Genomic DNA, 57,671 nt, shown 5'->3' on the forward strand with positions numbered 1-57,671 from the left:
TACCTGGAAGACTATATGAAAAAGGACTATCCTGAAAAATCAGCTTTACTGACTTCCAGGATAGCCCGACAATAACTAAGTTATGGTTAGCTACTATTCTTCACCAACGTCATTTGACAAAGAACCTTTTTTTTATGAAGCAGAGAAACTGTCCTTTCACGTCTGTTGATCAACCATTTTATTGCGAATAATACTGGTGACAAGGGAGTGAACCCCCATATTCACTGGTACATTACCGGCCCGTTTTCGGCGAAATAATCACGACAGATTTGAGGAGGAATTGCAGTTCATTCCTCCTTGGTGATCCTATTGCGATTAGTTGCCTGTCGCGGACCTATAATGTTTAAGTGGAAATTGCAGTTGTTTTGAAAAAATGAATAGATGACTTTCTACAGAAATTGATAGTGCCCGAAGATACAATTTCGGGCACTTCATCACAAATACAAAAGGCCCTCTACAAGTCAGTGAATGAATCACTGGTATTGTAGAGGACCTTTTAGTGCGGTGCATCAACCGAACCGTCCGTTGATATAGTCATCAGTGCGTTCATCTGTTGGAGTGCTAAACAGTGTAGATGTACGATCGCATTCTATGATTTCACCATTCAAGAAGAATGCAGTACGGTCAGAAATACGTGTTGCCTGTTGCATATTGTGCGTGACGATCGCAATTGTTACGTCGTTTTTGATGGTGCGAATCAATTCTTCGACTTTATGCGTCGATACCGGGTCGAGTGCTGAAGTTGGCTCATCCATTAAGATGACTTCTGGGTCAACTGCAAGGCAGCGCGCGATACAGAGCCGTTGTTGCTGTCCGCCGGAAAGGCTATATGCGCTTTTGTTCAGACGGTCTTTTACTTCATCCCACAAAGCCGCTTTACGCAAGCTGTCTTCAACAATCATATCTAGCATTGCTTTGTTACGGATACCGTGAATCTTCGGGCCGTATGCAACGTTTTCATAGATGGATTTCGGGAATGGGTTGGGTTTTTGGAATACCATACCGACTTTTGAACGAAGCAATTCCACAGACATAGCTTTGCCAAGAATATTATTACCCATAAATGTAACATTACCAGAAATGGTGACGTCACCTACGTTTTCTACCATACGGTTTAGTGTTTTTAAATACGTAGATTTACCACATCCGGAAGGGCCGATAATTGCTGTTACTTCTTTTTCATTGATGGACAAGTCGATGTTTTTTAGCGCGTGTGCCGTGCCGTACCAAAGATTCAAACCGTTTGTTTCATAAACGGCCTTTGTCCAGTTTTCATTTTTCATGACGCGGAGCTTGGTGTCATCAGTAGGTCGAACGAGTGTTGTTGTCATACTAATCCTCCTATCAATTTTTAAGCTTTTTTTCCGATCTGTTTCTAAAATAAATCGCAAATCCGTTCATTGTGATGAGCAAGACCATCAGCGCGATAATACCTGCAGAGGCAGCATCTGCAAATTCAGGTTGCGGGCGTTTGGCCCAGTCGTAAATTTGCATCGGAAGAGCTGTAAATGTACTAAGCGGTCCAGTTGGCAGGAATTGAACGATAACCGGGATCCCAAGAACGATAAGCGGTGCTGTTTCACCGATGGCACGTGAGAAGGATAGGATGCTACCTGTCAAAATAGAACCTGTTGCGGACGGTAAAATCACATGAATGATTGTTTGCCATTTTGTTGCGCCCATGCCGTATGAAGCTTCCCGAAGCGTGTCTGGTACGGAACGAAGTGCTTCTTGGGAAGCTACGATGATGATTGGTAAGATTAGCAAACTCATCGTCAATCCAGCAGCCAAGATACTGTTGCCGAGTGATAATGCACGGACAAATACAGTTAAACCAAGAAGCCCGAAGACAACAGAAGGCACGCCCGCAAGATTACTGATATTCATTTCAATAAAAGCGGTCCATTTATTTTTTTTGGCATATTCTTCAAGGTAAATAGCCGAACAAAGACCTAGGAACATGGATACCGGAATAACGACGGCCATGAGAGCCAGTGTGCCGACAAGTGCTGCTTTAATGCCCGCCTTTTCAGGGAAGCGGGATCCGAAGTTCGTAAAGAATGAAAGATTCAACCGTCCGACCCCATCTGCACCAATACCGTAAAACAGGAAGAATGTAATTCCGAGAACGGCGGCGACGACTGCGGCGAACAGCCATTTCATCGCAGAATCTTTTGTCAGCCGTCGATTTATTTTTGACTGGAGTACGCGGTCCATATTAGTATTCCTCCCTGAATTTCGTCTTGATGTATAAAGCGGCCCGGTTCATTAGGAATGTAAAAAGGAACAGCATGAAACCAACAGCGTAAATGGAGTAGTAGATTGTTGTACCATAACCTGCGTCACCTGTTGCGACTTGAACGATATACGAAGTCATCGTTTGAATTGAACCTGTAAAGTCCATATTTAATACCGGCGTGGAACCCGCGGCAAGTGAGACGATCATTGTTTCTCCTACAGCGCGTGATGCAGCAAGAATAATCGATGCGGCGATCCCTGAAATAGCTGCAGGAACGACGACTTTGATAGCTGTTTCGAATCGGGTAGACCCAAGTGCATAAGATCCCTCGCGGAATGAAGCAGGAACCGCAGAAAGTGCATCTTCAGAAAGTGAGATAATCATTGGTAAAATCATAATACCGACAACAATACCGGCACTTAATGCGTTAAATAATTTTAGTTGTGGAATGAATGACTGTAGCCACGGCGTCACGACTGTTAATGCGAAGAATCCATAAACAATCGTTGGAATACCAGCTAGTAACTCAATAATTGGTTTGATGAACTTTTTGAGTTTAGGTGACGCATATTCACTGAGGAAAATCGCACACGCGAGTCCAAAAGGCACCCCAATTAGAAGTGCGACACCTGCGATTTTTAATGTCCCGGTTATTAAAGGAAGCACACCGAACGCCTGATCAGCATTGGAGAAAGGTGCCCACTCTGTGCCAAAAATAAAATCGGTGACCTTAACTTCTTGAAAAAAGATGAATGTTTCTTTCAGCAATGTGTAGATAATCCCGAATGTTGCCAGTACAGTAACGGAAGTGACAGCAAGTAAAAGGTGCGGGATGATTTTGCCGAACTTCTCATTCTTTTTCGCAGCAGCAATGACATCGCGTGTTCGCAACTTTTCAGTCGGTTTTATTGAAGTCAATCCGTTTACCTCCTAGTGGATAACGTTGTTTAGTTTAGAGAGCGTTGTTGAAAGGATAATGGCTGCCCTACTATGCAGGACAGCCGGAATTGCTTCTATGCTTGAAAGTATTCAGCTTTTATTTCACAGAATCTATTGCTTTACGTGCATCTTCGTAGTCTGCGTCAGGAAGTTGTACATAACCGACTGCTTTTGCCATTTCGCCAGCATTGTCAATTACATATTCCATAAAGTTACGAACTTCTTTTTTCTCTTTTAGTGCAGCATTGCTAACATAAACGAATAGTGGACGTGAGAACGGTGTGTATTCGCCGGACTCGATTGTTGTTGCATTCGGTTCGACGCCATCAATTAATACTGCATTCAGAGAGTCTTTATTTGCTTCGTAGTATGCATAACCGAAAAACCCAATAGCGTTTTTGTCGCCTTTAATGCCTGTAACAAGAACGTTGTCATCTTCAGATAGTGTTGCAGATTTTACAAGGTCAGTATCTTCTAAGACAACTTCATTGAAGTAGTCATATGTGCCAGAATCTGTACCTGGTGAATAAAAGACGATTTCTTCAGCTGGCCAGCTTGGATTGATGTCAGACCATTTTTTTGCTGTTCCATCTTCTGCCCACATTTTCGCAAGATCTTCAACAGTAAGTGAGTCGACCCAAGTGTTTTCTTTATTCACAACGATTGTCAAACCATCGTTCGCAATTTTAAGTTCTGTATAGTTAACGCCTGCTTCATCTAATTTAGCTTTCTCTTCATCTTTAATTGGACGGGATGCATTTGAGAAGTCTGTTGAACCAGCGATGAATTTCTCAAATCCTCCACCTGTACCCGAAACACCCACAGAGACTTTAACGTCTTTTTCAGCTTGTGCATATTCTTCAACAATCGCTTCCATGATTGGCGCAACTGTCGACGATCCGTCACCTGCTACACTACCGCTCAAGCCTTCGCTTGTTTTAGCTGATGTATTGCCTTCCGTTCCGCCGCAAGCTGCTAGGAAAATCGAGCATGCAAGTCCGAGTGTTGCAAGTATCTTCATGTTTTTCATCTGTTGTTGTCCCCCTAAAGTGTTTTGACTACAATTCATATGATAGAGGGGAATTGTTGTGGGTGTATGAAGGAATGGTTAAGGTTTTGTAAATGGGGTAGGGGGTTATATGCTAGATCGTCGGGTTTATGATCGCTGTTGAAACCCTTTTAGGAACAAAAAAAGGCATGCCCTTGAGAGGAGCAGCCCGTCTGTTGGTTGAACTTCATTCGAAAATATAATGCAATGCTTTCACAGCTTGGTCGACCGTTTCGACGGTTGCATTTGCTTTGCGAGACAATTCCTTTAGTGCGTGATGGTGTGCTTCATCACGAATAAGAATGAGCGGTTTGCCGAATGCGACGGCAGCACTCGCGTCCATTGCGGTGTTCCACTGCTTATACTTCTCCCCGAATAATGCGATGACAAGATCGGCTTGCTTCATTAACAGCTCCGTTCGCAAATTATTAAAGCTCGATGCCGCAGCATCTTTGGCGATTGCATTCGACTGCTTGCCTAGAATATCTTCTCCGATGTTATCGGAACGATCGTGGTCTTCCATGGGACCGACGAAATCAATTGGCAACTTAAGTGCTGCTACTTTCATCTTTACTTCCTCGCGCCATGAACTATGGATTTCCCCTGCTAGGTAAACGGTAAATCTCATTTAAATTCCTCCTCGTCAATAAATTTAATTGTATCATTCATATTCAAAACATTGCTCGTGAATGACCGAAAGTTTAGACTATAATATAGAGATAGGGGGAATTGGGATGAAAACACTTTGGCATAACGGCACGATGTATACAATGGAACAAGAAGGCGACCAAGTTGAGGCGCTGCTCACTGAAAACGGTAAGATTAGTGCAGTTGGTACATTTGAGGATTTAAAAGAACGAGCAGATAATGAAATTGATTTACAGGGTTCCGTTCTTTATCCAGGATTCGTCGATAGTCATATGCATATGATTGGCCACGGCGAAAAGTTACTGAGTCTGGATTTGTCAAAGGCATCGTCAGCAGATGACATGATGGATATGCTGATGAATGCTTATCCCGATTTGAAATCAGACGAATGGTTTATCGGAGAAGGATGGAATGAAAATAACTTTCCAGATAAAAAGATCCCTACGCGACATGAATTGGATAAGGTGACGGATTCCCCAATGCTTTTGAAGCGGACATGCCGGCACGCAGCGCTCGCAAATTCAAAAGCGCTTGAGCTAGCAGGTATTTCAAAAGATACACTAGATCCCGAAGATGGTGTTATTATGCGCGATGCAAACGGGGAACCAACGGGCTACTTAAAAGAAGGAGCGCAGAAGATTGTGCTCGGCCTTATTCCAGAACCGACGGAAGAATCATTGACACTGGCCTTGCGAAAATCAGTGGATGATTTGCTGTCACTTGGGCTGACAGGAGGCGTGACAGATGATCTTGGGTATTATGGTGACTATAAAAATCCGCTGCAAGCTTTCAAAAACGTCATCGGCGAGCAGAAGAAATTTCGCGCACATTTATTGCGACGGTCAACTGTTTTCAAGCAATTGATGGAAGAGCAAGCTACTTATAATGAACCTTGGATAGAGCCAGGCGAGATGAAGTTTTTCATCGACGGAGCGCTTGGAGGTAAAACTGCATTGTTAAGTAAACCGTATGCGGATACGCCGGAAACGTCCGGCATGGCAGTTATTACAGATGAAGAAATCGATATGCTAGTAGCGCACGCACGCAAGTATGGAGAGGCGATTGCTGTTCACGTCATCGGGGATGCAGCTGTTGAAAAAGCGCTCAATGCGATTGAAAAGTACCCAGTTCCTAGTGGCAAACGTGATCGCCTTATCCATGTAAATGTCTTGCGTGAAGATCTAGTCAAACGTATGGAAAAGCTGCCAGTCATCCTTGATTTACAGCCGGTGTTTGTATCGTCAGATTTCCCATGGGTCATGGAGCGTTTAGGCGAGGACCGTCTTGACTGGGCTTATGCGTGGAAAAAGCTGCTCGATCGCGGATTCATTTGTGGTGGTGGTTCCGATGCGCCAATCGAAGAGGTTGATCCATTGCTTGGCATCTATGCAGCGGCAGCGCGTCGAAAGCCTGGGGAAAACCATGAAGGCTATTTGCCGGATGAAAAACTGAGTCGCTATGAAGCAGTAGGTTTATTTACAACGGGAAGTGCAGGTACAATCGGGAAAGCGGATGTCCGAGGTAAACTTATACCTGGATTCGATGCAGATTTCACTGTGCTCGATAGGGATTTATTCCAAGTGACAGATGAAGAAATCGTGAACGCGACTGTTGTGATGACCGTTGTTGCGGGTGAAGTGATGTATAGAGGTGATGAACATGTTTGACTCGTTAGCGGCAACTACTGGTCATAAAACACGGCATACCGATCATATAACTCGGCACCCGATCATAAACCACCGCGTACCGATCATATAACCCGGCACTCGATCATAAACCACGGCGTACCGATCATAAACCTCCCCAAAACCTAGCTAACTATGTGGTAAGCTAGAACCAGCCTAGTAAAAGGGGTCTGACAAATGACAAACAGTTGGCATGAACGTTTTTCTACAGAAGAATATATCTACGGCAAAGAACCTAATGGATTTCTCGTAGAGGCGGCACAGCAGTTACCAAAGGGCAAAGTACTTTGCATTGCGGAAGGCGAAGGACGCAATTCGGTTTACTTGGCGACACTCGGCTTCGACGTAACGGCGTGGGATTATGCGCCAGCCGGACTGGAGAAAACCAAGCAGTTAGCAGATGAAAAAGGTGTCGCCGTAAAAACTGAGCTCCGAGATTTGTCGGAAGTGATGTGGGAAGAAGAGCAGTGGGATGCCATTGTCCACATCTTCGGTCATTTCCCGGGAAACGTTATGAACCGTACGTTAGCAGGGATAAAGAAGGCATTAAAACCAGGCGGCTACTATATAAGCGAACTGTATACGAAAGAGCAGCTCCGTTACGGAACGGGCGGCCCACGCATCGAAGAAATGCTGTGTGCTCCAGTTCAGATGCTTGAACAATTCGACGGTTATTTCGTAAAACACTTCCATATTGGGGAAGTTAATCGCGTGGAGGGCCAGTTGCATACTGGAACCGCACACGTCGTACAAAGTATGTTTCAAAAAAGAGAGGACGAGTAATAAATGAGTGGACAGAATCGTGCAGATGTAACACCAGGAATAAAAGTGGCAGTCATCTTGAAAAAAGATCAGCGTTCGGGCGTGAAGACGGAGGGTGTCGTTAAAGATTTGTTGACGAACTCAAGCTTCCACCCACACGGTATTAAAGTACGCTTGGAAGACGGACAAGTTGGACGGGTATGCGAGATTTTGTAAGGTAAATAATCAGCTGTATACTAACTCGAAACACCCGAAAACCCATTCTTAAACACTGAGAATGGGTTTTTGTGGTAAAGTTCACTTGTAGCTGAATGGTCCGATAAATTAGATGTCATAAAGGAGGTCATGATGTGGAGAAGGATATTTTTCGGAGAGCGGGAGACGTTGTGATATTCATTGTAATTATGGGCTTGCTGCTACCTTTTACACTTATTGGTGCATTATATGTCTGGATCGCAGGACTATTATTTTTGCTGCCACTCCTAGTTGTGCTTTATGTGTCGTTGGGCACTGTATTATTCGTGAGAATGTTTGGGAAGAGCAAACACGAAAAAGTTGTTTACCGCGTCATCATTGGGGTCGTTTGCTTATCACTCATAGTCGCAGTTCCGAGCATTTACAATAAAACGAGGCCGATTGTTCAGGATGGTCAAGTGGATACGAGCACCTATGAACCTTTTGGTGACCACACAAAAGCGGTGACCCTTACAGAACCTTCGACAATGAAAATTGAAGAAAATCTGCCAATTATTGATGGCGCGACTGCATTATATCCTGTTTATGCTGCTTTCGCACAGGCAGTGTATCCTGAAAAGAAGTATGACCAACACGACAGTGAAGTGATGTCGAATCGGACCGGTGCGGCTTATAGTAATCTCATAAATGGTAGGGCTGATATTATTTTCGCGCTTGCTCCATCTGATCAGCAGTTGGCGGTGGCGAAACGATTAGGAAAAGAGCTAAAGCTGACACCAATCGGCAAAGAAGCCTTTGTGTTCTTTGTTAATGAAAAAAACCCTGTACAGAGTTTGACTGAGGATGAAATCAAGGGGATTTATGCGGGAGACATCACGAATTGGGAAGCAGTCGGCGGTAAGAACAAGGACATTCGTGCTTTCCAACGACCTGATGACAGCGGTAGCCAGACAGCTCTCCAACATTTTATGGGGGACGTGCCGATTATGGATCCGCCTGTTGAGGACATTGCGTCACTCATGGGCACAGTTATCGATCAAGTGTCCGATTATAAAAACTACAACAATGCCATTGGCTACACGTTTAGATATTATTCAACAGAAATGACGAAAAACAATGCTATCCGTTTACTCTCCGTGAATGGTGCCGAACCAACAAAGGAAACGATACGTTCTAGAGATTATCCGATTACCAACGAATTGTACGCAGTCACTTCAGGCAGTGACAATCCGCATGTTGACGCATTCATCGACTGGATTTTGTCGGAGCAAGGGCAGGAGATTATTGAGAAGACAGGATATGTTTCTATAAAGTGATCTATCAAAAATCCGAAGAGGGTCTATTCTTTACTGGAAACAATTGTGTGACATATTACGTCAAGAATGTAAGAAGAAAGTAAGGCGATAAAGTTCGCTTTGAAGGTGACCAGAATTTCGTTCGCGATGTTAGTGGGACTTGTCATCATTCGATTATTCGTATATTACTATTTTTTATTAATACAAATCACCTGCCGAAGGGAGAACCGCTAACGCAACTTTTTCGCCCAGTGGCGTACGCTGTCAGGAGGGAATATATTTGGATAGATGACACTATAGTATCAATCAACGGAGTTAAACTAGATATGCGGATAGATGTATATGACTATCGGAAACAGTAAGGAATTTACTAGAAGCCGTTTTACTTAACTACGCTTAAAAGTAAGAAGATTTCACAACTGGAGGGGCTAAATTGAAAATAGATATGATTATAGGAAACATTATTATAATTAGTGTACTAGCGATAATTTTGGCTTTACCTTTACTGTTTTTCTCTTTTTTGTACATTCCACCGAATATGTCGTATATCATTCCACTCGTAATCGCACTATACGTTTTTCTGGTTGCCCTTTTTTCATTCAAAACGTTTGGCTTGATGAAGCGAACAACTGGAAAGAAAGTATTTTACGGGCTGGCGGCAGCTATTGCAGTAGTCGGATTATCCTTCGCGATTTCGGGGCTGTATAAGCAGTCGTTGGACATTGTTGGGGATGCTGAAGTAGACTTGCAACAATATATGCCATTTGAAAAAGGAACGAAAGCGGTGAAGTTGGATAAGCCCGCAACCTTGAAACTAGAATCAGAGTTACCAATTATTGATGGTGCGACTGCACTGTATCCGATGTATGCGGCATTCGCGCAGGCGATATATCCGGAGAAAGCGTATCAAATTTATGACAGTGAAGTGATGTCTAACATGACGCATATAGCATACGAAAATCTTATTAGTGGCAAGGTAGATATGATTTTTGTTGCGGGACCTTCTGCGGATCAAATTGAGTCCGCTAAACTAGCCGGGAAAGAATTAAAATTAACGCCAATTGGTAAGGAAGCATTTGTCTTTTTCGTCAACTCAAAAAATAGCGTGCAGGATTTGACGATGAATGAGATAAAAGGAATTTATTCGGGTGCAATTCAAAATTGGAAAGAGGTTGGAGGTAAAAGTAAAGCCATTCGCGCTTTTCAACGACCTGAAGACAGTGGTAGTCAAACTGCGCTTCAAAACTTGATGGACGATGTACCAATCATGGATCCTCCAGTTGAAAATATAATTGACCTTATGGGTGGAATCATTAATCAGGTATCGGCCTATACAAACTATAATAATGCGATTGGCTTTACATTCCGCTATTATTCCACAGAAATGGTCAGGAACGATGAAATTCGTTTACTTCAAGTGGAAGGTATTGAACCAACAGTCGATTCCATTCGCTCGGGTGATTATCCGATAGCAAGTGAATTTTATGCCGTGACTGCCGGCAGTGATAATCCGCATGTTGAGGCATTCATCGACTGGATTTTGTCGGAGCAAGGGCAGGAGATTATTGAGAAGACGGGATATGTTTCGATTGAGTGAAGTATAAGTAAACTAAAACAAAGGAGTCGTTTAAATTAATATATTTTTTATCCTTCATAATATCGATTATTGGCGTTTTGGGGTTTCTGAATCTCGTAACCTTACTTCAAAGAATGAAAGACGGTGGGAATTATCATAATCAGAAAGTGCTCGGGGGAGTTATTATGTTCTTCTTTGTTTTTTGCATCTTTTTTTAATTCTTGCTATGGAATGAATGTTCTTTTAAATAGCGGTGAAATGAGGAGTAGGGGGCGGGTACAATGAAATTGACAACACGTTTAGAAATTGAATACCCCATCTTTCAAGCCCCAATGGCGGGGGTGACAACGCCGGAATTTGTGGCGGCATCTTCGGAAGCAGGCGCACTTGGTTCAATTGGAGCGGGTTATCTTTCAGCCGATGAGACGCGTCAGTTTATTCGCGAAGTGAAGGAGCGGACGGAGAAATCGTTTGCGGTGAACTTGTTTGTTCCGGAGCGGGTTGAAATGGACCCGCTGTATTTACGGCAAGCATATGAGGCGCTAAAACCGATTGGCAAGCAGCTCGGTCTGCCGTTTTGGGAAGCAACGCTGTCGGAATCTGAATTTGATGGGCAAGTTCAAGTAGTGGTAGAAGAAGGCGTGAAAGTCTGTTCATTTACATTCGGATTGCCGGATGAAAAGACTGTGCGATTGTTGAAAGGAAATGACGTTTATCTCATTGGGACAGCAACGACAGTGGATGAGGCGAAACTGGCAGAACAAGCGGGCATGGATGCAATCGTTGTACAAGGCAGTGAAGCAGGTGGGCACCGTGGGTCTTTTGCTGGTGAATTAACGTTGATTCCCTTGGATGAATTGCTTAGAGGGGTAGTCGCAGCTGTTCAAGTTCCGGTCATTGCAACAGGCGGAATTGCGAATAAAGAAATGATGGGAAATGCACTATCTGCTGGGGCACAAGCAGTCCAAATAGGAACTGCATTCCTGGCGGCCGATGAAAGTGGCGCACATCCCCTTTATAAACAGGCAATTTTGGATGCAGAAGCTGGATGTACGGTATTAACAAAGGCATTCTCTGGCAAAACCGCACGCGGTATACGCAATCGATTCATTACTGAAATGAACGAGGAAGTTATTGCACCTTACCCGTTTCAGAATGATTTAACAAAAGAGATTCGTAAAGAGGCGGCAAAGCAAGGAAATACTGATTTTATGTCGTTGTGGGCGGGCGAAAGTGTGCATTTAAGCACTAGTGAAAAATTGAAAGCTATCATCGGAAAGCTTATTTAATAATTTGCGCCATTCAGCCATCCGATTTGGTACACTGAATAAATGATATTGATAAGGATGGCGATGGATTAAATGCGGAAATATATCGGAGAAATAGGACTTATTATCACAGCAATCATATGGGGTAGCGGATTTGTGGCTAGTGCCGTATCCTTGGAATACTATACTCCGTATCAAATACTGGCGGGGCGGTTTGTCGTAGGCGCACTAATTTTAGCGATTGTGTTTCATAAACGGTTAAAGATGATAAAGAAAAGTGCATTGATAAAAGGGTCAATATTGGGGATCGTTCTCTATATCGCTTTTGCTCTTCAAACGGTAGGTTTACAGTATACGACACCTTCAAAAAATGCATTCTTAACTGCTGTCAATGTTGTTATTGTACCATTTATAGGATTCATCATTTATAAGAAGAAAATTGATATCTTTGAACTCGGCGGGGCGTTCATGGCCATGATTGGAGTAGCAGTACTATCACTTAAATTCTCTTCAGAAGTCAACGTAGGAGATTTATTAACGCTATGCTGCGCAGTAGGATTTGCGTTCCATATCTTCTATACCTCTAAATTTGTAAAAGACGAGGACCCTATCCAGCTAACGATTATTCAAATGACGGTAGCGGCAGTGATTGGATACGTCGTTGTAGTATTCAAAAGTGAAACAACCTTTTCTATGGAGGCAGAAGGTCTGCTCCCACTCCTTTACCTGGCAGTATTCTCGACAACAATCGCATTTTTATTAAAAACAACTGCACAAAAGTTTATAACGGAAACGAAAGCAGCAATCATTCTATCGACCGAATCATTTTGGGGTATGGCATTTTCAGTTGTGATTTTAAGCGAAGTAATGACTGGGAAAATGGCCATTGGTGCAATACTCATCCTTAGCGCAATCGTCATATCGGAAACGAAACTCAGTTTTTTGAAAAAGAAACGGCTGAATGGAATGTTTGAAAAGGGGGATACCCGTGTCTAAAGCTGTTTATTGTGAAAAATGCTCTAAAGAAATTAAGTTTAGAGGGGATTTAGTAACCGCAACTATACTTTTTGTTGTAGTTGCTTATCATGAAGATTGTTATGTAAAAGAATTGAAAGGGTTCAGGGGACTTTTCTTAGACAATGAACCGCTTAATGGTTTTTCGGGCAATTTCTTGTTTGTAATGGCAGTTTTAGTAGGTATCGGCTTTGCTTTTGGCTCGTTCAAGTGGGTGTCAATTATAGCCGTAATTCCTGTATTATATAGGCTTTTTTCTTTTATAAGTTTGAAGGACTATCGGAAAAATAACGTCAGGGTAATTACCGGTGAAAGTAATTTGTTTAATCATCTTAGTTCTGGTGCCTGTCACTAAGATGATAAAAGATTGAGGAGGCTACAATGGAAATTTACTACAATTTAACAGAAGAAGATTATATAAATTTCAATTTGTATCATATCAAAAATTCTGAAACTGGTAAACGGGCATTGGCATTGCAAAGGTTTTTATCTCCATTATTCTTTATCATTATTTCTTATGTTTATGCTGCGATTAGTGACATGCCTTTTCTACCGCTGTTTATCACTTTTTTCATAATGAGTATACTATGGATTATTTTTTACCCGAAGCATTTTTACAAACTCATTGCCCGTAATGCTAAGAAAATGATCAAAGAAGGAAGAAATGACGGTTTAATCGGTCATCATCAACTGAAAATGACAGAAGAAGGATTAGTGGATACGTCCCTAAACAAAGAAACAAAAGTAACTTGGTCCGGCATAACAAGTTTCAAAGAAGACGAGGGATATTACTATCTTTACAACAGCTCAGTAAGTGCCTATATCCTTCCGAAAAGGGAGATTGATCATGCAGATGAAGTTAAGCAATATATTCAATCTAAGGTAATGAATAATGGTTGAATTGTGGAGGAATAAAAATGCACAGAAAAAAATATTTCACCCTTGTACCGCTAGCCCTTTTACTGGGTATTTCAACATTTTATTATCTGCCTGCTGAAGAAAAAAATTATACATTAGTCGTACCTTTACTATTTTGGGTTGCTTATTATAGCTGGATTTATATTGAAAAGAAATCCAAGTGTAATGAGTGACAGTCACCCATCCAATCAAAGCTTGGAAGTGGGATTTAGTTGCGAGTCCGCTATAGTATTTTAAGAGAAATTCATAGGGGAAACTAAACGCTTACTGCCGAGGAATATAGGGGTAGATGAAGACGGTAAAACAAGCAAAAGTCTTCAAAGGATGAGCTGAAAATCGAGCAGGTGTTACAAGGTGAAGCATTGAATAATCTTGTGAATTTGTCTGCTTACATAGAGCAAACTTAGAAGCAATCTGCACTGAAAAAAACAATGCAAGGCGAAGAAATGTTATGAAGCAGGAAATCGCGCTTGATGGGGCTAGGGGTCTAACGACAACAGCAAAGCGTGATCGTCTATCTGATTGGACTAGTAAAATCGATCAGCTTGGTAAACCGACGGAAAATAATACCGCTAAAAAGCTTGGTGAATTTAAGAAAGAGCAAATGAATATCACAGCATAAACAAGAAAACCTATCCTCTTATGAAGAAGGACGGTTTTTTTGCGTTTTATCTTAAGGCTTTGCTCGTAAGGGTTTCCTTAGCAATTAACCAGACAGGAGTATATGCTAAGATGTAATTAATATTGGGAATAAATATGATTTATTAAGGAGATATATTATGAAAGTTAAATTAGAAGATGTTGCGAAAGCAGCGGGCGTATCTCCAACTACTGTATCTCGCGTGTTAAATAATAGGGGGTATATTAGTGAGCTGACGAAAGAAAAAGTGGAGAACGCTATTAAAGAATTGAATTATTACCCCAATGATGTTGCGAGGTCTCTGTTCAAAAAGAGAACGAATTTTATTGGACTGATCGTCCCGACAGTTAGCAACCCTTTTTTCGGGGAATTATCGTTGTATATTGAAAATATCTGTTCTTCTTTAGGTTATAAGATTATTCTTTGCAATAGTTCAGGGCAGCTTGAAAAAGAGAAAGCCTACGCAACCATGCTGATTCGACATCAAGTAGATGGTATCATTGTCTGTTCATATAATCGGGGAATTGATACATATAAGTATCCAAAGCTTCCGATTGTTGCGATTGACCATTACTTGGCACCGACAATACCTGTAGTAGGTTCTGATAATTACATGGGCGGAAAATTGGCGGTTCAGCATTTAATTGATCGAGGATGCCGTTCAATTATTCATATTAATGGCCCTCTTGAATTAGAAACGCCTGCTCAATATAGGCGAAAGGCTTATGAGGATTTGGTCGATAATCCGATTACATATGAATTACAGTTTGACGAAGAGGATATTGTTCTATCGATAAGAAAAATTTTGACGGAACGTCCCGAAACAGATGGAATTTTTGCCAGTGATGATATGATGGCTGCTGCTTGTTTGCAAGTTGCTAGAGAATTGAGCATCCAAGTGCCTGAGCAACTAAAGGTCATCGGCTATGATGGAACGAAAACGACCAGAAGTTTGTTACCACAACTCACGACAATTAAACAACCAATTGAGGAGATTGCTAAAACATCTGTGAAAAAATTAATGGATATGATTGATAACCCAGAGTGTTCAGGTTCATATGAAACTGTATTGCCTGTTCAGTTGTTAATCAGTGAGACAACCTAATTTTCTTAAGATTAGGTTTTTTTAGTTTTTCGTATGTCAAGCGGTTGACATGTTAGTGTACTTGACATATTATTAACTTATAAATTAGAAAACATTTAAGGGGGCTATATAAAAAATGACTACTGATTCAAAAACAAACGTATTCCATAAGAAAAAAAGTTTGTTCCAGTACATGAAACAAAATTACATGCTGTATTTATTTTTAGCCCCGGCGATTATTTTGACAATTATCTTTAAGTATATTCCGATGTATGGATCTATTATTGCCTTTAAGGATTTCAGTCCTATGAAAGGTATATGGGCAAGTGATTGGGTAGGGTTGGAGCATTTTACAAAGTTTTTAACTTCTCCTAATTTTGGAGACATTTTTATGAATACGCTTAAACTAAGTGTTTACGGCCTAGTGTTAGGGTTTCCGGTACCTATTATTCTGGCATTAATGTTAAATCAGGTGAAACGAGCATCCATAAAGAAGAATATTCAATTAATACTGTATGCACCGAATTTTATCTCGGTTGTTGTCATTACAGGAATGCTGTTTATCTTCTTATCACCAACGGGACCCATTAATACGATTTTATCGTTTTTCATGGACAATCCAATTTCATTCATGTCTGACCCAGATGCATTTGTATCCATCTATATTCTTTCGGGTATTTGGCAGGGGGCAGGCTGGGCTTCTATCATTTATGTGGCAGCGCTTTCTAATGTCGATCCTCAGCTACATGATGCAGCAACCATTGACGGAGCATCATTGTTGCAAAGAGTAAAGCATATCGATCTTCCGACATTAAAACCTATGATGGCTGTTCTATTTATCCTTTCGGCAGGTGGAATCATGGGCATTGGATTTGAAAAAGCCTATTTGATGCAAACCGCAATGAATATTCCAACGTCTGAAATTATTGCAACCTATGTCTACAAAGTGGGGCTACAAGCCGGAGACTATGCGTATTCATCGGCAGTTGGATTATTTAACTCCATTATCAATGTGATTTTACTAGTTTTTGTGAACTACGTAGTTAAAAAACTTAATGAAGGTGAAGGTCTTTATTAAAAGGGGGACAAGGTAGGGATATGAATTATTCGAAAAAAGATCGATTTCTGCTCATGATAAATAAGTATGTCCTTATTATTGCGACGTTGATAATTCTGTTGCCATTGCTCTATGTGTTGTTAGCCTCGTTTTTAGAACCTAACGTCTTACTAAGTAAAGGTATATCGTTCAATCCGGACGATTGGAGTGTGCAAGGCTATGTGAAGATTTTGCAAAACGAAGCGATTATTAGAGGATTTTTTTACTCGATTCTGTACTCAGTTGGATTTGCTTTGGCGACAGTTATTGTTTCCATACTAGCTGCTTATCCATTATCGGTTGAGGGTTTTAGAGGAACGAAAGTCATTATGATCTTCTTCCTCATCACGATGTTTTTCAGTGGTGGTTTAATCCCAACGTATTTAGTGGTCAAGGATCTAGGGATGTTAAATAGCATATGGGCTATTATTTTGCCAGGTGCGATTAGTGTCTGGAATATTATTTTAGCTAGAACGTATTTCAGAGCCATTCCTAAGGAACTCCAAGAAGCGGCAAAAATCGATGGGGCATCTGATTTACTTATATTCTTCAAAATTATTTTACCGCTATCTAAACCAATTATTTTTGTTCTAGCATTATATGCTTTTGTAGGGCAATGGAATTCTTATTTTGACGCCATGATTTACTTAGAGGATGCTAAATTGCATCCATTGCAGTTGGTATTACGTTCGATTCTTATTCAAAATGAAGTTCAGCCTGGCATGATTGGTGATCAACTTGCCATGGCAGAGTTGAAAAAGATGTCGGAAATGATTAAATACTCGTCTATTATTCTTTCTAGTTTACCTCTAATCATTATGTATCCATTCTTCCAAAAGTATTTTGAAAAAGGCGTTATGGTAGGCTCAATAAAATAAAAAATGGGGGTTTTAGTATGGGGAAAGGCAATAAAGCACTAGTAGCTTTAATCATTACGGGACTATTATTTGCGGGATGTAGTAAGGGGAGCGGCACATCATCTGAAGATTATGAGCTGAAAGATGTCACATTTCCATTGGAAGAAGCGGTGTCTTTAAAGTTCATGACGCAGAGCTCGCCTTTAGCACCTACAGATCCAAATGAAAAGTTAATTTACAAACGATTGGCGGAAGAAACGGGTGTCAATATTGAATGGAAAAACTATACGAGTGATTCGTTTGTTGAAAAGAGAAACTTGACAGTTGCGAGTGGCGATTTACCAGATGCTATTTTAGATGCCGGCTACAATGATTATGATCTTCAAAAGTTAGGGAAAGATGGCACGATTATTGCTGTGGAAGATCTCATCGACCAGTACATGCCTAACTTTAAAAAAGTATTGGAGGAAAAACCAGAGTACAAATCCATGATTACAGCAACAGACGGCCATATTTATGCTTTTCCATGGATTGAGGAATTGGGTGCAGGGAAAGAAAGTATTCACTCCATTGATACATTCCCATGGATTAACGTGGAGTGGCTGAACAATTTAGGATTGGATATGCCAACCAATGCAGAAGAGCTAAAAGAAGTGTTACTGGCTTTCAAAAATGATGATCCGAACGGCAATGGTCAAGCCGATGAAATCCCACTTTCTTTCATCATTAACCATGGAGGGGAAGACCTTGCGTTTTTATTCAATCCATTTGGTTTGGGCGATAACTGGGATCATACGGTCGTTTCCAATGACGGTAAAGTCGTTTTTACAGCAGCTGACGAAGGCTATCGCGATGCAATGATGTACTTTGCTGACTTATATAAAAACAACCTCATTGATGAAGAAGCTTTTGAACAAGACTTCAATACGTATTTGGCCAAAGGAAAAGACCTGAAATATGGATTATATTTCACATGGGACAAAGCCAATATTACTGGCGACAATGATCAGTATGAACTAATGCCACCACTTGCTGATGCGACAGGAAATGTCCATGTTGCACGTACAAATGGTATGGGCTTTGACAGAGGGAAAATGGTCATTACAAGTACTAATAAAAACTTGGAGTTAACGGCCAAATGGATTGACCAACTTTATGATCCGGTGCAATCTGTGCAAAATAACTGGGGAACTTATGGCGATACAGAGCAACAAAATATCTTTGAGTTTGACGAAAGTGCCAATATGCTAAAACATCTTGCATTGGAAGGAACGGCACCTGTTGAGCTAAGACAAAAAACAAATATAGGCGGACCATTAGTAATTCTGGATGAATACTATGGAACAGTTACGACAAAGCCGGATGATGCTGTGGGGAGACTAAATTTGATGAAAGAAGTAATGGTACCACATATGAATGCCGACAATATATATCCAAAAGTATTTTTCTCTCTTGATGAGTTAAAAGAGCTATCGACGATCGAAGCAGATTTATTCGCTTATGTTCACAGAAAGCGAGCAGAGTGGATTAAAACTGGGAAATCCGAAGAAGAGTGGGAAGAATATTTAGCAGAGCTAGATCGATTGAAATATCCTACGTGGCTACAAATTAAACAAGACGGTTATGACCGGAATTCAAACTAATAGAGGAGGAAATAGTGAGTGACCACATATAATCTTGAGAAGTATAGACCGACCTTACACTTTGCACCACAGAAAAATTGGATGAATGATCCGAACGGAATGGTATATTTTAAAGGTGAATATCATCTGTTCTTTCAGTACAATCCAGATGACAGCATATGGGGTCCCATGCATTGGGGCCATGCTGTCAGTCAGGATATGATTGACTGGCAGGAGTTGCCGATTGCCCTCTACCCAGATGAATTAGGGACAATTTTTTCAGGAAGTGCTGTAGTAGATTGGCAGAATACATCAGGTTTTTTCCCGGTTGAGCCAGGAATTGTAGCGATTTTTACGCATCATTTGGATAAGGCAGATGGAACGCCGGCTATTCAAACCCAAAGTCTTGCCTTTAGTCATGACCAAGGCCGAACATGGACAAAGTACGAAGGGAATCCTGTACTTCAACACCCGACAAAAGTAGATTTTAGGGATCCGAAAGTGTTTTGGCATACTGAAACGGCCAAATGGTTGATGACGTTAGCGACAGGACAAACGGTAACATTTTACTCTTCACCGAACTTAATAGATTGGCGATTTGAGAGCGAGTTTGGAGATAATATTGGTTCTCATGATGGCGTTTGGGAATGTCCTGATCTATTTGAATTAGGTGTGGACAATAGTGAAGAGAAGAAGTGGGTGCTATTGGTCAGTATTGGGGACAGCCCTCAATTTGAGAGTGGCTCAAGAACGCAATACTTTGTAGGTTCTTTTGATGGCTCTACTTTTACAGCTGATAACCAAGAGATTCAGTGGCTGGATTTTGGCAAAGATAATTATGCAGGTGTTAGTTTTTCGGATATACCTAATGAAGATGGTCGAAGAATTTATCTGGGCTGGATGAGTAATTGGCGCTATGCCAACCAAGTACCGACTGAGGGTTGGAGAAGTCAGATGACGTTGCCGAGAACACTAGCGTTACAACATTTTGGAGATCAACTACTGGTCGTTCAAAATCCTGTTAAGGAACTAGATTCATACTTTACAAAAGTTGTTGAAATTGAAGATGTGTTAATCAACAGCGAAGAGACGAAAACATTTGCGGTGGATAGGCCGAGTGTGGAGATTGTTTTAGAGATTGATAATCATGACGCGAAGCAGTTCGGTATCGTGTTATCCCATACGGAAAGCCAAAAAACATTACTAACAATAGATTCAGAGACAAATCATATCACGTTGGATAGAAAGAATTCGGGAGAAATTACATTCTCGAAAAACTTTTCGAATCTCCAAGAATTGAACCTACAAGTTACAAGTAAGATGAAATTGCGAATTATTGTAGATTCATCGTCTATCGAAATATTCGTGAATGAGGGTGCTTATGCTGTAACGAGCTTGATTTATCCGGATAAGGTCTGTGAAGAGATTGTCCTTTTTGCATCAGGTGGAGCTATCCAGTTAACAAATAGTTATATTTCAGCAAGTCACTCATGATATGTATGGAGAGGAGAATGTGTCTTGCTAGGCGCAATTGAAGCAGGTGGAACAAAGTTTATCTGTGCTGTGGGGGATATGGATTTTAATGTGATTGAGCTAATTGAAATTCCAACGACAACGCCTGCTGAGACTATGGTGAAAGTTCAGGAATTCTTTCAACAATTTGAGATTCAAGCATTAGGAGTGGGCACTTTTGGTCCGGCTGATATTAACACGAACTCTGCAAGTTATGGTTGTATTACAACGACGCCTAAAGTAAAATGGCAACATTTTAATATCCTGTCATCGTTAAAAGAATACTTGGATGTCCCGATGGTGTTCGATACGGATGTCAATATTGCCGCATTGGGAGAGGCGAAGTTTGGAGCCGCTCAGGATGTTGATAGCTGTATCTATATCACGATTGGGACTGGAATCGGCGTGGGCGCGGTGAATAATGGTAAGATGCTGCATGGAATTAGTCATCCTGAGATGGGGCATGTCACGGTCAGAAGGCATCCAGATGATCATTTCGAGGGCGATTGTCTATTTCACCGTGATTGTTTGGAGGGACTAGCCTCTGGACCAGCGATTGAAAAAAGATGGGACCAGAAAGCTGTGTTGCTTGAAGGTCGACCGGAAGTGTGGGAAATCGAAGGCTATTATATTGCTCAAGCGTTAATGACGTATATTCTAACGCTATCACCTGAAAGAATTATTCTAGGTGGTGGGGTCATGAGGCAAAGACAATTGTTGCCCGTTATCTACAAACATTTGCAGGCGATGAATAATCATTATTTGGCTTTCCCACAGCTGGAGGACCAGATAGCTGATTATATTGTAACACCTGGCATTGAAGGACTTTCAGCGATTAAAGGTGCATTTTATTTGGCGAAGGGTGAGTTGTAATGGGGGTCTCCTTTGAACTCGCTTTGGCGAGAGGCACCCCCTAGCACTGTAGCATATTCAATGGCATTCTTTATTTCAACCTATCAAGAATCAAGATTCAAGATCAAATCAATTGTTTTTTTATGCAATTGGTTTGGTCTTGAATTTTTATTGAAAGCGCTTATATTAGGGAGAGTGAAGATGATTTGAAAATGAAAAGACTTATTTTGTCGATGATAGGGATGTTTATTTTTCTAGTCGGGTGCAGTGAAGTTGAACCAGATATAAAGGGGGATAAAGATTTGAAGGCAGTGGGTCTTAGTAAGAAGCAGGCAGCGAATGCTGATTATTATACGGAAAAGTATCGGCCACAGTATCATTTTTCAACGCCGTCAGGGAATTTAGCAGATCCAAATGGACTTATTTATTTTGAAGGAGAATATCATTTATTTCATCAAAAGAATGGTAACTGGGCGCATGCCATTAGTACAGATATGCTCAATTGGGAACACTTTCCCGTCGCATTGGAGCATGATTTACTTGGGCAAGCCTTATCTGGTAGTACGGTTGTGGACTGGAATGATTCCAGCGGATTGTTTGATGGGAAGGCAGGTTTAGTTGCCTTTTATACGAGTACTGAGGGCGGAGAAGCACAGGGGATGGCCTATAGTAAGGACAAAGGGAGAACATGGGAGCGGTATAAAGGCAATCCGATTATTGAAAATCCCGGTATAAAAGACTTCCGCGATCCAAAAGTATTTTGGCATGAGGATACAAATAAGTGGGTAATGGTGATTTCTACGAATCAGAGTGTCACGTTCTACAATTCTGTTAATCTGATTGATTGGACGTTTCAGAGTCAATTCGGAGATGATGAAGGTTCGCATGTCGCTGTGTGGGAGTGTCCGGAATTATTCCAGCTACCTGTAAACGGGGATAAGGGGAATCAGAAGTGGGTTCTTCATGTTAGTGTCGGGGATAATGATGCAACGAATGGTTCAACGGCTCAATACTTCATTGGAGAATTTGATGGAATGACGTTTGTAAACGACAATCCCCCAGAAACAGTACTAACCACTGATTTTGGACAAGATTTTTATGCGGCACAGTCATTTTCTGATATACCTGATGAGGATGGTCGAAGGATCTGGCTTGGCTGGATGGCGAATTGGCGCTATCCATACCAATCTCCAACAGATCCATGGATGGGCTCCATGTCTATTCCGCGTGAGTTATCACTTCGGACAATCGAAGATGGTAGTATTCGGCTTTTCCAAGGACCTATTAAAGAAATAGAGAGCTTACGGGCAGGGGCTCATCATGTGGAGGCATTCCAATTAGAAGGCGACCATCCGATTGATACATTTATGAGTACAACATTTGAATTTGAAATGATTGTTGAGTGGGATGATGTAGAAGAGTTCGGCATTCGTCTCCGACAATCCGAGGAGGAAGAAACTGTATTTGGCGTCGATACAGCGACGAATAAAATATTTTTGGATCGTTCAAATGCAGGGCTGAAACAATTAACGGATCGTAACGGAAATATGTTTCAGTTCGGCAATCGTCACGAAACAGAATATCCAATGGGGCGAAAACAGATTAAAATAAGAGGTCTTGTGGATGAATCTTCAATTGAGCTATTTGTCAATGAAGGTGAATTTACATTCACTAAATTGATCTATACAAAACCGACAAATAATGCAATTGAATTATATACAAAGGGTGGTAGTGTGGATGTCGTGCTATTGGACTTCTTTGAATTGCATTCGACATGGCGAGAACGTCCTCAAGCAGAAGAAATGACGGGGATTATAGTCAGTGAAGAATATATCACGTTAAAAGTTGGAGAAATGACGACTGTTAAGGCACAGGCGAAGCCGAATGGATATGTTTATGATGAAAGCTATACATGGGAAGTTGAACTGCCGAATCTAGTGGGAATCACAGAGCAGGATGATTCAACGATTTCTGTGAAGGCTTTGGAACCTGGTGTTACGAATATTACTATAAGTGATGCAAGTGGTAAGATTACTAAGGTGATGAAGGTAAGGGTTCATTCGTAAAAGTTCCTGCACTAATGTTTCATAGTACGAGGAGGGCACAATGAAAACAGAGAAAGAAAAAATGCTAGCTGGCGAATTGTATTGTCCCTCGGATCTTGAATTAACAAAAGAACGGGAAAACGCTCGTCGGTTAACGAGGTTATTTAATGAGACGTTGGAAAATAAACCTAGTGAACGGGCTAGATTACTAAAAGAGTTATTTGGTTCAACTGGCAAGGATCTTACTATTGAGCCAAGCTTACGCTGTGATTATGGTTCTAACATCCATGTCGGTGAAAATTTTTACGCCAATTTTGATTGTGTGTTTTTGGATGTATGTGAAATTAGGATTGGTGATAATTGTATGATTGCTCCAGGTGTACATATTTACACAGCTACTCATCCACTAGATCCAATGGAACGAATTGCGGGTTTGGAATATGGTAAGCCAGTCACAATTGGTGATAATGTATGGATTGGTGGCAAAGCTGTAATTAACCCTGGAATAACCATCGGAAATAATGTAGTGATTGCATCAGGCGCGATTGTGACCAAAGATGTATCGGATAATGTGGTTATAGGTGGAAACCCAGCGATAATTATTAAAGAGATTGATGTAGAGGGACGACTACCTATATAAGTTGACTTAATGATTCTATGTAATTTTCAGCGAAGGCGTCTACTGGGGTAGCCGGAGCAATAAGGCTGACAGTGATTTTCTGTTCGGCTTATTGTGGGAGGCATCCCCTAGCGCCAAGCGTTGTTGGTAGGATTCTTTATTACAATATATATTACAATGGATTATTAGGAAACAAGGATAAATTCATAATACGAAGAAAAAATCTGTCAGAGAAATGATTATTTCTCTGACAGATTTTAATTTGCACAATATATTCTGCTTGGCAGATAACGATGGGCGAACACAAGAATCCCGTAACTGTTAGTCCAAGATTTAAAAGAGGTTTATGTGTTGAACGTTGACCTTTAAATAATAAAGAACTTTAAAGCGTAAGTTTTACAGCTTTAAGATTTAAGCGTTGAGCTTTTATCATCATTATTTAGTAGATTAGATTGTAAGTTGGGTGTTGGTTTTACTTGTTTCCCAAAGAAATACCAACAAAAGAAGGGTCTTGTGGATATCGTTTTCGAATACTCATGCAAGGGCAGTTAAACTGTAACTTTTGTCAGTGCATTCGATTCTGAAAGCACTGCGTCTACTTCTGCTTTGAAGTGTGTGATTTTTTCATCTAATGTTTCGATTCGTGTATTGATTTTGAGTGGATCGATTAAAATATATTCGTTGCGTTCCATGAATGCTTTTGTATGTAGCTCAACTTCTTCTTTTTTCGCGTTTTCTTTGCTTCCTAAAATAGCTGTTAAGTACTCTTCTAGGCGTTTCGGCAGGGACTCATTTTCTTTTGTGAGCTTGTTGATGGCTATTCTCCGGGCCTCAATCATGGAGACCAGCAACTTTTCTTCATTTTCAATAGAGGTTTTACGCTCGATTGCTTTGGCAATAGTCATAGTTTCACCAGCGACGCTTACTTCTGTCATAGCGTTCGATTGCACGATTGCATCTTTAATGTGAATGCGTCGTTCGATTAATGAAACGACTTTATCAAAACCTGATTGGATTGTTTTTTCGTAGTCTTCGATGGAAAGACCTTTAACTTTTTGAGCAGATTTACGGTCTGTTGCCACATGATCTGCCTCTTTAATAGCTTTCGTAATGCGCTCGTTTAAGGTTTTTAATTCTGATAAAGCGCGATGGATCGACATTGTTTGCATAGTTGTCATTTAATCATCCTCCATAATGGCTTTGTTCATGAAAGTATACCATATATAACCAATCTGTACGGCGAAGAAGTTGATATATGACAATGGTAGAAGTGTTGACGTTGGCAGTTGTGGACAAGGATAGTGAAATTTTCCTCAGTATTTACAAGGTAACCGTGTCGCTTTTGTATTCATAAACACACTGCTTTCTATTAATAACTGAAAATAAAGATATGTATACAAGCAAGTTTACAGTATAATTTAGCCAATGTGCTTTTTAAATGGAGGGGATTTCGCTGTTAGACTTGCTTGTCATAATGTTGGAAAGAGTGGGCATGATCGTAGCAGTCGCCTTCATTCTAACCCGTTTTCAGTTCTTTAAAAATTTGGTCCATCATGATAAATTGAATCGCAAGCAGGAGCTTACGGCGATTTTGTTCTTTGGGTTTTTCGGTATTGTGGGTACGTATTTTGGGGTTGCGCTTAATATGAATACACTGCATTTTAATAGTGTCGCAACAGTATTGACGTCGGATGAGGCTATTGCGAACTCGCGTGTTATTGGAGTGGTTGTTGCGGGTTTGTTAGGGGGCTACCGTGTGGGCATTGGTGCGGGACTGATTGCCGGTATTCATCGCATGACATTGGGTGGATTTACAGCAATCTCTTGCGGTCTGTCAACAATCGTTGCAGGCATTGTCGCCGGCGCTTTTTATAGGAAAGGGAAAGCACTTAAACCAGTAACTGTGTTTGGCATTGGAGCACTTGCAGAAGCCATGCAGATGAGTATGATTCTGTTAATTTCCAAACCAGTTGAGAAAGCGTTCACTTTAGTTGAGGTAATCGGTGTGCCGATGATTCTGGCCAATGGTGTCGGTACGGCCCTTTTTCTGTTAATTGTCCATAATGTTATCAGTGAACAGGAGAAAGTGACGGCATTGCAGGCGCAGAAAACGTTGCGCATTGCGAACCAGACACTCGGTTACTTGCGAACGGGCATGAACGCCGACACGGCGCAAGCTGTCTGCACGATTTTATTCCGTGAATTACAACCCAGTGCGGTCGCCATGACGAATAAAACGGATATCCTTGCCCATGTTGGAGTAGCTAGTGATCACCACAAGGTAGGAAGCCCGATTCGTACGGATGAAACGAGAGATGTCATCCATCATGGCGGGTTGGTCGTTGTCAATGATGGTACTATCCACTGTGATTATCCAGGCTGTCGATTAGGGGCGGCCGTAATTGCCCCACTCATAAGGCGTGGGGAAACGATTGGGACGCTAAAACTGTATTATCCATCTGAAAAAGTAATTACGGATGTCAGCATCGAACTGATTGCTGGACTGAGTTCACTATTAAGTAACCAATTAGAAATCGCGGAAACCGATCGTGCGTATCAGTTGGCAAAAGAAGCGGAAATCAAAGCATTGCAGGCACAAATTAGCCCTCACTTTTTATTTAATTCCATGAACATTATTGTGTCCTTGATTCGCACGGATCCCGATCAGGCGAGGAAGTTATTGACGTCCCTGTCCTACTTCTTGCGGCAGAATGTAACAGGTACAACGGCATCTCAAATATCTTTGGAACAAGAACTGTCGCATGTAAAAGCATATTTGGAAATTATAGAAGCAAGATTTGTAGATAGACTGACCATTTTGTATGACGTGGATGACAATCTTTTGGCTGAAAAGATTCCGCCTTTCACATTGCAGCCGATTGTTGAGAATGCCATTCACCACGGCATTAATGATATGGTGAAAAACAGTATCATTAAAATGACTGTGCATGATGTAGGTACAGAAATCGAAATCAGAGTGGAAGACAATGGAAAAGGGATTACTCCTGAACGGATTGCCATTTTGGGCTTGACCCAGATTGAGTCTGAAAGCGGAACCGGAGTGGGGTTATTCAACGTTAATCGCCGCTTAATGATGACGTTTGGTGACCAAGCCGCATTATCAATCAAAAGCGAACGGAATGAAGGAACAATTATTTCATTTCGTATCCCCAAATTGGAGGTAGGCGTGTGATGCGAACAATCCGTACCTTAATCGTAGATGACGAACGATATGCTCGTGAAGAATTAACGTATTTACTCAGTAAATTTCCTGATGTTCAAGTGGTAGGTGAGGCAGAAAGTGGAGAGTCCGCCATTTTGAAAACAGTACAGTTACTGCCAGACGTCGTTTTTATGGATGTGGAGATGCCTAAAATGAATGGCGTTGAGGTCGCTAAAGTACTGGTAGAATTTAAAAAAGTCCCGCTCATTATTTTTGCAACCGCCTATCCTCAATTTGCAGTGGAAGCGTTTCGAATTAATGCCATTGATTATTTATTAAAACCGTATGATGAGGAGCAATTAAAACAGACGATTGCAAGAATCGATAAAGTCATCTACCCAAAAGAAAAAGTGGATGCAACAAGTAATCTCGGTAAATTGGCAGTTGGAAAGGAAGGTGAAATTGACTACATTCACATTCAAGATATTTTATATATGTACCGTGATGAGAAAGTGACAAAAATCATTACTCAGAAGTGTGACTATGAAATACGGACTTCGTTGAAAGAATTGGAAAGCCGTTTAGTATCGTTTTCATTTTTCCGGATACATAAGAGCTATCTCGTTAACTTGAAGTATGTTAGTCGGTTAACACCATGGTTTAATGGGGCCTATCAACTGGAGTTAGAAGGTAGGGATGATAAGTTGTCTGTCAGCCGTAACTACGTGAAAGATCTTCGGCAACGATTGGAAATGTGGTAAATGAAAAGAGTTAGAGCATGTTAATCTACTACTTTTACATCTTGGGCTAGATTTAAAGCATGTTAGGTTAAAATGATCATATTAACAGAAAACTTCACCTACAATGAATGAAAGCGATACCATTCAAAAAGGGGGAGTTTTCATGTATACGTTTATATTTGGGATAGTGCTGTTGGTAGTTGGTTATTTTACATATGGTAAATTTGTTGAGAAAGTTTTCGGGGTGAAAGAGGAACGTCAGACACCAGCCTTTGCAAACCAGGATGGTGTTGACTATGTTCCGATGAATACTAAGAAGAACTCGCTGATTCAACTGTTGAATATTGCGGGCGTAGGTCCAATATTTGGCCCTATCATGGGAGCCTTATATGGTCCTGTTGCCTTCATTTGGATTGTGTTCGGTGCCATTTTCGCTGGAGCTGTCCATGACTATTTAACGGGAATGATTTCAATACGAAATAAGGGAGCTCATCTACCGGAACTTGCAGGTAAGTTCTTAGGGAAGTTTATGAAGCATATCGTCAATGCGTTCGCTATCCTACTCCTTCTCCTAGTCGGAACGGTGTTCGTATCCGCACCAGCAGGTTTGCTTTATAATCTGATGAATGGCTGGATGGGAATGGGTTATATCATCGCAGCAATCTTCATCTATTACATTTTGGCTACACTTTTACCAATTGACAAGATTATTGGTCGTGTCTATCCAATCTTTGGTTTGTTGTTAATCATTAGTGCACTGGGCGTTGGTGGAGGTCTACTACTAACCGGAGCAGCAATCCCAGAAATAACATTGGCAAATCTTCATCCTGATAATCTACCCATATTCCCATTACTATTCTTAACTATTTCTTGTGGAGCCTTGTCTGGATTCCACGCAACGCAAACACCCATTATTTCACGAACGACTCAGAATGAAAAACAAGGACGCAAGATCTTTTACGGCATGATGATTGCAGAAGGAATCGTGGCAATGATTTGGGCTGCTGCGGGAATGTCACTATTCAATGGACCAATTGGTCTAAACGAACTTTTGGCTGCAGGTGGACCGGCTATGATTGTCAGCGAGGCTTCCGTATTAATACTTGGTGCAATCGGCGGAACACTTGCTATACTAGGCGTTATCATTCTACCAATTACTTCTGGTGATACAGCATTCCGAAGTGCTCGCATGATCATTGCAGATTACTTCAAATTACCTCAGTTGAAAATAATGAGCCGCGTATGGATTGCACTTCCACTGTTTGTAATTTCATTTGCATTAACAAAGATTGACTTTATTATCTTATGGCGCTATTTCTCATGGGCAAATCAATCAACCGCAGTTATTGCACTCTTCGTGGCGGCGATGTATCTATTCATCGCAAAGAAAAATTACTGGATTGCTTTAATTCCGGGCGTGTTCATGCTTATGGCGACGACGACTTACATTTTGAATGCTCAAATAGGTTTCCGTTTACCAATGGATGCCGCATTGATTGGGGCTACTGTCATTTCAATTATCTTGGTTCTAGTGTTCTTCAATGCGGCAGGCAAAGCCCGTGCGCAACAAATACCACTCGACTCGTATGCACCGGACTGGGATGAAACAACTAAACCCGTCATTCCGTAATATACGGAATCGAATAGTGAATAGGCGACTTGACGAGCGAAAATTGCTCATCAAGTCGCTTTTTAGTATAGTAGGGTGGAATTGAGAGCAATGAGCCTTTTCATCAAAATAGTTTACTACTAAATGACTCAAGACTACCGGGTAGGGTATTAGTGGAATAAAGGAGGAGATTCATATGGAAACACGCATTGTAGAAGTTGAGGAGTTCAAAGTAAAAGGGGTGGGAATGATAGGCCCGCTGTCAGAAATTCCGGGTAAATGGGATGTGCTGAATAAGGAACTTGCCGAGAAAGGCATTGTTACGGAAGAATCATTTGGGCTTTGCCTGGCGATGAAGGACGGGGAGATTCATTACATCGCGGGCATCAAATCGAATCTTGCTGAAGGGTTGGAGAATATAGAAGAGGCTGTCGTGCCAGCTGGCAAGTTCATAGTTGCTAAGGTACAAGGTGGAGTCCACGCGATACAAACGGCGTTTACTGTACTTATGGAAACGGATGGTATTCAACTGCGTAACTGTTTTAGTTTTGAAAGGTACATTCATCCTAAAGGTTCGGACGGGTTTGAAATTGAAGTTTGGTTAGCGATTGAGTGATAGTGAAGAAGGAACTTATAGTGTGTGATGAAGAGATTTCGGTTCAGTCCGGGGATCTCTTTTTTACTTTACGCCAGTTTAGACAGTGGTTGACAATTGGGAACCTAACCCATCATCATAAATGGAGGGGATGGTGAGGAAGCAAATTGATAGAAATCTATAGGAAGACATGGATTTCCGGTTTTGTCATCGGGATAGGGTTCGCAGTATTTTGCATTATATTTTATTTCATTGGTTATTCAAGTTTCATGGAAAATGGAGATGTGCTAGTTATTAACGGTTCGATTGCGTTATTTTCAATTGGGACAGGATTTCGATTCAAAAATGTGCATAGAAAATTAGTTAATGAAAAAATCGACATGCCAGTGCGCACGTTGGACTTAGGAGATCTAGACGAATTGATTCTCAAACGAATTCCTTCTCTTTTGTTCAAAATGTATAATGTCGATTCAGATGGCAATCCACTGTTTGTCATTGAACCATCCAAAGGGCGGTTGTCGAGATGGCTAACATTTTTCGAACTATTTGAGAAGGGATTTATCATTCCGGTGCACTACGGCATCTTAGATATAAACGGACAACCGCTAGCGACAATCACGATCCGAAGTAATATAAAGCGTGACGAACTTACATTAAAGGAACCGGATGGTACAGTAATTGCCTCCTACGTACAGCAACATTGGAAAGCAAAACTCAAAAATCAAGGTGTTTTGTATCATGCGGATGGTTCGGTTTGGCGGGAGCTTAAAGCGAAAGCAATTGCGGGCGACATCGATGTAAAAGACGGTGAGGGACGTATGGCGGCCAGATACCGTTTTGGTATTTTTCCATATGCAATGAGACCGGTTTTCCAAAGCACTGCCCATCATGAACATGTCCAGTTCGGAACACATATTTCTTCCGATGAAAAGCTGGCGTATATAATGGTGTTTTTCTTATGGCTCAAAGGATAAAATAATCTCCTTTTGGGTGTTGACTCTCACGTAACGTCATACTTTATAGTTAGTTTTGAGGGGGGCGAGAAGCGATGAAAGTGAAAGAAGTATCGCAGTTGACTGGTGTAAGTGTGCGCACACTTCATCATTATGATGACATCGGTTTATTAACGCCGGATCGTACGACGCAAGCAGGGTACCGGCTTTATTCGGACGATAATTTGGCGACGTTGCAGCAAATATTGTTCTTTCGCGAACTCGGTTTCTCTTTAAAGAAAATCAAGGAACTGCTTACGAGTCCCGCGTTTAGTCGTCAGGAAGCTTTTGAAATGCAACGTAAAATGCTCCTTGAGAAGCGAAAGCAGCTTGATAGTATGATCAACACGATTGAGAAGACAATTCAACATGGAAGAGGGGAATTAGTAATGACGAATGAAGAGAAATTTAAAGGGTTCGATTTTGGTGAGAATCCATATGAACAAGAGGCTAGAGAACGTTGGGGCGACAATGCGGTGGATGAATCAAATAAGAAGGCGATACAGTTTGGGCCAGAACTAGGGGAGGAGATGAACAGGATTTATTTTAGCTTGGCAGGAGTACGTCATATGGAGCCATCTTCTGATGAAGCGCAGGCTAGAATTGGCGAATGGTTTACATTTTTGAATAAGATGGGGAGTTATTCTTTGGAAGCATTTGCGGGACTAGGTGAAATGTATGTCGCTGATGAACGCTTTACGAAGAATATTGACCAGTTTGGTGAGGGACTTGCGCTATTTATGAGGGACGCTATGGCGGTTTATGTCAAAAAGGGAAAATAATACAGAGAGTCTAGGATATAACTTTGCATCTCGGTAGGTCTGTGTTAAAGTCATGTATAATGGCTTACGAGAAACGTATAGTAGAACAAGGTCTTTAAAATCGGGGCATCTGAACAAATGGGTGTCTATTATGGCTGTACTAATTTGCAGAGTGAACAAATTCGTTCGCTCTGTTTTTTTAATTCGAAATCCGAATCATCTCAGGTAAATGAAACCCCAGCTCCATATGAAACGTATAGTAAGTATAAAGAAAATTAGTTTATCCCGCATTAACGGGCAGTAAGATCCCCACTTCAAGTCATCAAGTACACGAGAAGAATAAGTGGGGGATCAACTGCCCGTAAAAGCCCGAATGGTTAAACTAACAATCAGAGGGGGATGAAAACCCCCCCTCTGATTGAAGATTAACTTTATCGACTGTCTTGAATACCCGTTACTATCTAGGTCCCGGGTCTTAGACAGTTTCCATCCACAGCCGGTTTAGTTAACCTATCGGAACGTACATAATGGATGTAACAGTAAGAGATCGCAAGGGGTTGATAGTCATGAAAAAAACAATATATATCGTGCTTACGGATACGGGGACGTTGCTGTCAAAAGCAATCGGGATGTATACGCGGAAAGATTTAAATCATACGTCAATCGCGTTTGATGAACAGCTGAACGAGATGTACAGTTTCGGTCGGAAGCAGCGGCATAATCCATTTGTAGGTGGCTTTGTGAAAGAAAGTGCTACAGAGGGGATATTCCGACAAGCAACATGTGAGGTTTATAGTTGTGAAGTGACAATGGAAGAATACACACGCATGCTTGATAAAATTCGCTTAATTGAACAAAATAAAGAACTTTATAAATATAATTTTATTGGTTTGTTTGGCGTGGCTCTGAATAAGGGAATTCAACGCAAGCATGCATTTTTCTGTTCACAATTTGTAGCAATGGTCGTAAATGAAGGCGGCTTACAAATGTTCACTATTTCTCCAAGTTTAGTACAGCCACATCATTTTTCACAATTGCCCTGTTTGGAGCCTGTTTTTGAAGGTGATTTACAGACGTACTTGGATCAGACCAGGGGCCAGCAAGAACGGCCACCTATCCGTATGAGTATGTGGAAAAGTTTAGCGTTCCGATTACTGGCCTAAATAAGTATTCTATTTATCATGAGAGCACTTCGAATTATCGAGGGGGTTCTCTTTTTTATACCCCGATAAAGGTCTTTGAAACTAGTAAGTAGGAAATGGGTGATGGAGTTGGATGAAGAACTGAAAGTTATTTTGCGACGGGTGTCTGATCTTGAAGGGGAAGTCAGTACGTTGAAACGGCAATTGGCCGAGATGAAAACCCCTCCAAGTTATGTTGCGGAGAAAGTGGGAAAAGTTCATCTGTCCTCAATAATGGAACGTCTGCCTGAGCAACCAGTTAGGGATGAAGTTCCGATTCAGCAGAAAGTAAGGAAAGAGTTCGATCTTGAGAAAGCATTAAGCAACTGGCTTCCGCGTGTGTTTATGTTCATTCTGCTACTTGGCGTCTTATGGGGATTGAAAGTAGGAATGGATCATGGATTTATTACCAATCCTGTGCGTGTTGTAATGGGCTATGCTGGGACGGTTTTGCTCTATTTCCTAGGGATGCGCTATTATAATAGTGGGAAAAAAGGATTTGGTCTAACATTGCTTGGCGGTTTTATCGGACTCGGAATTTTGACGACTTTTGCGGCACATCTTTTATATGGCTACCTGAATTTCACGATTGCATTTGTGTTAGGTGTGGCTTATATCATTGCAGGGCTATTGTTATCGAGAAAGACAAAATCGGAAACGTTGACGATATTTGCTGGGATAGCAGGGTTTTTACTACCTTTCTTATTGGAAGGGGAAGGAGCGACTTCCGTTCAATTCTGTGCGTACATCCTGCTGTTATTTTTATCACTATTTTATGTGTCACTTAGTCAAAAGCATAAGTATACGTTCTACGTAACGTTCGTATTATTCCATTTAACATTGTTCGTTTATGCACTTCTCGACAGTGCGTTTGTGGAAGAATCGATACTGGTTGCGACTGTGTTAATTCAGCATGGGGTGATTTTATTCTTTTACTTAAAAGGCCGAATTTCAAGGGGTGTATTTTCAGAAGCGCTTCTCTACTCGAATTTCGTCTTTACAATCGGCTGGATAAAGCTACTTGAACATGTACAGGAAGTTTCTGTTTACGGCTTGTTGGCACTGTTGTACAGTGCGCTTGCGGCATATTCGTTTTGGAAGAAGGAAAGCGTACTACGTGGAATTTTGTCTGCTGTAGCCGTATTTGCAGTCAGTGTCTTTATCCTATCCTTCAACTTGGAGGATGCTCGAGTTGTTTTGATGTTACTTCTGTTGAATGGGGCAATTGGGATAGGGATCGGTTTGCGCTTTGACACGCTCAGGACGATTGTCACCGGCTCAGTAATTTACTTATTGACGGTCCTAACAGTTCTGGATACGATGCAGATAAATTCATTTTGGTCCTTAGAACATGCAGTGTGGCTTGTCTTTATTGGTTCGTTCAGTTGGATATTTTACACGCTCTATCAATATACCCCTTCTCGTTTGAAGGGGAAAACGAAGTCAATTGATAAGAGTTTAATCATTGGTCAACTGCTAGTTTTGTTCTATATTTATAAATTAACGAAGCTATTGCTCGCGAATACTTATGTATCGTTTGAAACAGGTAATCATGTTCATGCGCTTGTATTTTTAATGGCACTTGGTGCTATGTACTTCTTCCATAGGTGGAGTAAAGGGCTGTACTTGACGCATGGGGCGGTCATTCTGTTTCTGATAACAGGTATGGGGATACTGCTTACGGGCTTGGGTTCCTATTATAAACACGGTGAGTTTTTGTTTAATTTCATTGTACAACTTGCTTTTGTGGTTGTTTTAACGGTTGTAGTGTTGGCAATTATGAAAAATCGTTTCTATCTTTCGGGGAAAGAGCTGAAGTGGGAGACACCACAACTGGCGATTGTGCTGCAGATTATCTATTTCATCGTGCTAAATAAATGGTACTTAGCCTTCACGAAAGCTTATGAATGGGATTTGGAGTATGTGTTGTTTGCGCATACGTTCTTGTTGTTTGCTTTTGCGTTTGTGTCAATCAGTATCGGTGGGAAAATGAATTGGAAGTATGTCAAAATTATCGGTGCGGTGCTCATTATCATTTGTGTGCTGAAGCTTTTCATCGTCGACTTATCAAGCATTTCCATTCTTGTTCGAGCAATTTTGTTCACCATCGTTGGTGTTGTCGGACTGGTGTATTCACGGACGTTGTTGAAGGAAGATTGAAAAAAGAAGCATTATGTGAAAAAATAGCGAGAATGATCAGTTCCGCTGCTCAAATGAATACCTATATAAACTGAGCGAAGGCGCATTGCAAGGGGGGGCGGAGCCCTAAGACTGGTGGTGAAGCTGCTTGGCTTAGGGCGGGAGGCATCCCCTAGCGCCGTAGCGTATTTGAAGTGAATTTTTATTTCAACTTATATAGGCAGGTTGCTTCAATTCAGTGTAAAGAGCAAAAGACTTTACTAATTTCGCAATTAATGATAAAACGTGCGATAATAAGGAAAACGATCAAGTAAGGATGACAAAATGACAAAAACAATCGATTTACAAGTAAATGCAAGAAATATTAAAGACTTCAAAAAAGGCTATCCGTTAATTTTAAAAGACGCGATTATTAATTCCGGCGTGCTTGCGACGGAAGCGGAAGGAACGATTGTACGATTAGTAGATAAAGATCGTCGATTCGTTGCGAAAGGCTATTACGGCTCACAAAACAAAGGCCTCGGCTGGGTACTGACGAGGAAAGAGGAAGAAGTAATCGACTTTAACTTTTTCGAGTCAAGAATCGCTGCGGCACTTGCGAGACGTGAAAATTTATTTGCGGATGCATACACGACAGCGTTCCGCGTATTCAACGGAGAGGGCGACGGAATCGGCGGCCTGACTATTGATTATTTCGATGGCTACTTTATGGTGAGTTGGTACAGCGAAGGAATTTATTCACTTAAGCATCATGTCTACAGTGTGTTCGATAAAATCATTGATTACAAAGGTATCTATGAGAAAAAACGCTTTGATACAAAAGGCGGATACATCGAACAGGATGATTTCGTTAAAGGGGAGCAAGGCGATTTCCCAATTATCGTCAAGGAAAATGGCATGAATTTCGCTGTCAATTTGAATGATGGTGCAATGACGGGTATTTTCCTTGATCAACGTGATATGCGTAAAGTGGTTCGCGATAAGTATTCTGAGGGTAGAAATGTGTTGAACACATTCTCGTATACGGGCGCATTTTCCGTTGCAGCACTACTTGGTGGCGCGGTGAAGACGACAAACGTCGACTTGGCGAAGCGTAGCAATGCGAAAACAATTGAGCAGTTCAGTGTGAATGCCATAGATTACGAACAGCAGGATATCAAAGTGATGGATGTCTTTGACTATTTCCGCTATGCAAAACGGAATGATTTGAAGTTCGATCTAATCATTCTTGATCCGCCTAGTTTTGCCCGTACTAAAAAGTATACGTTCAGTACAGCGCAGGATTATCCGGCACTTCTTATGGATGCGATTTCGATTACGGAGAAAAACGGCATCATTGTGGCGTCGACGAATAATGCGAGTTTCGGAATGAAGAAATTCAAAACGTTCATCGACCAGGCTTTCGAAGAAGCAGGATCTAGGTATAAAATTCTTGAGGAATCAACATTACCGAAAGACTTCCGGACAAACCGTGATTACCCAGAATTCAACTATTTGAAAGTTGTTATCGTGCAGAAAACGAAATAAATTTAATCTTCAATCAGAGGGGGTCCTCATCCCCAACTGATTGTTAGTTTAACCATTCGGGCTTTTACGGGCAGTTGCCCCCCGCTTATTCTTCTCGTGCCCTTGAAGACTTGAAGTGGGGGGTCTTACTGCCCGTTAATGCGGGATAAATGAAGAAAATGAAAGCCGTGCCGGAGATAATCTGGTGCGGCTATTTTTGATTTGTGGAGGAGGACAAAGGGTTTTAATCGAGAATGGATTAAGATAGAGATTGAATTGGGGTGGCAATATGACCGAGGCGATAGTACATGGAATTATACTTGCATTTGGACTTATTGTGCCATTAGGTGTCCAAAATGTGTTCGTTTTTAATCAGGGGGCGTTGCAACCGACATTTGCTAGAGCTTTGCCGGTTGTTGTAACGGCAGCAATTTGCGACACGCTATTGATCATAGCGGCGATTTCGGGTGTCTCACTTCTTGTTTTAACATTTGCTTGGCTGGAAAATGTTATCTTCAGTATCGGTATTGTCTTTCTACTCTATATTGGTTTTGTCTTATGGAAAAGTGATGCAATGTCGACGAAAGTGGACGGGGTGAGATTTTCGACAAAGAAGCAAATCCTATTTGCAACTTCGGTTTCTTTATTGAATCCTCATGCAATTCTCGATACAATTGGGGTTATCGGGTCGAGTTCACTAAATTACTCGGGGGATGTAAGAATAGCATTCACGCTAACAACAATCGTTGTTTCATGGCTTTGGTTTATCGGGCTTGCAACTGCAGGGCGTTATTTCGGTAAGTTGGATTCAACTGGTAAGCTACTGACGCTGTTGAATAAAGTATCTGCATGGGTCGTTTGGGGGGTTGCCGTCTATATGGCAATGCGGCTTGCAGGAAATATAGGTTGACGTAATATGAAAAGCCGTACCAGGGAGTCTAAACTTGGTACGGCTTTTATGTATAGGGAGTAATGAATCATTCGTTTAGCACACCAATTTATTTTATTCAGTTTATTCGAAGGGTAAAGCTGTCATAGAAGAGAATAAGTAGAAGAGGGGTGGAGTGGATGAATTCATTGCAACCGAAAAAGCGCAGCAATTTGCGGATATTCTTCGGGAAGAAAGTGTACCGATTGAAGCGGTATTTGGTGTGGTACATGGACGGAAAGAAGTATGCAACGAAGCGTTCAGTAGAGCAACTGAACCATGTCATCTTCAAACATCGAACGCCGTTGCTCCGCCAATTGAAAGATGTAGAGATGGTATTGCAAACAAACAAAATTAAGAATTTGAAAATAGCAGCAAAAAAATTGAACGGAATAATACTTAAGCCTGGAGAGACATTTTCCTATTGGCGATTGATAGGCAGTACGACGAAACGAAAAGGTTACGTCGACGGAATGATTTTGCATTACGGGCAAGTGACGACAGGAGTTGGTGGTGGCCTATGTCAATTGTCGAATTTGATTTACTGGATGGCACTTCATACGCCGCTGACGATTACTGAGCGCTATCGTCACAGTTACGACGTGTTTCCGGATTCGAAACGGAACCAACCATTCGGAAGTGGTGCTACATGCGCATACAATTATCTAGATTTACAATTAATGAATGAAACGAATGAGCCGTATCAGCTCCTTATCTACTTGACGGACAGATCGCTCGTCGGTGAATGGCGTGCGTCTATGACTGCGAATCGAACGTATAAAGTATATGAAAAGGACCACAGTTTTACGCGTGAATCATGGGGTGGCTATGTGCGCCATAATACGATTTATAGGGAAGCGTATAACCTGAACGGCGAACTTATCAATGATGAATTCATTACAGAAAACCATGCAATCACGATGTATGAACCATTTTTGTCATATGAGGAGTGATGATTATGTTGGGACTGAACAAAGGTGAAGTCAGATTAGTACCGCATGCTACTGACTGGGAAGAAGATTTCATTGAGGAAAAAGAATTATTGAGTGAGGCAATTGGACTGCTAGTGGTGGATATTGAACATATGGGGAGCACTTCCATCAAAGGGATTGCCGCTAAGCCACTTCTGGATATTCTTGTCGGTGTTCGATCAATGGATGATGTAGCGAAATTTGATAAAAAGAGATTAAAAGAAGCCGGTTATTATCATCTTGGCCGTGTGGAAATAGAAGGGAAGGTTGTCTTTGCCAAGTTTACAAACCTGGAGGAACTAACAAAAACGCATGTCCTTCATATTGTGGAATATGGTGCGGAATGGTGGCGAAAACATACGTTTTTCAGGGACTATTTGAATGAACATCCTGATGTAGCAAAACAATATGAAAAGCTGAAAAAAGAGCTGGCGGCAACATATCCGGATAACGAGAGTTTGTATGCCGAAGGGAAATTAAAGTTTGTCGATGAGGTGTTAAGTAGGGAAAAACCAAGGTCATTCATTATCAACGAAGGGAATTTGCAAGTCCGAGAATTAGAAAGAGTTGATAAGGTCCTTCTATCGAAATGGCTTACTGACCCGGAAATCCTTCGGTATTATGAGGGGCGTGATAATCCGTTTAATTTTGAGAAAGTGGAGCAGGAATTTTTTGAAGACGAAGAAAATGTGATGAGATGCCTGGTTGAGTTTAGTGGAATTCCAATTGGCTATGTCCAAATTTACATAGTGGAGGAAGAGGAAAAACTAGCTTACGGTTATGCCGATTCATCACAGAACATTTACGGTATGGATCAGTTCATAGGCGAATCCGCTTATTGGAATAAAGGCATCGGAACGCAACTTGTTCGAGCGATGGTGACGTATTTAACTGAAGACAAAGGGGCGGATCGAATTGTGATGGACCCGCAAACGTGGAATGAACGAGCCATTCGGTGTTATGAAAAATGCGGGTTTGAAAAGGTGAAATTGCTCCCGGGAAATGAATTGCATGAAGGGGAATACAGGGATTGTTGGTTGATTGAGCATAACTCTAAAACAGGTGTAGGTGCATGAGAAATCGAGGTTCTTCCGTTCTTATCGAAAACAACAAAGTTGGATTGATTAAAAGAGTTAAAGATAGACCTTAAAATTGCTAGGGGAGAGGTGAGTCTATGAACGCCAGCAGATTACAGCCCATCGAAGCCGCGCGTAGGTTTATAGTAGCAAAATTCCCGGATTGCCAAGCTGCATTGCTTGCTGGAAGTGTCATCAGAGGGGAAGAGACAGCAACATCAGATTTGGATATCGTTGTTTTTGATGACAAGGCAGAATCGGCGTACCGTGAATCACTGATTGAGTATGGATGGCCAATAGAAGTGTTCGTCCACAACCTCACTTCTTACGTGGACTTTTTCAAGTTGGACTGTGAAAGAGCCCGTCCTTCATTGCCACGGATGGTTTCTGAAGGAATCATCTTATTCGATTCGGGAGTTGTTTCTTTAATAAAGGAAAAAGCTAATGAGCTATTGAAAAAAGGCCCCGAAGTATGGACAATAAAAACGATAGAGATGAAGCGTTATATGATAACGGATGCGCTCGATGATTTGATTGGTTCAACAAATCGTGCGGAAGAAATCTTCATTGCGAATACACTTGCCGATGCCCTTCATGAATTCTTCTTGCGGACAAATGTTCAATGGATTGGTTCATCGAAATGGATTATGCGTGCTTTAAATCAATTTGATAAGAACTTTGCGCGAACGTTTATACAAGCATTCGATGCATTTTATAAAACGGGCAATAAAGAAGCAATTATCGACCTTGCAGATGAAGTGTTGAAGCCGTATGGTGGCAGGCTGTTTGAAGGGTATTCATTGGGGAAAGGAGACCGTATATGACAAGTACATACGTAGATTGGGGAGGTCATAAGCTGAAGTTGACATGGAAAAGTGGTCTCTTGCCGGAAAGGGATTTGATCACTAGTGTTCATGGTTTCTGTTTTAAGGATGGGAAACTGTTGATGGTCGATTTGGATGATCGGGGTTGGGATTTTCCGGGCGGTCATATCGAAGTTGGTGAAACTGCGGAAGCGTGCTTTAAACGCGAGGCAATGGAAGAAGGTTATGTAGCGGGAAATTGCGCACTCCTCGGTTCAATTGAAATCGACCATAATGAAAATTCGTTGTGGAATGAAGACAGTCCTTATCCGAAAGTAGGTTATCAGACTTTTTGCGAAATGGACATAACTGAATTACATTCTTTTGAAGCGGAGTATGAATCAAGCAGAAGAATTTTCATCCGATCTGAAGACGTATCCAAATACTATAAAGGTTGGCATGCAACGTATGAAAAAATTATGTGCGAGGTGCAAGGAAGGTGCATAAATGAAAATCAGGAAATTATTTAAACATGAAACTCCACCTTTTGAACTCCTGCTTCTTGCCGACCCATCGCGAGAACTGGTAGAGCAGTATATAGTTAATGGGGAGTGCCGTGTTGCTGAAGAGGAAGGCGAAATCGTTGGTGTCTATGTGCTAGTCAAGTTAGGTGTAACAACGATGGAGATTATAAATATAGCTGTAGATGAGCGTATACAAGGTCGCGGGATTGGGAAGAAGTTAATGAGTGACGCAATCCAGACGGCAAAGGCGTTGGGCTACAAGTTTCTGGAAGTTGGGACGGGCAATTCCAGCATTGGTCAATTGGCTTTTTATCAGAAATCTGGGTTTCGTATCGATGGTGTTATAAAAGACTTTTTCGTGGATCACTACGAGGAAGAAATCGTTGAAAATGGCATCCAGTGCAGGGATATGATTCGATTATCAATGACTATTTCATGATTGATTAAAGTTATTTAAGCTTTATCACTAGTTTGGATTCTACCACCTACTTTGTCACAAATACGTCCCGTGACAAGCCTCTATACATCTAGTAAACTTGAAGGAATGTGTTGTGAATTTTCTGTAAGGAGAGATAAAGCTATGAAACGGATACTCATACTTCTTTTCATTGTCGGTATGATGGCGGGCTGTTCGAATGTGTATAGCGCAGAAGAGGGCTATCGCATGGCGGTAATCAATCATGGTTTCCCGGTTCCGAAAAATGCGAGCGAACTAAAGCCAGAAGCGTGTACGACAGAAATTGCGAAATCGGCAAAATATAAATTGAACGATATTGGCGGGGAGCAGGGAGAACCGCCGGAGCATTACTTGGAGGAAATAAAGAAGTGGGGCTGGATGGAACTTGAAGATGAACGGAAAGGGAATATTCACTTCTACGAAAAAGAAGGGAAAATCATGTCACTCGTTTTCAAAGAAAATGTCTTCGATGTATTTGAAATGAGTAGTGAAGTGAATATGTAAAAAAACAAATACTGTAGATTTACTTTTTTTGAAACCATTTGGCATGTTCGTACGTACTAGTTAAGAAGGGATGATTGTGATGAACTGGAAAGTGGCCATTTTAGCTTACTATCCGGATTGTATAGTATTGCTGGTGACACAATCAATTGGGATTCCGAGGTATTTGGATGGTTTGTCAGGTCGTCTTTGAGGTATTACGAGTCATTGTCTAATGACGACTACATAATTCGTGAAAGTTGAGTTTGGCGTTGCAGGGGAGAAAAGGCTATAGATAATCTTCATTTTGGTAGTTCGGTATCAGATGTAGTAAAATATATATCGATAGTGTTTTTTGCGAAAAGATAAAAATTCTCATTAAAATGTATAGGAGTGATTGGTTTGGCGATTATTTTGCAAAAAGGTCAAAAAATTGATTTAACGAAGGGCCATCCAGGTCTTGAGAAGATTACTGTAGGACTCGGTTGGGATCCAATTCAGAGTCAGAAAAAAGCAGGCGGATTACTTGGCGGACTTTTCGGTGGTGGCGGTAGCAGTGCTACAAATATGGATATCGACGCATCTGTAATCATGCTTCAAGACGATAAATTTGCGAGCAATGATAACTTGGTTTACTTTGGCAACTTGAAAAGTAAATGTGGTAGCATAACGCACACAGGCGATAATATCACTGGAGAAGGCGACGGAGACGACGAGCAAGTGATTGTCGACTTGAAAAAGGTACCCGCAAACGTTAACAAACTTGTATTCGTTGTCAATATTTACGATTGTGTAAAACGTAAGCAAGATTTCGGTCAAGTGGAAAATGCGTTTATCCGTGTCATGAATTCGGCGAACAATGAGGAATTACTGAAATTCGACCTGTCCGAAAATTATGCAGGTTCAACTAGCTTAACGGTAGGAGAAATTTATCGTCACGGCAGTGAATGGAAATTTGGCGCAGTTGGATCAGGATCATCAGATGCAGGTCTTGGCGATATGGTTAAAAGGTATTCATAAACTATAAAAAACAGAAAAGAGGATGACATAAATGGCTATTTCATTGAGTAAAGGACAAAAAGTAGATTTGACGAAAAGTAACCCGGGATTAACGAATATTACGGTTGGTGTTGGCTGGGATACAAATAAATATGACGGTGGAAAAGATTTCGATTTAGATTCATCTGTTTTCCTATTAAATGCAGCTGGTGTATGTGCAGATGAAAAAGATTTCGTTTTCTTCAACAACCTTGAGGGTGGAAATGGTTCTGTCGTTCATACTGGTGATAACTTGACTGGTGAAGGAGATGGAGACGATGAGCAAGTCAAAGTTTCCCTGTCTAATGTACCAACTACGGTTGAAAGAATTGCGTTTGCGATTACAATTCACGACGCAGAGGAACGTAGTCAGAACTTCGGGCAAGTTTCAAATAGCTATGTACGAATCGTCAACGATGCAAACGGTGAAGAGTTAATCCGCTATGATCTAGGCGAAGATTTCTCTATTGAAACTGCTGTTGTTGTAGGGGAACTGTATAGACATGGTAGCGAGTGGAAGTTCAATGCGATTGGTAGCGGCTACCAAGGCGGACTCGGTTCACTTGTAAAAGACTACGGTCTACAGTCTTAATTAAATAATGTAGCTATATATGTTGACGCTTTTAATTAGGTATGTGAACTCAGCGTAGGTGCCTTACAGGGGTAGCCGAAGCCCTGAGACTGGTGGCGAAGCTACCTGGCTTAGGGCGGGAGGCATCCCCTAAGCGCCGAAGCGGTATTCAATGGAAACTCACGCATTCAATCTATATAGATATGGAGCTTCAGTGTTCTAATCATGATAAACAGGAGTGATTCAGATGGCGATTACTTTATCAAAAGGGCAAAAAATCGATTTGACTAAGACCAATCCAGGTCTTGTACGAGGTGTTATCGGACTCGGTTGGGATACCAATAAATATTCTGGTGGCCAGGAGTTTGACCTTGATGCATCAGCGTTTCTAGTGGATGCAAGCAATCGTTGCCAAAATGATCATGACTTTATTTTCTATAATAATCTTAAGCATCCGAGTGGCGCTCTTCTACATACGGGCGATAATCGGACGGGCGAGGGAGATGGGGATGACGAGCAAGTAATCGTCGATTTCCCTAAAATTCCTGCGTACGTTGACCGCATTGGTATTACGGTTACGATTCACGATGCAGAAGCACGAAGTCAAAACTTTGGTCAGGTCTCAAATGCCTTTGTCCGATTATCGGATGAAGCAACCGGAGAAGAGTTGCTACGTTTCGATCTGGGAGAAGATTTCTCTATTGAAACGGCTGTTGTTTTTTGCGAACTGTATAGGCACGGTAACGATTGGAAATTCAATGCAATTGGTAGCGGATTCTCCGGAGGTCTAGGCGCGCTTTGCAAGAATTATGGGTTAGAAGTATAAATTTACGAGCCGGTAAAAGGTTGAAGTCTTTTATTGTTTTATTATCAGGAGGAACTAATGGAGATACTTAATGGAATAATCGATACATATGCCGCTTTTTTTGATTGGGGTATGTGGGTGGAAGTATTATCGGATCCAGTCAGTTGGGGCTTAATCGGTACCCTCATCATACTTGAGGGGTTATTGTCAGCTGATAATGCTCTTGTTTTGGCGGTCATGGTCAAACATTTACCAGAAAAACAACGAAAAAAAGCTTTGTTTTACGGGCTTCTTGGTGCTTATGTCTTCCGCTTTATCGCAATTGGAGTCGGTGTTTTCCTCATTAAATTGTGGTGGGTCAAGGCATTAGGTGCGGCTTATCTCGCGTGGTTGGCGATTAAATACTTTATGGATAAGTCTAAAGAGGCTGGTAATGACGACGAAATTGCAGGGATGAAAACAGAAGGTATTCTAATCCGTCTTTTCGGTACATTCTGGGGAACAATCGCTGCTGTAGAGATTATGGATATCGCCTTTTCAGTAGATAGTGTTCTTGCTGCTTTCGGTGTCAGTGAACAGATTTGGGTACTTCTTCTTGGCGGCATGCTCGGTGTCTTGATGATGCGCGGAATTGCCGGCGTATTTTTGAAGTTAATCGACAAAGTACCTGAACTTGAAACGTCAGCGTATGTGCTGATTATGTTAATAGCGATTAAGATGGGATTGAGCGTTGTTGGTTTTGAAGTCCACCACTACGTATTCTTTATCATTCTAATCTTGACGTTCATTGCTACATTCGTCGTTCACAACATGAATAAAAAGAAAATGGCTTAATAAAAAGACAAAAAGAAGGCTAGCCCCTTCTTTTTTCTTTTACCCTAAATCGAATAATAAATAAGGTTGGTGCTCAGATTGAAGTACTTTAATGACATAGCCGCTATAGGCATAGAAGATTTATTTTATCGAAAACCGGAGACGGTTACGAAGCATACCGATAAACAACGGCTGTCATATAGTCTGGGTGCTTTATTGTATATGCCAGCAACACGTGAGGATATAGCCCATCTCATTATTACTAATAAATTCAAGGAGCTTGTCACAGTAGCCATCTGTCTTGAAGATGCAATAGGCGATCATGAAGTCGAACAGGCGGAAAATAAACTTATTACGCATATGCAACAAATAAGCGCTGCAATTGAGGATGGCCGACTTACGGAAGAAACGACCCCACTTATTTTTGTTCGAGTAAGAAGTGCACAACAGATGCTGGATATAGGGGAGCGGCTCGGTGATTCGTTGAAGAACCTCGTCGGCTTTGTGTTTCCTAAGTTTTCATCGGATAATGGGGAAGACTACTTATCGGGTCTACGGCTGTTGAATGAGCAAGCAAGTACGGTTTTATATGGTATGCCGATTCTTGAATCGCCGAATGTGCTGTACAAGGAGCGTCGTTTGGCCGAGTTGCTTAGTATAAAGGAGATAGTCGACCGGTATTCTGATTTCATTCTGAATATCCGTATTGGTGCCACCGATTTATGTGGGCTTTACGGGTTGAGAAGGGATAGTGAGACGACTGTTTATGAGATATCTATTGTCAATGAGCTAATTACGGATGTAGTCAATATTTTTGCCAGGCAACATGATGGTTTCGTAGTATCGGGACCAGTGTGGGAACATTTCTCATCAAACGGTCGCATCTTAAAACCACAACTACGTGAGACGCCATTTCAAGAAAGTTCAGGTTCAGTGGGTCTTCTTCTTAGAAAAGAATTGATTCGGAAAGATTTTGACGGGCTAATTCAGGAAACGTTGCTGGATAGAGCGAACGGATTAGTTGGCAAAACAATCATTCATCCGTCGCACCTTTTGCCTGTTCAAGCATTGCATGTCGTTACGAAGGAAGAGTATGTGGATGCGCTTAGTATCTTCCAGCAGGCGACAGGTGAAAAAGGCGTGTTCAAAAGTGAATTTATGAACAAGATGAATGAGATTAAGCCACATTTATACTGGGCACAAAAAGTGTTAATTAAGTCTGATATATACGGGGTGTACAATGAAAATATCACATTCATCGATTTGTTATCCGAGTAGGTACACGCATGAAGTTTGCGAGACTATGCAAGTACATGTACAAATTGAACAAAATCCATACGAGCTTTCAGTTGAAACCTTATATGAGATGGCCGCGAGAATTAACAAAAAACGATCTTTTTTATTCGTTAGTAAAGTGCTTGGTAAGCATATCCCAATACCGCCCGAAGTACCCTTGGTTGCATCGGCATTGCTGGCCTCTATTTATTATGAAGGCAAAACAACTAAACAAATGCCTGGAAAAGAACAGCTCATCGAAGCAGTTAAGGATGGTTCCCCGAAGAACTTGCAGGCAGCGTATTCGATTGTACAACAGCTACGCTGTCAACTCGATGAGCCGGTTGTGTTCATCGGTTTTGCGGAAACGGCAACGGCCCTCGGTCACGGTGTTTTTGACTGTTTTACGGATGCCACCTACATTCATTCGACAAGAGAAATGCTTGCTGATGAAGAGGTGACGCTCTACTTTGAAGAAGAGCATTCCCACGCTACAGATCAGCGTTGCTATGCACCGGAACGGTATTTGGATAATGAACACTCGATTTGTCTGGTGGATGATGAAATTACGACAGGCAAGACAGCTTTGAATATCATTGCTTCTATTGAAAAGCAGTTTCCACGTAAGGAATATACAATCTTATCCCTGTTGGATTGGCGAAGTGAAGAAGATCAACAACGATTGAAGGCATTTGAGAAATTGCATGATATACGCATTACGACGTATGCTTTATTGGCCGGAACGATTCAAGTAGAAGGAACACCTAGTTTAGTTGAAGTTCCCACTATTATTGGCGATTCGGTTGTTGAAGTTCCTTATTTTAAGAGAATCAATCTGAAGTCATTGCCTATCCCTCTTCCTCACTATCCCTATTCATCAATTGATTCTTTTGGATTTAAAAATGCTTCAAATTATTCGGCTCTAACGGGACGATTTGGCATTTCATCAGACAATAAACAAGACGTTGAAGCGTATTGTCAGCGTGCGGGAGAATATTTGAGGAAGTATCGGACAGGAAAACGGACATTATGTTTAGGTACTGGGGAATTCATGCATATTCCGATGAAAACGGCTGTTTACATGGGTGAAGGTGTATCTTATCATTCAACGACGAGAAGCCCGATATTTCCGATAAACCGGGAAAGTTATCCGATAAAAAATAGAATGGCTTTCGAAAGTCCCGAAGATCCAGCAACAATGAATTATGCATATAATGTATCCGACATGGAATACGATGAAGTCTTTTTATTTTTTGAACGTCCAATAGAAGACAATAGGCTTGAACCGATAGTACGCCAGTTCAAAGGATTACCCGCAATCCATATTGTAGACTTCACTTGAAAGGTGTGGGTAGAAGATGCAACAAATGACGCAAATGCTGACAGGCAGTTATTCATCTAAAGATGTCGTTTTTCTATTGAAAGATCTGTCAGATGCGAGCCTTGAAAGAAGTCTGAATGAACGGGAAGAGGCTATTCAAGGCGGCGCACATTATTCGGAAATGCTTCCCATCGAATACGAGCCGACTGAAGCCTATTTAAATCTTTTTCACGAGTCACTCCATGCTTCAAAGAGAAAAGTAGCAACAGCGGTCGGCACAGTTTCGGAACTACTCATCGAGAAAAAAGGGATGGATCTTGTTCTTGTTTCCCTTGCGAGGGCTGGTACGCCGATAGGTATCTTGATGAAACGTTATATTAATGCGGTATATGGAGTGAATTTACCGCATTATAGCGTATCAATTATTCGAGGACGTGGCATCGATGAAAATGCGATGCTGTATATTACGAGTCAACATCCTGATAAGCGCATCGTTTTTGTCGACGGATGGACTGGTAAAGGTGCGATTTCTATAGAGCTAACAAAGTCTGTTGAGTTGTTTCAAGAAAAACATGGCATCATGCTGGACGATGAACTCGTTGTATTGGCAGATCCAGGTCACTGTTCTTCCTTATACGGGACACGGGAGGACTTTCTAATCCCAAGTGCCTGTTTAAATTCAACCGTATCAGGCCTGGTCAGCCGCACGGTTCTGAACAGTCGCTGGACAGGAGCTACAGATTTCCACGGAGCAAAATTCTATTCGGAACTTCGGGATAAAGATGTATCGAATTATCATATTGATGTAATTACGGCAGAATTTGAAGCGGCAGCGACGTTAATCAAAGTGGCGAAAGAAGCTTTAAAGAAAACAGATATGACCCCAACCTGGCAGGGAATGAAAACAATCGCATTGATTCAGGAACACTTTGGAATTGAAAATGTGAATCTCATCAAACCTGGTGTTGGAGAGACGACGCGTGTTCTTTTACGACGTTTACCGTGGAAGATACTGGTTAAGGATTTAAACGACCCACGACTTAAACATATTTTTCAACTGGCAAAGGAAAGAGCTATACCTGTGGAGGTTTATGAACAGATGACTTATACTTGTTGTGGACTTATCAAACCGTTGGAGAAAAAAGTATGATGTTTGCAAGTGATTTAGACGGGACACTTATTTATTCCCATCGGCGCTTTGGCGATGAAATTTTGAATGAATCAGTTCGTACTATTGAAGTAAGTAATGGTAAAGACATTTCATTCATGACAAAAAAAGCGATTGCATTATTACGCAAGTTGTCTGAAGAAATGATGTTTGTTCCTGTAACGACAAGAACAACTGAACAGTATAATCGAGTCTCGCTATTTCATGAAGAAATTCGTCCTACATATGCAATTACTTGTAATGGCGGCGTTGTATTGATAGATGGACATATTGATACGCATTGGCAGGACTATATCTGCACTAAAATAGATGGAAGTGCCGCTTCAGTGGATGATGTCAAGCGGGAGATAGAAGAGACTGCGGATGCGTCTTGGTTGAAATCAATTCGTGTGGTAGACCGGTTTTTTGTGTACCTGATTATCGACCCACCGCTATCAACTGAACGGATCAAGTATTATTCACAGTGGGCGGCAGCGCGTGGCTGGGCCTTTTCAGTTCAAGGCAGGAAGGTTTACTTCATTCCATCATTTATCAATAAATGGGATGCGGTGAACTATGTCGCGAAAAAAGAAGGAAAGAAAACGGTTTATACGGCAGGTGATTCCAATCTGGATGTCTGCTTGATTGAACAGGCGAATTTCGGTCTGATACCACGGCACGGGGAAGCGGCAGCTACATTTGGTCATCTTGGACTGACACAAAAAACAGGAATTTTGGCATCGGAGGAAATCATTGAAACAATTCTTTCGAAGCGTCTCCAATTAACTCCTGTAATCCGTTGACAATATTGGACTATGCCCCTTCCATTGACATATAAAAATAGGTGATTGGGGGGAGTGAAGATGATAAGGAAACTGATACTGAAGAAGATTGATTATTCGAATTGGGCGACCGAACTCAGCAAACCAATTGCCGCCCGCCCTGATTATCAATTGGGAGAAGAACGTATACAATACAGTCAAATTGCTACACGTATTGTGGGATCGGGCTTTGATGAAACAGAATATATGATTGAATTATACACAGCTAGCCAGGCTCCTGGTGTGCATGTGTTATCTGAGATGCTTGATAAGACAATGCCGCCGGAACGCTTTCAATCCATCCAGCGCATCTATGATCTTATTCAAGAACAACCGAATCTATCGATTAACCGCTTTGTTGCCTTTTTGGAGGGTGCACAGTTACTTCCGAAATACGGAGAAGACCCTGATTTTAATAGATTAGTCCGGTCAGCCCTCATTGAGGTGTTGGAACTTTTCAAGAGAAATCACGCAGGTGCGTTTCATCATCCGGAATTCCGACGCGTTTTTCTGGATATTATTAAATGGACGTGGAATCACATCGATCCATGGGTGAAGGGAACCCCAATTGACAAGGATATCCCTCACATCATCTGGTACGGCGATATGAACAAAAGTCAGATGTATTTTCTGTTCTACATCATCTTATTGGGAATGGATGTTGTTATTCTTCATCCAGAAGGAAAAGATGAATTTAAAGAGCTTGATAATGAAAGTAAATGGTCGTTCTTGACGGAGTATCCGACCACGATGAAAATCCAACCTTTTCCACAAGAAGAGCCCAAACGACAAGGGACAGTCGCGTACCGTGCTTCAAAAGAGATCGATCATGTACTTCACCATGAAGGATCTGCTTATTATAAGCCATGGCAATTCCGTAACCATCTCCCCGTGGCAGTTACATTAAAAACGACATATGACGAGATTTTTCTGTTGGCGAAAGAGAAGGCATTTATACGCCCAAGCTTCTCGTCCAATCGGGATGAAGTGAAGATACCCGCATTGTTCGCAAAAGTTTCTGGCGTTTCAACCAGTCGAAAAGAGTATTGGGATAAAATGCATCGGCTTACTAGCCAACCGAATTGTCTAGTAGTGAAAAAGTTCCCATTCATGCAGGAAACGAAAGCGAATAATCAATACCATTACCAACATGCACTTGGCAAAGACGGTCGTTTGGTACCGGAAAAAATGATGCAAGGCAACTGGTGGCAGTACGGACAACTACATGATGGTGCTCAAAAAGGACTTGCAGCCGCTATTTCAAGAATTTGCACCAACTCTAAGATGAAGGCTCAACCGGGGGAAACGCCGGAACAAGTTGCACTCTATCTATTTACTCAGGCAACTTCCATACCGGAAGAATTGATCAATCTTTTGCAGACGTTTGATTATTCTCAAGAGATACCAAAAGTGATTTTATATAACAATGAAATTAATGGTATTTTGTCTAGGGCAGATGCAGCATTGCTGTTACTGTTGAATGAAATTGGACTTGATATCGTCTTATACAATCCACCCGGTCACAATGATTTGGAGCACTTTATAGGGAAAGAGTATTTTGATCATCATATGTTGGAAGACATGGTGTTCGATCTATCCTTTCAGGATAACAAAAAGGATGCATCAACTGTAAGCGGTTTTTTAAATCGACTTTTTAACGGAAGGGATTGAGTGTCATGGAAGAAACGAAGAATTATGAAGTGGAAGTATTGACGGAAAATAAGGCGGAAGCGCTTCGCTTACAGTTACGACAGGATCCGGAGGTCCAAAACTTAGTTCGGTCAATCGATACAAGAAATCAAACCGGATTATTAGAATTCGGGAAAGAGCCGGCCGTTGAAATTTCCACTTTTGCCGATCGCATATTGGCTTCCATGCGTTCGTCGAGTGTAACTGATTCAGGCGAGATGTTGAAACAACTTGGAAAAACGATGGATAAATTCGATAAAAATGACTTTGACGAGCCGAAAGGTTTTTTAGGGAAGTTTTTCAAACGTGGAGATAAGTTAATTGAAAAAGTGTTCGGCAAATACCAAACGCTCGGCAAGGAAATTGAAGGCATACACATCGAAATTTCAAAATATAAGGACGAAATGATTCGTTCAACGACCAATATGGATGAAATGTATGACCAAAACTATAACTATTACATGGCACTTGAAAAGTATGTGGTAGCTGGCCAGATTAAAGCTGAAGAGCTGCGGGCGCTCGTTCCGGGTCTTGAACAAAGGTCGGTGGGTGGCGATCAGTTAGCGCAGATGGAATTGGACACTATGAATAACGCGATTCAGTCACTTGAAGAACGGGTGTATGATCTTGAAATGGCGAGAATGGTCGCATTGCAGACAGCACCCCAGCTTCGAGTTTTACAACGCGGAAACACAAAACTGATTGGGAAAATAAATTCGGCATTCATTACAACAATTCCGATTTTCAAAAACGGCATTATCCAGGCAGTTGCTGCGAAACGTCAAAAACTTGTAGCGGATTCTATGGATGAACTTGACAAGAGAACTAATGAAATGCTATTAAAGAACTCGCAGAATATCGCTAGACAAAGTGTGGAAATCGCTCGTACTGCGGGTGGTCCGAGTATTAAAATTGAAACGATTGAAGAGAGTTGGAGCACAATCGTGAAGGGGCTCGAGGAAACGAGAGCTATTGAAGATGAAAACAAACGTACAAGAGAAGACGGTATGAAACGGATTGCCCAGCTACAGGACAGCATGAAAAATTTCGGTAGGTGAATGGAGGAACCGGCATGATCGAACTGAAGAAAAAAGGACAGTCCATCAATTTATCCAAAAAAGGAAATGATGTGGGTGAGATTCTTGTTAACATGAACTGGAATCAAAATTCCAAAGCGGCTAAAAGTGGAGGATTCCTATCCTCGCTATTTGGTGGCGGACAGAAAAACTTCGATTTAGATCTTGGTTGCCTGTATGAATTGAATTCGGGAGAAAAGGGTTGTGTTCAAGCACTTGGAAACACATTCGGCTCGTTGAAAGATTTTCCTTATATTCAGCTAGACCACGACGATCGTACGGGGGCTTCTACAGGCGGAGAAAATTTGCGTATCAATGGTTCTCGTATTAAGGACATTAAACGGGTTCTCGTGTATGCCTTCATTTATGAGGGCGCTGCGAATTGGTCAGAAGCAGGCGGTATCGTCAAGTTGACATACGGCGGTGGAGAAGATATTGTCGTCAAGCTTGATGAGCATCGCAACGGGCAAATCATGTGTGCAATTGCAATGATTGAAAATGTACAAAACGAGACGTTCAGTGTCAAAAGACTTGTCGACTATTTTGCAGGGCATGCCAAAATGGACCAGGCATATGGTTGGGGAATGAGTTGGAAAGCCGGTTCGAAGTAAAACTTTAGTAGGTTGGCGTTTACTAAAAATGACTATACATCAATTGATGTATAGTCATTTTTTCACTTATATTCACTGTTACAACATCATTGAACTTAATCACCTTCGCGTCTAAAGAATCCGTAAACACCAGCAGTTTGAACAATATTCGTAAACGCATCCGGATCTGTTTCGCTAATTATTTTTTCCAAATCATATAATTCGTAACGAGTAATGACGAGATACAACATATGTTTATCCTCTTTCGAATAAGCACCTTTTGCGGGAAGAATTGTTATGCCACGTACCATTTTTTGATGAATCGCTTGCTGCAATTCATCTGCTCTTTGTGTAACAATCATGGCGGTTACTTTTTCGTGACGCGTATGGAGCGCGTCAATCACAACTGTCGTTACATACAATGCTAACATCGTATATAATGCGTTTTCTGGTTCATACAGAAATCCTGCCAAGACAATTATGACACCGTTCAGCAGTAAAAAATAGGTTCCGATTGGCTTATCTTGTAAGCGAGATAGAACCATGGCAACAATATCCATTCCACCTGTAGATGCCCCTAGTTTCATCGAAAGACCAATGCCTATTCCCGCAATTACACCACCAAACACTGCATTTAGAATAATATCGTTTGATACAGATATGACGGGTAAGAGTTCTAAGAATATCGTTACAAAGATAACGGACACGATGCTATAGATGGTAAATCCTTTACCTACTTTGTACCATCCTAATATAAAGACCGGAATATTGAATACTAACAATAGAATACCGGTACTAACTTCAATGCCTAAGAAATCTTTAAATACACTAGATGTCAGTTGCGCGGCACCTGCAAATCCGCTGGCATAGACATTTGCGTTGATTAAAAAGAAGTTTAGCGAGATTGCAAGTAACAAGGAACCAAAGATGACGACGATAATGCGTTTTGCTTCTAAGAAAAACATGACAACCTCCTGTTGTTTTGAATACAATTAAAATAATTTGTTAGAACACTCATTGTAACGAACCTCATATTGAAATGGTACCCTTAATTGTTTAATGAAATTCCTTCAGGCGCGAATTTGTGTTTTGCTTGATGAAGAGTAGATAAGGAAAGTACTACTAACATTATTGAAAAGTTGCCCTCAGTGCATGCACATCGTAGGGATTGTATTATATAGGTATACATAAAGAATGCCATTAAATTCACAGCGGCATTCGGGAATGCCTCGCCAAGCAAAAACGACTGCCAGTTTCATCGCTCCGGCTACCCCTGTTATAGAGCTGGAGTCTAGACATTGCTCCAGGTGAAAAATTTAAAAATCTATGTTTCCGATAGTTACTATACGGCCTATGTACAGGTGCTTTCGGATCGCTTTGGACAGAACGACTACTGCAGTATTATTGGGATTTCTTGACGCACCGCTACGCAGTTTTTTCGTTAATCATATAATGGCCGTTCGTCACTCTTTTCAGTAATGTAATCATGAATGAGTTTTTTATTATTTAGTAGCTTAGGATTTTCAGTTTCCGCAATTAGGGGGTGTGCCGTTTGGTTTACCTATACGGGGGAAAAGACATAAAAAAGAGCATAATAGCTATGCTCTTTTTTATACCACAATTAGCCAAGGAGCCTTGCAGCAATATTCCTCGCTGTCACAACATCCTTCGTTCCATGCACAAGCATGCGGCCGTCACGGAACAGTACAATGCGGTGGCCGTTGTATTCACAGGCAACGAGATGCGGATTGTGAATTAATTTGGAGACGCTACCACGAATTGATTCGGCGAAGGGGATGAGCTCAAACTTTCTACTAGTAGGCCAAGACAATTGGACGGTGTCACGTCCACAAAGCACCGCTGTTTTCATCGACTCACGCGCAGAAAGGAACGGATACACAGCATTTTCGGAACAGCTTGGGCAACCGGCTTTCTTCATGCTTGCGACCCCAATTGAAGCGCGGTCGCCTGTCCATAAATCAGCAGATTCAAGCTTCGGTTCAAATGGTATTCTCGTTATATATTTCAACACGTCAGCAACTTGCCGGGCCGCCGTAGTAACGACAATCGGGCTGATGACGCCGACTGTATCACACGTCAATGTCTGTGATGGCAACGTCTCTAGTATGCAATGCAGACAGGGCTGATTGTCTTGAATACCAATCGGAAACGTCAGACCATAACTGCCGACACATGCGCCCATGAAAAAGGGGATGCCAAGTTTTAGCGCAGCATCGTTCGCTAGCAGCCGTGTTTCAATATTGTCAGTTGCATCCAACACTAAATCGTGTCCAGTCATCAAATCAAGGACGTTTTGCTGCGTCACATCGACAACAATACCAGTTACAGCGACATCACTATTAATCGCAGTCAATCGTTTCTCCGCGGCAACCGCTTTTGGCAATTGCTCAATGACGTCCTGTTCCGTATACAGTTGCTGGCGATGCAGATTGGTCCATTCGATAATATCCCGGTCAACAATCGTTACGCGCCCAACGCCTGCACGGACGAGCATTTCAGCACCAGAAGAGCCAAGCGCGCCGGCACCTAATATGAAAATGCTGGCCTTACGAATCTGTATCTGTCCATCTTCGCCAATGGGGGCAAATAGCTCTTGGCGGGAATATCTCTCGCTCAAATGGTTACAAGCCCTTCCGCAGGGCTGCTCGCAACCGCGTAGTCGCGTTCCGACATCCGGCCTGCTTCATAGCCAAGTCGTCCCGCTTCAATCGCGAGTTTCATGGCAAGGGCCATTTTAATCGGATCTCCAGCTTCGGATACGGCTGTGTTCAATAAAACTGCGTCCGCCCCAAGCTCCATCGCATAAGCTGCATCTTTAGGAGACCCGATTCCTGCATCGATAATAACAGGAACAGTGGACTGTTCAATGATGAACGACAAGTTGAGTGGATTCAAAATACCGCGCCCTGATCCAATTGGGGAAGCGCCTGGCATGATTGCATGAACGCCCATTTCGCATAATCTGCGCGCGAGCACAACATCATCTGACGTATAAGGAAGGACGATGAATCCTTCATCTAACAGCATTTTCGTTGCACGAAGTGTTTCTACTGGATCCGGGAGTAATGATTGGTCACAGCCGATGATTTCAACTTTTATCATGTCACAAAGCCCTGATGCTTTTGCCAGTTTCGCGATGCGCACCGCTTCTTCAGCTGTTTTCGCTCCCGCTGTATTGGGCAATAGCGTGTATTTTGACAGATCAAGTTGTTCAAGGAAATTTGGTTGTGATGGCTCGAAGATATTCATACGTCTTACTGCGAATGTTAGAATTTCTGACCCTGATACTTGTACCGCCTCTTTTTGCACATCAAATGACGGATATTTCCCTGTTCCTAGAAGCAGTCTTGAATTGAATGTTTTATTACCGATTGTCAGCATAATTATCCTCCTCCTACAAAGTGAATGATTTCTATTTGGTCGCGGTCATTGATGGGCAAGTCATATGCGTCTTTCGCAAGAATATCTCTGTTCATTTCCACGATGACGATGCGTTCCGCAAGTTCCAGATGCCCAAGCAGTTCCTGCACATTACCAACTTCCGCGGGCATGTCATACCGATTGCCGTTCAGTTCGATTGTTCGCTTCATGGAAAATCCCCCTTTTTGGATCAAATGCCTTAATCCGCTCTGTATTCACTTCATTTCCGATGATTAAATCGCGAATCAAGCAGGCGGTTGCGGGTGCCAATAAAATCCCGTTCCTAAAATGACCAGCTGCAATATACATATTCTCTTTCCTGGGAACCCGACCGATATACGGCAAATCGTCAACCGTCTTTGGACGAAGACCTGCCCATCTGCTCATAACGGGAAAGTGGGAAAGACCAGGAATAAAATGTTCCGCAATTGTATTCAACGCTAGATGACCGGCATCTGTTAGCTGCAAATCTGTAAGTCCCTGTTCCATCGTAGCCCCGACGACGAGCGTTCCATCAGGGCGAGGAATGACGTAACAGCCTTTATGGAAAAGTGTATAAGGTAAGTGCATGCCCATCGCGTTGAGTTGCATACATTGGCCTTTCACTGCCGTCATATGAAGTCCTGGCACAAGCTTGGCACTCGCTGTACCACCTGCAATGACTAAATGTTTTGCGGTGATAATGGATGCCCCAATACGTATCTGGTAGCCGCCATGTAACAGTGTGATCTCATCGACTGAAGCCTGTTCTGAAACAGTAGCACCCAAACTTGTAGCCGCTGCGCAAAATGCCAGGCAAGCCTTTTCGGGATGAACATGGACGTCTGCTTCAAAAAGATACGCACCAAAAGCAGGTGTGGCGACATGCGGAATACGTTCGCGAACTTGTTTAGCTGAAAGATAAGCCGCGTTATTCCAACGGGAGAGGGCTATTCGTTCTTCTTCAGAACAAGCAAATTGAACAATACCGCCAACTGTAAAACCGATGTCAGCCCCTGTATCACATTGGAATTCTGTATACAGTACCTTACTTTCTTGCGCGAACGAATAAAAGGTGTCATTCAAGTATTCAGAGTGCGCACCGAGCATTCCACCAGCCGCACGAGTAGTGCCTTGAGCGATTTTATCGCGTTCAGCTAGGTGAACGGATAAGCCCGCTTTTGCTAAATAGTAAGCAGTGCTGCAACCGATAATCCCGCCGCCAATAACCACAACATCAACTGGTTGTGACATGGTTGGCATCCT

59 protein-coding genes (1 of these 59 running past the window's edge) are annotated in these 57,671 nt (G+C 41.7%); 47 read left to right on the forward strand and 12 right to left on the reverse strand.

All coding sequences use genetic code 11. The annotated features are described in order from the left end of the window. Positions 1 to 509: 509 nt before the first annotated feature. The 5 genes from pstB to I2484_RS10805 all read right to left on the reverse strand — a co-directional run bounded on the left by pstB (position 510) and on the right by I2484_RS10805 (position 4,854). Complete coding sequence (gene pstB, locus I2484_RS10785) at positions 510 to 1,331, reverse strand: phosphate ABC transporter ATP-binding protein PstB (RefSeq protein WP_207151032.1); 822 nt, start codon at positions 1,329 to 1,331, stop codon at positions 510 to 512. 13 nt (positions 1,332 to 1,344) lie between these two features. Beyond that, complete coding sequence (gene pstA, locus I2484_RS10790) at positions 1,345 to 2,217, reverse strand: phosphate ABC transporter permease PstA (protein WP_207151033.1); 873 nt, start codon at positions 2,215 to 2,217, stop codon at positions 1,345 to 1,347. 1 nt (position 2,218) lies between these two features. Next, complete coding sequence (gene pstC, locus I2484_RS10795; RefSeq protein ID WP_207151034.1) at positions 2,219 to 3,157, reverse strand: phosphate ABC transporter permease subunit PstC; 939 nt, start codon at positions 3,155 to 3,157, stop codon at positions 2,219 to 2,221. Between the two features lie 118 nt (positions 3,158 to 3,275). After that, the gene (locus I2484_RS10800; RefSeq protein WP_207151035.1) at positions 3,276 to 4,208 is read right to left on the reverse strand and encodes a PstS family phosphate ABC transporter substrate-binding protein; all 933 of its coding nucleotides are present in this window, start codon (positions 4,206 to 4,208) and stop codon (positions 3,276 to 3,278) included. Positions 4,209 to 4,413: 205 nt separating this feature from the next. Further along, positions 4,414 to 4,854 (reverse strand): YtoQ family protein, encoded by a 441-nt coding sequence (locus I2484_RS10805; RefSeq protein WP_207151036.1) that lies wholly within the window; start codon positions 4,852 to 4,854, stop codon positions 4,414 to 4,416. A gap of 106 nt (positions 4,855 to 4,960) precedes the next feature. On the opposite strand from I2484_RS10805, the gene I2484_RS10810 reads away from it, so the two are divergent. The 20 genes from I2484_RS10810 to I2484_RS10905 all read left to right on the forward strand — a co-directional run bounded on the left by I2484_RS10810 (position 4,961) and on the right by I2484_RS10905 (position 23,935). Beyond that, positions 4,961 to 6,541: an amidohydrolase gene (locus tag I2484_RS10810; RefSeq protein ID WP_207151037.1), complete on the forward strand. Its 1,581-nt coding sequence runs from the start codon at positions 4,961 to 4,963 to the stop codon at positions 6,539 to 6,541. A gap of 195 nt (positions 6,542 to 6,736) precedes the next feature. Continuing rightward, positions 6,737 to 7,342 carry a class I SAM-dependent methyltransferase gene (locus I2484_RS10815; protein ID WP_207151038.1) on the forward strand — a complete coding sequence of 202 codons (606 nt, stop codon included), beginning with the start codon at positions 6,737 to 6,739 and terminating at the stop codon, positions 7,340 to 7,342. Positions 7,343 to 7,345: 3 nt separating this feature from the next. Continuing rightward, on the forward strand, positions 7,346 to 7,537 hold the full coding sequence (locus I2484_RS10820; RefSeq protein WP_207151039.1) for a YwbE family protein: 192 nt from the start codon (positions 7,346 to 7,348) through the stop codon (positions 7,535 to 7,537). A 134-nt stretch (positions 7,538 to 7,671) separates the two neighbouring features. Next, positions 7,672 to 8,832: a PstS family phosphate ABC transporter substrate-binding protein gene (locus I2484_RS10825; protein ID WP_346014183.1), complete on the forward strand. Its 1,161-nt coding sequence runs from the start codon at positions 7,672 to 7,674 to the stop codon at positions 8,830 to 8,832. Between the two features lie 230 nt (positions 8,833 to 9,062). Beyond that, positions 9,063 to 9,173, forward strand: a complete 111-nt coding sequence (locus I2484_RS21990; protein WP_207151040.1) for a DUF5412 family protein — start codon at positions 9,063 to 9,065, stop codon at positions 9,171 to 9,173. 71 nt (positions 9,174 to 9,244) lie between these two features. Next, positions 9,245 to 10,408 carry a PstS family phosphate ABC transporter substrate-binding protein gene (locus I2484_RS10835; protein WP_255551312.1) on the forward strand — a complete coding sequence of 388 codons (1,164 nt, stop codon included), beginning with the start codon at positions 9,245 to 9,247 and terminating at the stop codon, positions 10,406 to 10,408. Positions 10,409 to 10,668: 260 nt separating this feature from the next. After that, positions 10,669 to 11,676 (forward strand): NAD(P)H-dependent flavin oxidoreductase, encoded by a 1,008-nt coding sequence (locus tag I2484_RS10840; protein ID WP_207151041.1) that lies wholly within the window; start codon positions 10,669 to 10,671, stop codon positions 11,674 to 11,676. A 72-nt stretch (positions 11,677 to 11,748) separates the two neighbouring features. Next, entirely contained in the window at positions 11,749 to 12,651 is a 903-nt protein-coding gene (locus tag I2484_RS10845; RefSeq protein WP_207151042.1) for a DMT family transporter, read from the forward strand. Next, positions 12,644 to 13,024, forward strand: coding sequence for a hypothetical protein (locus tag I2484_RS10850; RefSeq protein ID WP_207151043.1), 381 nt, complete (start codon positions 12,644 to 12,646; stop codon positions 13,022 to 13,024). The genes I2484_RS10845 and I2484_RS10850 overlap by 8 nt, the downstream gene beginning before the upstream one ends. A 26-nt stretch (positions 13,025 to 13,050) precedes the next feature. Continuing rightward, positions 13,051 to 13,569: a YcxB family protein gene (locus tag I2484_RS10855; protein ID WP_207151044.1), complete on the forward strand. Its 519-nt coding sequence runs from the start codon at positions 13,051 to 13,053 to the stop codon at positions 13,567 to 13,569. 17 nt (positions 13,570 to 13,586) lie between these two features. Continuing rightward, entirely contained in the window at positions 13,587 to 13,760 is a 174-nt protein-coding gene (locus tag I2484_RS10860) for a hypothetical protein (RefSeq protein WP_207151045.1), read from the forward strand. A 278-nt stretch (positions 13,761 to 14,038) separates the two neighbouring features. After that, complete coding sequence (locus tag I2484_RS10865) at positions 14,039 to 14,209, forward strand: hypothetical protein (protein ID WP_207151046.1); 171 nt, start codon at positions 14,039 to 14,041, stop codon at positions 14,207 to 14,209. Between the two features lie 157 nt (positions 14,210 to 14,366). Next, positions 14,367 to 15,332: a LacI family DNA-binding transcriptional regulator gene (locus I2484_RS10870; protein ID WP_207151047.1), complete on the forward strand. Its 966-nt coding sequence runs from the start codon at positions 14,367 to 14,369 to the stop codon at positions 15,330 to 15,332. A 115-nt stretch (positions 15,333 to 15,447) separates the two neighbouring features. After that, positions 15,448 to 16,389, forward strand: a complete 942-nt coding sequence (locus tag I2484_RS10875; RefSeq protein WP_186671493.1) for an ABC transporter permease — start codon at positions 15,448 to 15,450, stop codon at positions 16,387 to 16,389. A gap of 20 nt (positions 16,390 to 16,409) precedes the next feature. Then, positions 16,410 to 17,285 (forward strand): carbohydrate ABC transporter permease, encoded by an 876-nt coding sequence (locus I2484_RS10880; protein ID WP_207151048.1) that lies wholly within the window; start codon positions 16,410 to 16,412, stop codon positions 17,283 to 17,285. Positions 17,286 to 17,302: 17 nt separating this feature from the next. After that, positions 17,303 to 18,907, forward strand: a complete 1,605-nt coding sequence (locus I2484_RS10885) for an extracellular solute-binding protein (RefSeq protein ID WP_207151049.1) — start codon at positions 17,303 to 17,305, stop codon at positions 18,905 to 18,907. Between the two features lie 18 nt (positions 18,908 to 18,925). Beyond that, the gene (locus tag I2484_RS10890) at positions 18,926 to 20,380 is read left to right on the forward strand and encodes a GH32 C-terminal domain-containing protein (RefSeq protein WP_207151050.1); all 1,455 of its coding nucleotides are present in this window, start codon (positions 18,926 to 18,928) and stop codon (positions 20,378 to 20,380) included. 24 nt (positions 20,381 to 20,404) lie between these two features. Further along, positions 20,405 to 21,271, forward strand: a complete 867-nt coding sequence (locus I2484_RS10895; RefSeq protein ID WP_207151051.1) for an ROK family protein — start codon at positions 20,405 to 20,407, stop codon at positions 21,269 to 21,271. Between the two features lie 191 nt (positions 21,272 to 21,462). Next, positions 21,463 to 23,316, forward strand: coding sequence for a GH32 C-terminal domain-containing protein (locus I2484_RS10900; RefSeq protein WP_207151052.1), 1,854 nt, complete (start codon positions 21,463 to 21,465; stop codon positions 23,314 to 23,316). A gap of 40 nt (positions 23,317 to 23,356) precedes the next feature. Further along, positions 23,357 to 23,935 (forward strand): maltose acetyltransferase domain-containing protein, encoded by a 579-nt coding sequence (locus tag I2484_RS10905; protein ID WP_207151053.1) that lies wholly within the window; start codon positions 23,357 to 23,359, stop codon positions 23,933 to 23,935. A gap of 527 nt (positions 23,936 to 24,462) precedes the next feature. Here I2484_RS10905 and I2484_RS10910 read toward each other — a convergent pair. Then, positions 24,463 to 25,092 (reverse strand): hypothetical protein, encoded by a 630-nt coding sequence (locus tag I2484_RS10910; RefSeq protein WP_207151054.1) that lies wholly within the window; start codon positions 25,090 to 25,092, stop codon positions 24,463 to 24,465. 260 nt (positions 25,093 to 25,352) lie between these two features. Here I2484_RS10910 and I2484_RS10915 point away from each other — a divergent pair, with 260 nt between their 5' ends. The 27 genes from I2484_RS10915 (at position 25,353) to I2484_RS11050 (ending at position 53,006) form a co-directional block, all read left to right on the forward strand. Next, positions 25,353 to 27,107, forward strand: coding sequence for a sensor histidine kinase (locus I2484_RS10915; protein WP_255551316.1), 1,755 nt, complete (start codon positions 25,353 to 25,355; stop codon positions 27,105 to 27,107). Next, positions 27,104 to 27,838, forward strand: coding sequence for a LytTR family transcriptional regulator DNA-binding domain-containing protein (locus tag I2484_RS10920; protein WP_207151055.1), 735 nt, complete (start codon positions 27,104 to 27,106; stop codon positions 27,836 to 27,838). Before I2484_RS10915 ends, I2484_RS10920 begins: the two co-directional genes overlap by 4 nt. A 142-nt stretch (positions 27,839 to 27,980) precedes the next feature. Further along, on the forward strand, positions 27,981 to 29,447 hold the full coding sequence (locus I2484_RS10925; RefSeq protein ID WP_207151056.1) for a carbon starvation CstA family protein: 1,467 nt from the start codon (positions 27,981 to 27,983) through the stop codon (positions 29,445 to 29,447). Between the two features lie 175 nt (positions 29,448 to 29,622). Then, positions 29,623 to 30,042 carry a GyrI-like domain-containing protein gene (locus I2484_RS10930; RefSeq protein ID WP_207151057.1) on the forward strand — a complete coding sequence of 140 codons (420 nt, stop codon included), beginning with the start codon at positions 29,623 to 29,625 and terminating at the stop codon, positions 30,040 to 30,042. 146 nt (positions 30,043 to 30,188) lie between these two features. Beyond that, on the forward strand, positions 30,189 to 30,995 hold the full coding sequence (locus I2484_RS10935) for a hypothetical protein (RefSeq protein WP_207151058.1): 807 nt from the start codon (positions 30,189 to 30,191) through the stop codon (positions 30,993 to 30,995). A gap of 74 nt (positions 30,996 to 31,069) precedes the next feature. Then, positions 31,070 to 31,795, forward strand: coding sequence for a MerR family transcriptional regulator (locus I2484_RS10940; RefSeq protein ID WP_207151059.1), 726 nt, complete (start codon positions 31,070 to 31,072; stop codon positions 31,793 to 31,795). Positions 31,796 to 32,340: 545 nt separating this feature from the next. Continuing rightward, positions 32,341 to 32,937, forward strand: a complete 597-nt coding sequence (locus I2484_RS10945) for a hypothetical protein (RefSeq protein ID WP_255551318.1) — start codon at positions 32,341 to 32,343, stop codon at positions 32,935 to 32,937. A 102-nt stretch (positions 32,938 to 33,039) separates the two neighbouring features. After that, positions 33,040 to 35,115, forward strand: a complete 2,076-nt coding sequence (locus I2484_RS10950) for a DUF2339 domain-containing protein (RefSeq protein WP_255551331.1) — start codon at positions 33,040 to 33,042, stop codon at positions 35,113 to 35,115. Between the two features lie 303 nt (positions 35,116 to 35,418). Beyond that, positions 35,419 to 36,621 carry a class I SAM-dependent rRNA methyltransferase gene (locus I2484_RS10955; RefSeq protein WP_207151061.1) on the forward strand — a complete coding sequence of 401 codons (1,203 nt, stop codon included), beginning with the start codon at positions 35,419 to 35,421 and terminating at the stop codon, positions 36,619 to 36,621. A 268-nt stretch (positions 36,622 to 36,889) separates the two neighbouring features. Next, on the forward strand, positions 36,890 to 37,510 hold the full coding sequence (locus tag I2484_RS10960; protein ID WP_207151062.1) for a LysE/ArgO family amino acid transporter: 621 nt from the start codon (positions 36,890 to 36,892) through the stop codon (positions 37,508 to 37,510). Positions 37,511 to 37,668: 158 nt separating this feature from the next. Beyond that, on the forward strand, positions 37,669 to 38,481 hold the full coding sequence (locus tag I2484_RS10965; protein WP_207151063.1) for a VanW family protein: 813 nt from the start codon (positions 37,669 to 37,671) through the stop codon (positions 38,479 to 38,481). A 5-nt stretch (positions 38,482 to 38,486) separates the two neighbouring features. Further along, a complete protein-coding gene (locus I2484_RS21830) occupies positions 38,487 to 39,575 on the forward strand; it encodes a GNAT family N-acetyltransferase (RefSeq protein ID WP_346014184.1) in 1,089 nt (362 codons plus the stop codon). A gap of 98 nt (positions 39,576 to 39,673) precedes the next feature. Beyond that, positions 39,674 to 40,399, forward strand: coding sequence for a nucleotidyltransferase domain-containing protein (locus I2484_RS10980; protein WP_207151064.1), 726 nt, complete (start codon positions 39,674 to 39,676; stop codon positions 40,397 to 40,399). Further along, complete coding sequence (locus I2484_RS10985) at positions 40,396 to 40,908, forward strand: NUDIX hydrolase (protein WP_207151065.1); 513 nt, start codon at positions 40,396 to 40,398, stop codon at positions 40,906 to 40,908. The genes I2484_RS10980 and I2484_RS10985 overlap by 4 nt, the downstream gene beginning before the upstream one ends. Then, positions 40,886 to 41,341 carry a GNAT family N-acetyltransferase gene (locus tag I2484_RS10990; protein ID WP_207151066.1) on the forward strand — a complete coding sequence of 152 codons (456 nt, stop codon included), beginning with the start codon at positions 40,886 to 40,888 and terminating at the stop codon, positions 41,339 to 41,341. Before I2484_RS10985 ends, I2484_RS10990 begins: the two co-directional genes overlap by 23 nt. Before the next feature lie 141 nt (positions 41,342 to 41,482). Next, positions 41,483 to 41,863, forward strand: a complete 381-nt coding sequence (locus tag I2484_RS10995) for a hypothetical protein (RefSeq protein WP_207151067.1) — start codon at positions 41,483 to 41,485, stop codon at positions 41,861 to 41,863. Positions 41,864 to 42,241: 378 nt separating this feature from the next. Continuing rightward, entirely contained in the window at positions 42,242 to 42,859 is a 618-nt protein-coding gene (locus I2484_RS11000) for a TerD family protein (RefSeq protein ID WP_207151068.1), read from the forward strand. 31 nt (positions 42,860 to 42,890) lie between these two features. Next, the gene (locus I2484_RS11005; RefSeq protein WP_207151069.1) at positions 42,891 to 43,469 is read left to right on the forward strand and encodes a TerD family protein; all 579 of its coding nucleotides are present in this window, start codon (positions 42,891 to 42,893) and stop codon (positions 43,467 to 43,469) included. Positions 43,470 to 43,695: 226 nt separating this feature from the next. After that, the gene (locus I2484_RS11010) at positions 43,696 to 44,274 is read left to right on the forward strand and encodes a TerD family protein (RefSeq protein WP_207151070.1); all 579 of its coding nucleotides are present in this window, start codon (positions 43,696 to 43,698) and stop codon (positions 44,272 to 44,274) included. A 57-nt stretch (positions 44,275 to 44,331) separates the two neighbouring features. Then, positions 44,332 to 45,087 carry a TerC family protein gene (locus I2484_RS11015; RefSeq protein ID WP_186671536.1) on the forward strand — a complete coding sequence of 252 codons (756 nt, stop codon included), beginning with the start codon at positions 44,332 to 44,334 and terminating at the stop codon, positions 45,085 to 45,087. A gap of 78 nt (positions 45,088 to 45,165) precedes the next feature. Further along, positions 45,166 to 46,344 carry an HpcH/HpaI aldolase/citrate lyase family protein gene (locus tag I2484_RS11020; protein WP_207151071.1) on the forward strand — a complete coding sequence of 393 codons (1,179 nt, stop codon included), beginning with the start codon at positions 45,166 to 45,168 and terminating at the stop codon, positions 46,342 to 46,344. Beyond that, a complete protein-coding gene (locus tag I2484_RS11025; protein ID WP_207151072.1) occupies positions 46,307 to 47,683 on the forward strand; it encodes a phosphoribosyltransferase family protein in 1,377 nt (458 codons plus the stop codon). Before I2484_RS11020 ends, I2484_RS11025 begins: the two co-directional genes overlap by 38 nt. A gap of 16 nt (positions 47,684 to 47,699) precedes the next feature. Continuing rightward, entirely contained in the window at positions 47,700 to 48,812 is a 1,113-nt protein-coding gene (locus I2484_RS11030; protein ID WP_481886402.1) for a cysteine protease StiP family protein, read from the forward strand. Then, positions 48,809 to 49,612, forward strand: coding sequence for a haloacid dehalogenase (locus I2484_RS11035; protein ID WP_207151073.1), 804 nt, complete (start codon positions 48,809 to 48,811; stop codon positions 49,610 to 49,612). The genes I2484_RS11030 and I2484_RS11035 overlap by 4 nt, the downstream gene beginning before the upstream one ends. A gap of 60 nt (positions 49,613 to 49,672) precedes the next feature. Next, a complete protein-coding gene (locus tag I2484_RS11040; protein WP_207151074.1) occupies positions 49,673 to 51,301 on the forward strand; it encodes a YceG family protein in 1,629 nt (542 codons plus the stop codon). Between the two features lie 5 nt (positions 51,302 to 51,306). Continuing rightward, entirely contained in the window at positions 51,307 to 52,377 is a 1,071-nt protein-coding gene (locus I2484_RS11045) for a toxic anion resistance protein (RefSeq protein ID WP_207151075.1), read from the forward strand. A 14-nt stretch (positions 52,378 to 52,391) separates the two neighbouring features. Further along, positions 52,392 to 53,006: a TerD family protein gene (locus tag I2484_RS11050; RefSeq protein ID WP_207151076.1), complete on the forward strand. Its 615-nt coding sequence runs from the start codon at positions 52,392 to 52,394 to the stop codon at positions 53,004 to 53,006. A gap of 95 nt (positions 53,007 to 53,101) precedes the next feature. On the opposite strand, the gene I2484_RS11055 is transcribed toward I2484_RS11050, so the two are convergent. The 6 genes from I2484_RS11055 to I2484_RS11080 form a co-directional block, all read right to left on the reverse strand. Then, complete coding sequence (locus tag I2484_RS11055) at positions 53,102 to 53,950, reverse strand: YitT family protein (protein ID WP_207151077.1); 849 nt, start codon at positions 53,948 to 53,950, stop codon at positions 53,102 to 53,104. A gap of 656 nt (positions 53,951 to 54,606) precedes the next feature. Then, positions 54,607 to 55,623, reverse strand: coding sequence for a ThiF family adenylyltransferase (locus I2484_RS11060; RefSeq protein ID WP_207151078.1), 1,017 nt, complete (start codon positions 55,621 to 55,623; stop codon positions 54,607 to 54,609). Continuing rightward, a complete protein-coding gene (locus I2484_RS11065) occupies positions 55,620 to 56,393 on the reverse strand; it encodes a thiazole synthase (RefSeq protein ID WP_207151093.1) in 774 nt (257 codons plus the stop codon). The genes I2484_RS11060 and I2484_RS11065 overlap by 4 nt, the downstream gene beginning before the upstream one ends. Continuing rightward, the gene (thiS, locus tag I2484_RS11070) at positions 56,390 to 56,596 is read right to left on the reverse strand and encodes a sulfur carrier protein ThiS (RefSeq protein ID WP_186671555.1); all 207 of its coding nucleotides are present in this window, start codon (positions 56,594 to 56,596) and stop codon (positions 56,390 to 56,392) included. Before thiS ends, I2484_RS11065 begins: the two co-directional genes overlap by 4 nt. Next, positions 56,559 to 57,659 carry a glycine oxidase ThiO gene (gene thiO / locus I2484_RS11075; protein ID WP_207151079.1) on the reverse strand — a complete coding sequence of 367 codons (1,101 nt, stop codon included), beginning with the start codon at positions 57,657 to 57,659 and terminating at the stop codon, positions 56,559 to 56,561. Before thiO ends, thiS begins: the two co-directional genes overlap by 38 nt. Next, positions 57,643 to 57,671: the final stretch of a thiamine phosphate synthase gene (locus I2484_RS11080; RefSeq protein ID WP_207151080.1), read on the reverse strand. 577 nt of this gene lie beyond the right edge of the window; 29 of the gene's 606 nt are visible here — the last part of the coding sequence; the start codon falls outside the window, past its right edge; the stop codon is at positions 57,643 to 57,645. Before I2484_RS11080 ends, thiO begins: the two co-directional genes overlap by 17 nt.

This window comes from Sporosarcina sp. E16_8 (assembly GCF_017347095.1).
GTDB lineage: Bacteria > Bacillota > Bacilli > Bacillales_A > Planococcaceae > Sporosarcina.

Coding starts and splice junctions, on each gene's coding strand:
- I2484_RS11015 (WP_186671536.1), top strand. CDS start 44,332: ATGGAGATACTTAATGGAATAATCGATACATATGCCGCTTTTTTTGAT.
- I2484_RS10840 (WP_207151041.1), top strand. CDS start 10,669: ATGAAATTGACAACACGTTTAGAAATTGAATACCCCATCTTTCAAGCC.
- I2484_RS10930 (WP_207151057.1), top strand. CDS start 29,623: ATGGAAACACGCATTGTAGAAGTTGAGGAGTTCAAAGTAAAAGGGGTG.
- I2484_RS11045 (WP_207151075.1), top strand. CDS start 51,307: ATGGAAGAAACGAAGAATTATGAAGTGGAAGTATTGACGGAAAATAAG.
- I2484_RS10965 (WP_207151063.1), top strand. CDS start 37,669: ATGAATTCATTGCAACCGAAAAAGCGCAGCAATTTGCGGATATTCTTC.
- pstA (WP_207151033.1), bottom strand. CDS start 2,217: ATGGACCGCGTACTCCAGTCAAAAATAAATCGACGGCTGACAAAAGAT.
- I2484_RS10960 (WP_207151062.1), top strand. CDS start 36,890: ATGACCGAGGCGATAGTACATGGAATTATACTTGCATTTGGACTTATT.
- I2484_RS10845 (WP_207151042.1), top strand. CDS start 11,749: ATGCGGAAATATATCGGAGAAATAGGACTTATTATCACAGCAATCATA.
- I2484_RS10800 (WP_207151035.1), bottom strand. CDS start 4,208: ATGAAAAACATGAAGATACTTGCAACACTCGGACTTGCATGCTCGATT.
- I2484_RS10990 (WP_207151066.1), top strand. CDS start 40,886: ATGAAAATCAGGAAATTATTTAAACATGAAACTCCACCTTTTGAACTC.
- I2484_RS10875 (WP_186671493.1), top strand. CDS start 15,448: ATGACTACTGATTCAAAAACAAACGTATTCCATAAGAAAAAAAGTTTG.
- I2484_RS10870 (WP_207151047.1), top strand. CDS start 14,367: ATGAAAGTTAAATTAGAAGATGTTGCGAAAGCAGCGGGCGTATCTCCA.
- thiO (WP_207151079.1), bottom strand. CDS start 57,659: ATGTCACAACCAGTTGATGTTGTGGTTATTGGCGGCGGGATTATCGGT.
- I2484_RS10945 (WP_255551318.1), top strand. CDS start 32,341: ATGAAAAAAACAATATATATCGTGCTTACGGATACGGGGACGTTGCTG.
- I2484_RS11025 (WP_207151072.1), top strand. CDS start 46,307: ATGAAAATATCACATTCATCGATTTGTTATCCGAGTAGGTACACGCAT.
- I2484_RS11030 (WP_481886402.1), top strand. CDS start 47,700: ATGCAACAAATGACGCAAATGCTGACAGGCAGTTATTCATCTAAAGAT.
- I2484_RS11035 (WP_207151073.1), top strand. CDS start 48,809: ATGATGTTTGCAAGTGATTTAGACGGGACACTTATTTATTCCCATCGG.
- pstB (WP_207151032.1), bottom strand. CDS start 1,331: ATGACAACAACACTCGTTCGACCTACTGATGACACCAAGCTCCGCGTC.
- I2484_RS10815 (WP_207151038.1), top strand. CDS start 6,737: ATGACAAACAGTTGGCATGAACGTTTTTCTACAGAAGAATATATCTAC.
- I2484_RS11005 (WP_207151069.1), top strand. CDS start 42,891: ATGGCTATTTCATTGAGTAAAGGACAAAAAGTAGATTTGACGAAAAGT.
- I2484_RS10865 (WP_207151046.1), top strand. CDS start 14,039: ATGAAGCAGGAAATCGCGCTTGATGGGGCTAGGGGTCTAACGACAACA.
- I2484_RS10820 (WP_207151039.1), top strand. CDS start 7,346: ATGAGTGGACAGAATCGTGCAGATGTAACACCAGGAATAAAAGTGGCA.
- I2484_RS10910 (WP_207151054.1), bottom strand. CDS start 25,092: ATGACAACTATGCAAACAATGTCGATCCATCGCGCTTTATCAGAATTA.
- I2484_RS10980 (WP_207151064.1), top strand. CDS start 39,674: ATGAACGCCAGCAGATTACAGCCCATCGAAGCCGCGCGTAGGTTTATA.
- I2484_RS10810 (WP_207151037.1), top strand. CDS start 4,961: ATGAAAACACTTTGGCATAACGGCACGATGTATACAATGGAACAAGAA.
- I2484_RS11055 (WP_207151077.1), bottom strand. CDS start 53,950: ATGTTTTTCTTAGAAGCAAAACGCATTATCGTCGTCATCTTTGGTTCC.
- I2484_RS10885 (WP_207151049.1), top strand. CDS start 17,303: ATGGGGAAAGGCAATAAAGCACTAGTAGCTTTAATCATTACGGGACTA.
- I2484_RS10915 (WP_255551316.1), top strand. CDS start 25,353: ATGGAGGGGATTTCGCTGTTAGACTTGCTTGTCATAATGTTGGAAAGA.
- I2484_RS10905 (WP_207151053.1), top strand. CDS start 23,357: ATGAAAACAGAGAAAGAAAAAATGCTAGCTGGCGAATTGTATTGTCCC.
- I2484_RS10985 (WP_207151065.1), top strand. CDS start 40,396: ATGACAAGTACATACGTAGATTGGGGAGGTCATAAGCTGAAGTTGACA.
- I2484_RS10940 (WP_207151059.1), top strand. CDS start 31,070: ATGAAAGTGAAAGAAGTATCGCAGTTGACTGGTGTAAGTGTGCGCACA.
- I2484_RS10925 (WP_207151056.1), top strand. CDS start 27,981: ATGTATACGTTTATATTTGGGATAGTGCTGTTGGTAGTTGGTTATTTT.
- I2484_RS11040 (WP_207151074.1), top strand. CDS start 49,673: ATGATAAGGAAACTGATACTGAAGAAGATTGATTATTCGAATTGGGCG.
- I2484_RS10955 (WP_207151061.1), top strand. CDS start 35,419: ATGACAAAAACAATCGATTTACAAGTAAATGCAAGAAATATTAAAGAC.
- I2484_RS11010 (WP_207151070.1), top strand. CDS start 43,696: ATGGCGATTACTTTATCAAAAGGGCAAAAAATCGATTTGACTAAGACC.
- I2484_RS10900 (WP_207151052.1), top strand. CDS start 21,463: ATGAAAAGACTTATTTTGTCGATGATAGGGATGTTTATTTTTCTAGTC.
- I2484_RS11050 (WP_207151076.1), top strand. CDS start 52,392: ATGATCGAACTGAAGAAAAAAGGACAGTCCATCAATTTATCCAAAAAA.
- I2484_RS10860 (WP_207151045.1), top strand. CDS start 13,587: ATGCACAGAAAAAAATATTTCACCCTTGTACCGCTAGCCCTTTTACTG.
- I2484_RS10950 (WP_255551331.1), top strand. CDS start 33,040: ATGGAGTTGGATGAAGAACTGAAAGTTATTTTGCGACGGGTGTCTGAT.
- thiS (WP_186671555.1), bottom strand. CDS start 56,596: ATGAAGCGAACAATCGAACTGAACGGCAATCGGTATGACATGCCCGCG.
- I2484_RS10805 (WP_207151036.1), bottom strand. CDS start 4,854: ATGAGATTTACCGTTTACCTAGCAGGGGAAATCCATAGTTCATGGCGC.
- I2484_RS21830 (WP_346014184.1), top strand. CDS start 38,487: ATGTTGGGACTGAACAAAGGTGAAGTCAGATTAGTACCGCATGCTACT.
- I2484_RS10855 (WP_207151044.1), top strand. CDS start 13,051: ATGGAAATTTACTACAATTTAACAGAAGAAGATTATATAAATTTCAAT.
- I2484_RS10995 (WP_207151067.1), top strand. CDS start 41,483: ATGAAACGGATACTCATACTTCTTTTCATTGTCGGTATGATGGCGGGC.
- I2484_RS10880 (WP_207151048.1), top strand. CDS start 16,410: ATGAATTATTCGAAAAAAGATCGATTTCTGCTCATGATAAATAAGTAT.